Annotated in this window: 57 protein-coding genes, 1 tRNA gene and 4 pseudogenes (1 of these 62 cut by a window edge); 40 read left to right on the top strand and 22 right to left on the bottom strand. The window is 37.2% G+C overall.

All coding sequences use genetic code 11. The annotated features are described in order from the left end of the window. The 6 genes from IPH52_07880 to IPH52_07855 all read right to left on the bottom strand — a co-directional run. Positions 1–440, bottom strand: partial view of a hypothetical protein gene (locus IPH52_07880; protein ID MBK7054956.1) — the 5' portion only. Its footprint begins 148 nt before the window's first position; 440 of the gene's 588 nt are visible here — the first part of the coding sequence; the start codon lies at positions 438–440; its stop codon lies beyond the left edge, outside the window. Then, on the bottom strand, positions 440–1,573 hold the full coding sequence (locus IPH52_07875; GenBank protein ID MBK7054955.1) for a PLP-dependent transferase: 1,134 nt from the start codon (positions 1,571–1,573) through the stop codon (positions 440–442). Before IPH52_07875 ends, IPH52_07880 begins: the two co-directional genes overlap by 1 nt. A gap of 142 nt (positions 1,574–1,715) precedes the next feature. After that, the gene (gene cysK / locus IPH52_07870; GenBank protein MBK7054954.1) at positions 1,716–2,648 is read right to left on the bottom strand and encodes a cysteine synthase A; all 933 of its coding nucleotides are present in this window, start codon (positions 2,646–2,648) and stop codon (positions 1,716–1,718) included. Between the two features lie 109 nt (positions 2,649–2,757). Next, on the bottom strand, positions 2,758–3,579 hold the full coding sequence (locus IPH52_07865; protein ID MBK7054953.1) for an MORN motif-containing protein: 822 nt from the start codon (positions 3,577–3,579) through the stop codon (positions 2,758–2,760). 9 nt (positions 3,580–3,588) lie between these two features. Further along, positions 3,589–4,863 carry a peptide MFS transporter gene (locus tag IPH52_07860; protein ID MBK7054952.1) on the bottom strand — a complete coding sequence of 425 codons (1,275 nt, stop codon included), beginning with the start codon at positions 4,861–4,863 and terminating at the stop codon, positions 3,589–3,591. Continuing rightward, a complete protein-coding gene (locus tag IPH52_07855) occupies positions 4,860–5,423 on the bottom strand; it encodes a cob(I)yrinic acid a,c-diamide adenosyltransferase (protein ID MBK7054951.1) in 564 nt (187 codons plus the stop codon). Before IPH52_07855 ends, IPH52_07860 begins: the two co-directional genes overlap by 4 nt. Positions 5,424–5,851: 428 nt before the next feature. Between IPH52_07855 and IPH52_07850 the strand changes: the two genes are divergently transcribed. The 14 genes and pseudogenes from IPH52_07850 (at position 5,852) to IPH52_07785 (ending at position 21,513) form a co-directional block, all read left to right on the top strand. Next, positions 5,852–7,093: a U32 family peptidase C-terminal domain-containing protein gene (locus IPH52_07850; protein ID MBK7054950.1), complete on the top strand. Its 1,242-nt coding sequence runs from the start codon at positions 5,852–5,854 to the stop codon at positions 7,091–7,093. Continuing rightward, entirely contained in the window at positions 7,090–7,716 is a 627-nt protein-coding gene (locus IPH52_07845; GenBank protein MBK7054949.1) for a hypothetical protein, read from the top strand. The genes IPH52_07850 and IPH52_07845 overlap by 4 nt, the downstream gene beginning before the upstream one ends. Positions 7,717–7,805: 89 nt before the next feature. After that, positions 7,806–9,185, top strand: coding sequence for a tRNA (N6-isopentenyl adenosine(37)-C2)-methylthiotransferase MiaB (miaB, locus tag IPH52_07840; protein ID MBK7054948.1), 1,380 nt, complete (start codon positions 7,806–7,808; stop codon positions 9,183–9,185). Next, positions 9,182–9,436, top strand: a complete 255-nt coding sequence (locus IPH52_07835) for a hypothetical protein (GenBank protein MBK7054947.1) — start codon at positions 9,182–9,184, stop codon at positions 9,434–9,436. Before miaB ends, IPH52_07835 begins: the two co-directional genes overlap by 4 nt. Next, positions 9,414–10,559, top strand: coding sequence for a glycosyltransferase family 4 protein (locus IPH52_07830; GenBank protein MBK7054946.1), 1,146 nt, complete (start codon positions 9,414–9,416; stop codon positions 10,557–10,559). The genes IPH52_07835 and IPH52_07830 overlap by 23 nt, the downstream gene beginning before the upstream one ends. 242 nt (positions 10,560–10,801) lie before the next feature. Further along, positions 10,802–11,461: a methyltransferase gene (locus IPH52_07825; GenBank protein ID MBK7054945.1), complete on the top strand. Its 660-nt coding sequence runs from the start codon at positions 10,802–10,804 to the stop codon at positions 11,459–11,461. Further along, positions 11,451–12,479, top strand: coding sequence for a Gfo/Idh/MocA family oxidoreductase (locus tag IPH52_07820; GenBank protein ID MBK7054944.1), 1,029 nt, complete (start codon positions 11,451–11,453; stop codon positions 12,477–12,479). The genes IPH52_07825 and IPH52_07820 overlap by 11 nt, the downstream gene beginning before the upstream one ends. Positions 12,480–12,926: 447 nt before the next feature. Next, positions 12,927–14,363 (top strand): AarF/ABC1/UbiB kinase family protein, encoded by a 1,437-nt coding sequence (locus IPH52_07815; GenBank protein MBK7054943.1) that lies wholly within the window; start codon positions 12,927–12,929, stop codon positions 14,361–14,363. A 176-nt stretch (positions 14,364–14,539) separates the two neighbouring features. Further along, positions 14,540–15,121, top strand: a complete 582-nt coding sequence (locus tag IPH52_07810; protein MBK7054942.1) for a lipoprotein signal peptidase — start codon at positions 14,540–14,542, stop codon at positions 15,119–15,121. An 85-nt stretch (positions 15,122–15,206) separates the two neighbouring features. Then, entirely contained in the window at positions 15,207–15,452 is a 246-nt protein-coding gene (locus IPH52_07805; GenBank protein ID MBK7054941.1) for a CDGSH iron-sulfur domain-containing protein, read from the top strand. Positions 15,453–15,498: 46 nt separating this feature from the next. Beyond that, positions 15,499–15,571 (top strand) — tRNA-Phe (locus IPH52_07800). Positions 15,572–16,006: 435 nt separating this feature from the next. After that, complete coding sequence (gene odhB, locus IPH52_07795) at positions 16,007–17,221, top strand: 2-oxoglutarate dehydrogenase complex dihydrolipoyllysine-residue succinyltransferase (protein ID MBK7054940.1); 1,215 nt, start codon at positions 16,007–16,009, stop codon at positions 17,219–17,221. A gap of 45 nt (positions 17,222–17,266) precedes the next feature. Beyond that, a complete protein-coding gene (gene lpdA / locus IPH52_07790) occupies positions 17,267–18,670 on the top strand; it encodes a dihydrolipoyl dehydrogenase (GenBank protein MBK7054939.1) in 1,404 nt (467 codons plus the stop codon). A gap of 75 nt (positions 18,671–18,745) precedes the next feature. Continuing rightward, positions 18,746–21,513, top strand: a pseudogene (locus tag IPH52_07785) (2-oxoglutarate dehydrogenase E1 component). Positions 21,514–21,720: 207 nt separating this feature from the next. On the opposite strand, the gene IPH52_07780 reads toward IPH52_07785, so the two are convergent. Next, entirely contained in the window at positions 21,721–22,251 is a 531-nt protein-coding gene (locus IPH52_07780) for a fasciclin domain-containing protein (GenBank protein ID MBK7054938.1), read from the bottom strand. 291 nt (positions 22,252–22,542) lie between these two features. Between IPH52_07780 and IPH52_07775 the strand changes: the two genes are divergently transcribed. From IPH52_07775 to IPH52_07755, 5 genes are read left to right on the top strand one after another with little or no spacing between them, the layout of a single operon-like run. After that, on the top strand, positions 22,543–23,142 hold the full coding sequence (locus tag IPH52_07775) for a hypothetical protein (protein ID MBK7054937.1): 600 nt from the start codon (positions 22,543–22,545) through the stop codon (positions 23,140–23,142). Between the two features lie 53 nt (positions 23,143–23,195). Then, the gene (locus tag IPH52_07770; protein MBK7054936.1) at positions 23,196–24,701 is read left to right on the top strand and encodes a 2-isopropylmalate synthase; all 1,506 of its coding nucleotides are present in this window, start codon (positions 23,196–23,198) and stop codon (positions 24,699–24,701) included. After that, positions 24,698–25,783, top strand: a complete 1,086-nt coding sequence (gene hisC / locus IPH52_07765; protein ID MBK7054935.1) for a histidinol-phosphate transaminase — start codon at positions 24,698–24,700, stop codon at positions 25,781–25,783. The genes IPH52_07770 and hisC overlap by 4 nt, the downstream gene beginning before the upstream one ends. 12 nt (positions 25,784–25,795) lie before the next feature. Continuing rightward, a complete protein-coding gene (locus tag IPH52_07760) occupies positions 25,796–26,461 on the top strand; it encodes an arginine-tRNA-protein transferase (protein ID MBK7054934.1) in 666 nt (221 codons plus the stop codon). A 6-nt stretch (positions 26,462–26,467) separates the two neighbouring features. Then, complete coding sequence (locus IPH52_07755) at positions 26,468–27,130, top strand: iron-containing redox enzyme family protein (GenBank protein MBK7054933.1); 663 nt, start codon at positions 26,468–26,470, stop codon at positions 27,128–27,130. On the opposite strand, the gene IPH52_07750 is transcribed toward IPH52_07755, so the two are convergent. The 5 genes from IPH52_07750 to IPH52_07730 form a co-directional block, all read right to left on the bottom strand. Beyond that, positions 27,127–27,357, bottom strand: a complete 231-nt coding sequence (locus IPH52_07750) for a hypothetical protein (protein MBK7054932.1) — start codon at positions 27,355–27,357, stop codon at positions 27,127–27,129. The genes IPH52_07755 and IPH52_07750 overlap by 4 nt on opposite strands. Then, positions 27,341–27,691 (bottom strand): DUF393 domain-containing protein, encoded by a 351-nt coding sequence (locus IPH52_07745; GenBank protein ID MBK7054931.1) that lies wholly within the window; start codon positions 27,689–27,691, stop codon positions 27,341–27,343. The genes IPH52_07750 and IPH52_07745 overlap by 17 nt, the downstream gene beginning before the upstream one ends. Continuing rightward, positions 27,688–28,836, bottom strand: a complete 1,149-nt coding sequence (locus IPH52_07740) for an acetylglutamate kinase (protein ID MBK7054930.1) — start codon at positions 28,834–28,836, stop codon at positions 27,688–27,690. The genes IPH52_07745 and IPH52_07740 overlap by 4 nt, the downstream gene beginning before the upstream one ends. Continuing rightward, positions 28,833–29,804 (bottom strand): N-6 DNA methylase, encoded by a 972-nt coding sequence (locus IPH52_07735; GenBank protein ID MBK7054929.1) that lies wholly within the window; start codon positions 29,802–29,804, stop codon positions 28,833–28,835. The genes IPH52_07740 and IPH52_07735 overlap by 4 nt, the downstream gene beginning before the upstream one ends. Positions 29,805–30,043: 239 nt before the next feature. Further along, complete coding sequence (locus IPH52_07730; GenBank protein ID MBK7054928.1) at positions 30,044–30,571, bottom strand: helix-turn-helix transcriptional regulator; 528 nt, start codon at positions 30,569–30,571, stop codon at positions 30,044–30,046. A gap of 133 nt (positions 30,572–30,704) precedes the next feature. Between IPH52_07730 and IPH52_07725 the strand changes: the two genes are divergently transcribed. Next, complete coding sequence (locus IPH52_07725) at positions 30,705–31,097, top strand: hypothetical protein (GenBank protein ID MBK7054927.1); 393 nt, start codon at positions 30,705–30,707, stop codon at positions 31,095–31,097. 6 nt (positions 31,098–31,103) lie between these two features. Here IPH52_07725 and IPH52_07720 read toward each other — a convergent pair whose 3' ends face one another. Together IPH52_07720 and IPH52_07715 are read right to left on the bottom strand one after the other, a co-directional pair. Continuing rightward, the gene (locus IPH52_07720; GenBank protein ID MBK7054926.1) at positions 31,104–32,390 is read right to left on the bottom strand and encodes a sigma-54-dependent Fis family transcriptional regulator; all 1,287 of its coding nucleotides are present in this window, start codon (positions 32,388–32,390) and stop codon (positions 31,104–31,106) included. A 73-nt stretch (positions 32,391–32,463) separates the two neighbouring features. Then, on the bottom strand, positions 32,464–34,212 hold the full coding sequence (locus tag IPH52_07715) for a hypothetical protein (protein MBK7054925.1): 1,749 nt from the start codon (positions 34,210–34,212) through the stop codon (positions 32,464–32,466). A 188-nt stretch (positions 34,213–34,400) separates the two neighbouring features. Between IPH52_07715 and IPH52_07710 the strand changes: the two genes are divergently transcribed. From IPH52_07710 to cobC, 4 genes are all read left to right on the top strand, one after another. Next, on the top strand, positions 34,401–34,928 hold the full coding sequence (locus IPH52_07710; GenBank protein MBK7054924.1) for a hypothetical protein: 528 nt from the start codon (positions 34,401–34,403) through the stop codon (positions 34,926–34,928). A 101-nt stretch (positions 34,929–35,029) separates the two neighbouring features. Beyond that, on the top strand, positions 35,030–36,046 hold the full coding sequence (gene cobT / locus IPH52_07705; protein ID MBK7054923.1) for a nicotinate-nucleotide--dimethylbenzimidazole phosphoribosyltransferase: 1,017 nt from the start codon (positions 35,030–35,032) through the stop codon (positions 36,044–36,046). Beyond that, positions 36,043–36,801 carry an adenosylcobinamide-GDP ribazoletransferase gene (locus tag IPH52_07700; protein MBK7054922.1) on the top strand — a complete coding sequence of 253 codons (759 nt, stop codon included), beginning with the start codon at positions 36,043–36,045 and terminating at the stop codon, positions 36,799–36,801. The genes cobT and IPH52_07700 overlap by 4 nt, the downstream gene beginning before the upstream one ends. Continuing rightward, positions 36,786–37,346, top strand: a complete 561-nt coding sequence (gene cobC / locus IPH52_07695) for an alpha-ribazole phosphatase (GenBank protein ID MBK7054921.1) — start codon at positions 36,786–36,788, stop codon at positions 37,344–37,346. The genes IPH52_07700 and cobC overlap by 16 nt, the downstream gene beginning before the upstream one ends. 26 nt (positions 37,347–37,372) lie before the next feature. Here the strand turns inward: cobC and IPH52_07690 are convergent, their stop codons facing one another. Both IPH52_07690 and IPH52_07685 read right to left on the bottom strand, forming a co-directional pair. Beyond that, on the bottom strand, positions 37,373–38,404 hold the full coding sequence (locus IPH52_07690; GenBank protein MBK7054920.1) for a hypothetical protein: 1,032 nt from the start codon (positions 38,402–38,404) through the stop codon (positions 37,373–37,375). A gap of 69 nt (positions 38,405–38,473) precedes the next feature. Further along, complete coding sequence (locus tag IPH52_07685; protein ID MBK7054919.1) at positions 38,474–39,589, bottom strand: tetratricopeptide repeat protein; 1,116 nt, start codon at positions 39,587–39,589, stop codon at positions 38,474–38,476. Between the two features lie 197 nt (positions 39,590–39,786). On the opposite strand from IPH52_07685, the gene lenA reads away from it, so the two are divergent. The 4 genes from lenA to IPH52_07665 are packed head-to-tail and all read left to right on the top strand — an operon-like array spanning position 39,787 to position 43,114. Beyond that, on the top strand, positions 39,787–40,551 hold the full coding sequence (gene lenA / locus IPH52_07680) for a lipoprotein LenA (GenBank protein ID MBK7054918.1): 765 nt from the start codon (positions 39,787–39,789) through the stop codon (positions 40,549–40,551). Between the two features lie 35 nt (positions 40,552–40,586). Further along, positions 40,587–42,299, top strand: coding sequence for a biosynthetic-type acetolactate synthase large subunit (gene ilvB / locus IPH52_07675; GenBank protein MBK7054917.1), 1,713 nt, complete (start codon positions 40,587–40,589; stop codon positions 42,297–42,299). Next, entirely contained in the window at positions 42,296–42,775 is a 480-nt protein-coding gene (gene ilvN, locus IPH52_07670; protein MBK7054916.1) for an acetolactate synthase small subunit, read from the top strand. The genes ilvB and ilvN overlap by 4 nt, the downstream gene beginning before the upstream one ends. Positions 42,776–42,787: 12 nt before the next feature. Next, positions 42,788–43,114 carry a DUF2185 domain-containing protein gene (locus tag IPH52_07665; GenBank protein MBK7054915.1) on the top strand — a complete coding sequence of 109 codons (327 nt, stop codon included), beginning with the start codon at positions 42,788–42,790 and terminating at the stop codon, positions 43,112–43,114. Positions 43,115–43,136: 22 nt separating this feature from the next. On the opposite strand, the gene IPH52_07660 is transcribed toward IPH52_07665, so the two are convergent. Next, positions 43,137–43,478: a hypothetical protein gene (locus tag IPH52_07660; GenBank protein MBK7054914.1), complete on the bottom strand. Its 342-nt coding sequence runs from the start codon at positions 43,476–43,478 to the stop codon at positions 43,137–43,139. A gap of 98 nt (positions 43,479–43,576) precedes the next feature. On the opposite strand from IPH52_07660, the gene IPH52_07655 reads away from it, so the two are divergent. The 3 genes and pseudogenes from IPH52_07655 (at position 43,577) to IPH52_07645 (ending at position 46,396) form a co-directional block, all read left to right on the top strand. Then, complete coding sequence (locus tag IPH52_07655) at positions 43,577–43,951, top strand: transcriptional repressor (protein ID MBK7054913.1); 375 nt, start codon at positions 43,577–43,579, stop codon at positions 43,949–43,951. 12 nt (positions 43,952–43,963) lie between these two features. After that, positions 43,964–45,784, top strand: a pseudogene (gene mutL / locus IPH52_07650) (DNA mismatch repair endonuclease MutL). Positions 45,785–45,793: 9 nt separating this feature from the next. Next, on the top strand, positions 45,794–46,396 hold the full coding sequence (locus IPH52_07645; GenBank protein MBK7054912.1) for a VTT domain-containing protein: 603 nt from the start codon (positions 45,794–45,796) through the stop codon (positions 46,394–46,396). A gap of 77 nt (positions 46,397–46,473) precedes the next feature. Here the strand turns inward: IPH52_07645 and IPH52_07640 are convergent, their stop codons facing one another. Further along, complete coding sequence (locus IPH52_07640; protein MBK7054911.1) at positions 46,474–48,591, bottom strand: adenylate/guanylate cyclase domain-containing protein; 2,118 nt, start codon at positions 48,589–48,591, stop codon at positions 46,474–46,476. 467 nt (positions 48,592–49,058) lie between these two features. On the opposite strand from IPH52_07640, the gene IPH52_07635 reads away from it, so the two are divergent. The 9 genes and pseudogenes from IPH52_07635 (at position 49,059) to IPH52_07595 (ending at position 54,349) form a co-directional block, all read left to right on the top strand. After that, on the top strand, positions 49,059–49,889 hold the full coding sequence (locus IPH52_07635; protein ID MBK7054910.1) for a crotonase/enoyl-CoA hydratase family protein: 831 nt from the start codon (positions 49,059–49,061) through the stop codon (positions 49,887–49,889). 156 nt (positions 49,890–50,045) lie between these two features. Then, a pseudogene (locus IPH52_07630) lies at positions 50,046–50,888 on the top strand (hypothetical protein). 88 nt (positions 50,889–50,976) lie between these two features. Then, on the top strand, positions 50,977–51,633 hold the full coding sequence (locus IPH52_07625) for a hypothetical protein (protein ID MBK7054909.1): 657 nt from the start codon (positions 50,977–50,979) through the stop codon (positions 51,631–51,633). Further along, positions 51,618–52,094, top strand: coding sequence for a hypothetical protein (locus tag IPH52_07620; GenBank protein ID MBK7054908.1), 477 nt, complete (start codon positions 51,618–51,620; stop codon positions 52,092–52,094). Before IPH52_07625 ends, IPH52_07620 begins: the two co-directional genes overlap by 16 nt. 157 nt (positions 52,095–52,251) lie before the next feature. Further along, entirely contained in the window at positions 52,252–52,449 is a 198-nt protein-coding gene (locus IPH52_07615) for a hypothetical protein (protein MBK7054907.1), read from the top strand. Positions 52,450–52,469: 20 nt separating this feature from the next. Then, on the top strand, positions 52,470–53,039 hold the full coding sequence (locus IPH52_07610) for a PilZ domain-containing protein (GenBank protein MBK7054906.1): 570 nt from the start codon (positions 52,470–52,472) through the stop codon (positions 53,037–53,039). Further along, positions 52,993–53,307 carry a PilZ domain-containing protein gene (locus IPH52_07605; GenBank protein MBK7054905.1) on the top strand — a complete coding sequence of 105 codons (315 nt, stop codon included), beginning with the start codon at positions 52,993–52,995 and terminating at the stop codon, positions 53,305–53,307. The genes IPH52_07610 and IPH52_07605 overlap by 47 nt, the downstream gene beginning before the upstream one ends. Positions 53,308–53,364: 57 nt before the next feature. Beyond that, entirely contained in the window at positions 53,365–53,787 is a 423-nt protein-coding gene (locus IPH52_07600) for a TlpA family protein disulfide reductase (protein ID MBK7054904.1), read from the top strand. Next, positions 53,756–54,349, top strand: a complete 594-nt coding sequence (locus IPH52_07595) for a hypothetical protein (protein ID MBK7054903.1) — start codon at positions 53,756–53,758, stop codon at positions 54,347–54,349. The genes IPH52_07600 and IPH52_07595 overlap by 32 nt, the downstream gene beginning before the upstream one ends. Before the next feature lie 221 nt (positions 54,350–54,570). Here IPH52_07595 and IPH52_07590 read toward each other — a convergent pair whose 3' ends face one another. The 4 genes and pseudogenes from IPH52_07590 to IPH52_07575 all read right to left on the bottom strand — a co-directional run bounded on the left by IPH52_07590 (position 54,571) and on the right by IPH52_07575 (position 57,555). Then, entirely contained in the window at positions 54,571–54,729 is a 159-nt protein-coding gene (locus IPH52_07590) for a hypothetical protein (protein MBK7054902.1), read from the bottom strand. Between the two features lie 537 nt (positions 54,730–55,266). After that, a pseudogene (locus IPH52_07585) lies at positions 55,267–56,028 on the bottom strand (ATP-binding protein). Positions 56,029–56,591: 563 nt separating this feature from the next. Next, on the bottom strand, positions 56,592–56,810 hold the full coding sequence (locus IPH52_07580) for a hypothetical protein (GenBank protein MBK7054901.1): 219 nt from the start codon (positions 56,808–56,810) through the stop codon (positions 56,592–56,594). A gap of 124 nt (positions 56,811–56,934) precedes the next feature. Next, entirely contained in the window at positions 56,935–57,555 is a 621-nt protein-coding gene (locus IPH52_07575; protein MBK7054900.1) for a transposase, read from the bottom strand. Positions 57,556–57,671 lie beyond the last annotated feature (116 nt).

Raw genomic sequence — 57,671 nt, 5'->3', positions numbered from 1 at the left:
GTTTGCTTTTTATTTTCTTCGGGGAATTCTTCTGGATGCTCTTTTCTATACTTAATAATCTGAAAGGCTTCGATGAAAGTGATACCTTTAGCGAAAGCTTCCTCTTGCACCTCGTCAATCAAGGCTCTCTTCTCTTGAATCTCAATAGACCATATTCGAATCTTATTTATTAATTCGCCAAAGTTCTCTTTAATCCATCTTTCGTAAGCTGGCTTATCTTTTTTTTCAAATTGATCTAGCTCTTGTTTGACTTTATCGATTTTTTTAAGAGTCTTCTGACATTCAGTGATAGCTTTTTTGCGAATGGTCGTCTGGTTAAGCGTGATTAACCCCTTCTCTGTTTTATTGGGAATTAGATTCGGCTGCTTTTTGCCTCCTTCGAGATAAGGGATTATATAAGAACCCTTTCGGTCTTCTGACCAATTCTTTCTTTTGACCATTAGCCGATTGCCTGCTTTAGGTCTTCAATTAAATCTACACTCGATTCAATTCCAACGGATAAACAAACCAGTCTTTCATTGATTCCCAGCCTATCTAAAATTTCTTTCGGAATTGCGGCATGAGTTTGGACAATCGGATAGGTGATAAGACTTTCCACACCTCCAAGACTCTCTGCAAAGGATATAATTTTTACACGTTTTAAGATTTGCTCTACGATTTCTTTGCTCTTTACTTCAAAAGAAATCATTGCACCAAAGCCTGTGGATTGCGATCTGGAAATAGAATATCCAGGATGAGAAATTAATCCCGGATAATACACCTTATCCACAAGAGGATTTTTTCCAAGCCATTCAGAGATTGCCTTTGCATTTTCTTCCTGTCTTTGCATTCTTACGGCTAATGTCTTTAGGCCGCGAAGCATCAACCAGCTATCAAAAGGAGCAAGTCCTGAGCCGACTGTATTTTGAATGAAGCGAATCTTTTCTCCAAGCTCAGATCCATTTACAGCAATCAGACCGGCTAATGTGTCGTTATGCCCACCGATAAATTTAGTGGCACTGCATACAACAATGTCAATGCCAAGCTCTAAAGGTCTTTGAAAGTAAGGAGTTAGAAATGTATTATCACAAATAGATAAAATCCCATTTTGTTTTGCGATAGATGCGACAGCCGCAATATCTGTCACTTTCATCATTGGATTAGTGGGAGATTCAACAAAGATTGCTTTTGTGTTTTTGGTAATATTCTTTGTAATATTTTCTAGATTCGACGTATCGACATAGATAAACTTTTGATTTCGATTTTTGCAAATCTCTTGGAAGAAACGATAGCTTCCCCCATAAAGGTCGTCGCAAATTACGAATTCATCGCCTGCTTTAAAAAAATCAAATATGGCAGATATCGCTGACATGCCTGTAGTGAAGGCAAATCCATCCGTGCCTGATTCTAATAATGCGTAAGAGCTTTCTAATTTTTGTCTAGTTGGATTGAGTGTTCTAGAATAGTCAAAGCCTGTAGATTTTCCTAGTTCGGGATGCTCAAAGGTTGCCGTTTGATAAATAGGCATACTGATAGATCCAGTGACGGATTTATGTGCATCACCACCATGAACGAATACTGTTTCAATGTGCATGAAAATTGTTTAAAGAATTGAGAGTGTTATGTCAATTGAAAAAAAATTAAGATTGCTACCGATGGACACCGAGAACACGGATATTTTGTAAAAGTCAATGAAAATCATGCTTTTACACGTTTTGTTTTGTGGTTAATGGTGATTAAGCGAAAAGACCTTCGATAGAGAGATATCTTTCTCCAGTATCATAAGCGAAAGTTAGAACTTTTGCACCTGCAGGAATCTCAGCAATTTTTTTGGCGACTGCAGCAAGAGATGCGCCGGAAGATACTCCTACAAAAATCCCTTCTTCTTTAGCAGAGCGAATAGCATATTCAAATGCTTCTTCTTTACTAATTTGAATTACTCCATCGAGTAATTTAGTATCTAAATTCTTAGGAATAAATCCTGCACCAATTCCTTGGATCGGATGTGGACCGGGTTTTGGAGGCTCGTTGTTTAAAGTAGCGGTAATCACAGGAGAAGCCGCAGGCTCTACTGCAAATACTTTTAGATTAGGAAATTTTTCTTTTAATACTCGAGCTACACCGGTAATATGTCCACCAGTTCCAACTCCAGTGATTAAATAATCCAATCCATCGGAAAAGTCAGCTAGAATTTCTTTAGCAGTGGTATTGATGTGAACTTGAATGTTTGCATCGTTTTCAAATTGCTGTGGCATCCATGCATTCTTTCTAGCGGCTACTAACTCTTTTGCTTTCTCGATTGCACCTGGCATTCCTTTTTCTCTCGGGGTTAATTCAAAAGTAGCCCCGTAAGCAGACATGAGTCTTCTTCTTTCAATACTCATAGACTCCGGCATTACTAAGATGAGCGGATAACCTTTAACAGCCGCAACCATAGCAAGACCAACGCCTGTATTGCCAGAAGTAGGCTCAATGATCACACTGTCCTTTGTTAAAATCCCTTTTTTCTCTGCATCTTCAATCATGGAAAGCGCAATTCTATCTTTGATGCTTCCACCTGGATTTGCTTTTTCTAATTTTACCCAAACATTTGCTTTGTTCCCGTAAAGTTTGTTAATTTTTACATGGGGGGTATTTCCAATCGTTTGTAATATGCTATCTGCTTTCATGAATTCCTCGTCAATATGGTAATATTTTTGTTACAGCTTTTCCAGAAATTAGATTTGCGTCAAACAAAAAATCCAATAAATTAAACTATTTGTATGCTTTATTAGATTTCTAGCGTTTGTCGGGGTAGGTTAACTCGCCGCCTTGGGGGTTTCCGTTCAGAAATTCGGCTGCAACGGCTGTTCCATCTGGTAAGGTAAGAGTTCCCTTTCCATTGTAAGTTCCATTTTTGAACTGTCCTACGTATTTTTCTCCGGTGTAGCTATCAAATGTGCCCTGCCCGTGGAATAAACCTTCTTTAAAGTCACCGACGTAAACAGTTCCATTTGGAAAAGTCAAAGTGCCTTTCCCGTCAAACTTATTGTCTTTGAAGTCGCCGACGTATTTTTTCCCATTTTTGAATGTAAGAATTCCGTGTCCGCTGTAATTACCACTGGCAAATTTCCCAATATATTTGGAGCCGCTTTTGAAGTAAAGATTTCCATCGCCGTCAAATTTTCCTTCTTTGAATTTGCCTTCGTATCTCTCGCCTGACTTAAAGGCTAATACACCTTCGCCGTGAAATTTTCCCTGCTTGAATTCTCCGTCGTATTTGTCGCCATTGGCAAAACTAAGAGCGCCATCTCCTTCAAAAAGTCCATTGGCAAAATTGCCCACGTATTTTTCGCCGTCGGCTAAAATGAGTGTGCCTTCACCGTCAAAATTTCCATTTTTAAAGTTTCCGTTGTATTTTTCGCCATCGGTAGATGTAAAAGTTCCTCTACCATTAAAATCTCCATCTTTAAATTGACCGATGTATTTGCCATCTTCTGGATCGATGAAAGTTCCCGCTCCGTTGTTGCAATCTCCCGTGACACAACCCTTGCGTTTGTCTGTGCCTGCGCAAGAGATGAAAATTAATAAAAGCAAAGTATAAATTAAAGTATGTAACATGTTCTAACCCTAGTGATTATGCATCATGGTATTTAATTTCTTATTTAACAAGAATAAAATTATGGCACTAGTAAAAGATGTGTAAACAAAGATGAGAAAAAAGTCAGAAAGATTGGTAAATTGGCTCATTTTTCCTGAGAAGAAACCTGCCACATAATGAGAAATGGCGTTCGATAAAAACCAAGTCCCCATCAAAAGTCCACCAAATCGTGCGGGGGAAAGCTTTGAGACCATAGAAAGTCCTACGGGAGAAATGCAAAGCTCACCCATCGTATGAAATAAAATCGCAAGATTTAACCAAAGCATTGAAGTCTTCACAACAGATCCGGGCTCAATTCCCTGCGAGCCAAAAACTAAAAATAAAAATCCAATTCCGAGTAAAACAAAGGCAAAAGAAAACTTCAAAGGAGTATTCGGCTCTCGCTTTTTATCAGCAAGGTCAGTCCAGAGTCTAGCGAAGAGTGGCGCAAGAACTAAAATCAGAAACGCATTTACAGATTGAAAGAGAGAGGCAGGAATTTCTGTTCCAAAGAGGTTTCTGTCCATATACCGGTCGGCAAAAAGGTTCATAGAAGAACCCGCCTGCTCGAAGGCAAACCAAAAGAACATGGTAAATATAGACATTATCAAGATCACAAGGATTCTTTGTTTTTCAATTGGCGTGAGTAATTCCGAGTTTGCGCTTTCTTTGGACTGAGAGCTAGATTTTTCGTTGGCGGCTAATGTGGGTAAACCGAGTTTAAATACGATTAGCCCCGCAAGCATTCCCACTCCTGCCAATCCAAATCCATAATGCCAGCCGTGGACTTCTCCCAGGTAGCCACAAAGAAGAGGTCCAAACATTCCACCTAGATTTATGCCCATATAGAATATGGTAAATCCTGAATCTTTTAATTCAGGCTTATCCGCGTAGAGGGTGCCGAGGTAAGTAGAAATATTTGGTTTAAAAAATCCATTTCCGAGGATAAGAAGAAGTAACCCCAAATAAAAGAACTCAATCGAACTAATGGCAAGAGAAATATGCCCGCACATCATAAGAGTCCCACCAAGAAAAATTGCATTCTTAAAACCAATGAACCTATCAGCAATATAGCCACCTAGGATTGGAGTGAGGTAGACTAATCCAGTGTAGGCGCCATAGACACTTCCAGCAAATTCGTCACTGTAATTAAAATACTTTACGAGGTATAATATTAAAATGGCTCGCATTCCATAATAACTAAACCGCTCCCACATTTCGGTAAAGAATAGAATGTAGATTCCAGTCGGGTGAGTCTTAGTCATTTCATCGCCTTAGCGCGAGAAGTCCATTTGATATCAGAAATGCCTTCTTCCAAATTGGCAAACCTTGCGGCAACAAAAAGAAAATCTGACAAGCGGTTAACATAGATTAAGCTCATATCAAAAATCTCAAGCCCCTTCTCTTTGGCTTTAATCATTTCTCTTTCTAACTCACGACAAATCGTTCGCGCCACATGTAAGAAAGAAGCAGTCTTGGCACCGCCGGGAAGAATAAAACTTTTCATCTCTGGAAGTTTTGCTGTCCAGTCATCGATTGCTTTTTCTAAATGTGTTATATCTGTCTCGAAAATAATAGAGGCAGCCGCATCATTTAATCTAAACCCCGCAAGCTCAGAGCCTAACTCAAAAAGTAAATTCTGAGTAATAAAAAGCGGATCTTTAATAGCCGAGTCCTCTTTCAAAAAGGAAACCGCAATTCCAATCTGGGAATTTAACTCGTCACAAATTCCATAGAGACTAACCAAATCATCCGACTTAGAAACACGCTTCCCTGAGGCTAAGGACGTTTTGCCCTTATCCCCTGTCTTAGTATATATCTTCATAGAAACAACATTCTAAAGAAAAAGAGAATGGTCATTCCTTTTTTGGGGTTTAGGAATTTACCACCGATGAACAGATAAAAGAACGATAAGAAATAATATGGATTCCACCATCCCATATGTCAAACATTCTGCCATTGTCACCATTAAAAAGTATCCGCTAAATTAACCCCACCCCATGGAATTCATAAAAAGGAATTGGAAGCCAAAGCGTGAGAATTTATTCAACACTTATCACAATGCCAAAAGCTACATGTCTCCCGTTCAAGAACTGTGTCTGATTTCAAGGGACTTATCAGCTCCATCAAAATCACCAAAAAGTGAAAGAAGAAAGACGAATCCAATGAGTTGGTAATCTTAAAAATTCTCTTTCTTGACTAGACAGCTTTTCTATAAATTCTGGAAGTGTGAACATAATACCTGAATTACTTATGCCTGCGGGCAATCTTGAAAAATTGGAGCTTGCTTATCTCTATGGTGCGGATGCAACTTATTGCGGCGTTCCCCGTTATTCGCTACGGGCGCGTGAAAATGAATTTACTCTTGAGCATCTAAAGACTGCTATCGACTACGCTCACTCCCGCGATAAGAAAATCTATTTTACTATCAATGCATTTCCTCGTAATTCTAAACTGGGAAGTTATCCGAAATACCTAAAAGAAATGGCGGGCTTAAAGCCGGATGGATTTATCATGGCAGACCCAGGTTTAATTTATCTCACAAGAGAAATTGCTCCCGAAATTGATATTCATATTTCTGTTCAGGCTAATACTATGAATTATGCGGCTGTAAAATTTTGGAAGTCAATTGGGGCAACACGCGTTATCCTCTCAAGAGAAGTAAGCATTCAAGAGATCAAAGAAATCAGGGATCAAGTTCCCGATATGGAGCTAGAAGTATTTGTTCATGGGGCTGTTTGCATTGCTCATAGTGGTAGATGTCTTATGAGTAATTATTTTACACATCGAGATGCAAACCAAGGTGCCTGTAATAATGCCTGTCGCGATCAATATAAAATCTTTGTCACCAATCCAAGACAAAATGATGAGCCGATGGAAATTATTGAATCAGAAGAAGAAGGAACCTTTCTTATGAATTCAAAAGATATGCGAGCCATTCAATACTTAAGAGAAATTAGAGACGCCGGAGTCGATTCCATTAAAGTAGAAGGCAGAACTAAAAACGAATACTATGTAGCGTTAGTCGCTAGAAGCTATCGAAAAGCCTTAGACGATTTACAAGCAGGCAGAGAGTTTAATCCCGATTTGCTTGTCGAGCTAGACAAAGTTGCATCGCGTAGATATTTTTCCGGATTTCTCACCCGCGGAATGGAAGATCAGGTTCCCGAAGACGAAAAAGAATTTCAAAACTATGACGTCGGACATTCCTATTTACAATCCCAAATGTTTGCGGGTAATGTCAAATCAGTCAGTGATACTCTTTCCACCTTTGAAATTAAAAACAAAATCCAAGTAGGCGATTCAGTCGAAGTATTTCAGCCTGGCGAATTTGCCTCACAAAGTTTTGTTGTCGAGGAATTGTATTTTAGAGGAAATCGTAAAGACGTTCTAAGTGGGGGAATGGGAGATGTGCAAATCAAAATTCCTTTTCCCGTTCAAAATCATTCTATACTCAGTGTTCTCAGACAACCCGAAAGGATCAAAGCAAAATGAAAAAATTAATTTTTATCTTTATTTCGTATAATATAGCTGTTCTTTTTTTTCTGGCAGTTTTAAATTACACTCCTCTTGCAAATCATTTCTCTCTTCCCTATTATGGGATAATCGGAACTAGCCGCTGGATTGGTATGTTATTTGGAATCTTCTTTCTAAATTCCATATTTGCTCTCGGGCTAATCCTTGTTCTCCAGAAAATGGTCACTCGTGAATCCTTCCACGAAAACATAATCCGTAATTACCTCTTACTCAGTCTTGTTTTAATGCTATGGGCAACCTTTCGGTTAAGCCACACTGTCTGCATCGAAGGTGAATGCAAAACCGGCGTTGGTAAACTCGCCTACAAAACAGGCGAAATCTACGAGGGCGATTTGGTAGACTACCAGGCAAATGGCGTTGGAAAGATTTACTATTTAAACGGTGATATTTATTCAGGTGATATGATTTCCGGCAAACCCCACGGCAAAGGCATATTAACCCTTAACAACACAAAGGAAAAAGGCACTATTGAATCCATCTGGTATGAAGGCAAACTAAACGGCGAGGCTAAGAAGACTTTACTCCCTGATAATAAGGTGGAGTATTTAATTTATCGCGCGGGCAAGATTAGTGAGAAGTAGGGAACGGTTTCAAACCGTTCCCTACGGGGGCATTGTTGTTCACCAAATAATCTTCTTTACAAACAATCCCTTATCCATTTTTTAAACTTATGCAGACAATTTTAAAAACAGAAGTAACCGAGTCCGATTTAATAGAATCTACAAAGGGACTGGGTAAGGTTTACATCGAAACCTACGGATGCCAGATGAACGAGTATGATTCTGGAATCGTAAAAAGCCTAATGAATAAAGCGGAATATTTAAGCACTGAAGATGTCGAATCCTCTGATATTATTTTTTTAAATACCTGTGCTGTCCGCGAAAACGCTCATGCAAAAATTTATAGTCGCCTGCAAAATCTTGGTTATTTAAAGAAGAGAAATCCTAAACTTGTAATTGGTGTCCTTGGTTGTATGGCACAAAATCTAGGTGATGATTTATTTCATCAGGAATTGCCGCTTGATTTGGTGGTTGGTCCCGATAATTACCGTGATCTTCCTAGTTTAATTCAAAAAATTCGTAGCGGCGAACAGCGAGTAAACCTAACACGACTTTCTAAAATTGAAACCTACGATGAAATCGAACCACAGGTAATTAACGGCATACAAGCATTTGTCACGATTATGCGTGGCTGCAATAATTTCTGCACTTTTTGTGTCGTTCCTTATACAAGAGGGCGCGAGAGAAGTCGAGATGTGCAATCAATCGTTGACGAAGTTAAGAAGTTAGTTGATAAAGGAATCAAGCAAGTCACCCTACTCGGTCAAAATGTAAATTCTTATCGCCAGGAAGAAAAGGACTTTGCTTATTTGATTGAGGCAATATTAGAAGAGACTACGATTGAGAGAGTCAGGTTTACCTCTCCACATCCAAAAGATTTTCCTATGCATCTATTAAAACTCATGGCAAGCGAAAAGCGTTTTTCGTCTAATATCCATTTGCCGTTGCAAGCAGGAAATACTCGTGTCCTCGAAGCAATGAAGAGAACTTATACAAAAGAAGAATTCTTAGATGTAGTAGATGAGATTCGCTCTGTTGTTCCGGATTGCGGAATTACAACCGATATTATTGTAGGATTTCCAACCGAAACAAAAGAAGAATTCTTAGATACTCTCGATGTAGTCAAGCGGGTTCAATTTGATATGGCGTTTATGTTTAAGTATTCAGAAAGAGAAGGAACTGTTGCAAAGCGGCTTTTGAAAGACGATGTTTCCGAAGAAGAAAAGTCAGCACGGCTTACTGAGCTAGTTGAACTGCAAACTGGAATTTCAGATTACCAAAACAAACTTCGAATCGGTAAGACTTTTGAAGTCTTAGTAGAAGACAGGTCGCGTAAATCAGCCAAAGAACTTTCTGGAAGAACTGACAGCGGTAGAATGGTAGTATTCTCTACCCCTGAAAATAAAACGATAGAAGAAATGATCGGTCAAACTGTGCAAGTAAAAATTGAATCTGCAACAAGTGCCACTTTAAAAGGAAAGATGATATGAACGAAGTATTAATTACGCAAGCACTCGGAACAATAGAAATTACCGACGGTGGAAAAAAAGTTCCTGCTAAAAAAGGAACCAAGATTTCTCTCGAAGCAAAAATCAAAACAGGCTCGAATGCAAAATTGGAAATTGAAGTAAATGGTGTCACCTACATGATTCCGAATGACCAAACTGTCATCGTAAAAGACATTATAAAGTCTGCCGGTGGAGACTCCGATCCCACTCATGCGGCAGGCGTCAGAGGGTAATACAATTTACAGAATCGGACTCGATGCAAGACCTCTTTCAACCCGTGTATCGGGTGTTGGTCGGCTTATTGCAGAAACAATTCGACATTTTCCAGAAAAGGAAAAATACCAATTCGTTTTATTTAGTCACCTCCCCATTCATGAATCTCATAAAACTATATTAGAACTTCCTAATGTAGAATTTCATCAGGGCAAAGGTTTCCTTTCTAAAAAAGGGGCTACTTATTTTAATATCAGTTTGCCCTTATCTTTAAATCAATTTCATCTGGATTTATTCTGGGGCTCACAACAAGTAATCCCTCCCCTATTTTTTTCAAAACTTCCGATTGTATTGACTTATTGTGATTTGGTTTTATATAAATATCCTGAGACAATGAGGCTATTAGCCGCTATCCAACAAAGACTTGTGCAGGGTTATTCTGTTCGTAAATCTGATTTTATCCTTTCCATCTCCGAGCAAACAAGAGTTGATTTAGTAAAACATTTTAATTATCCTGAAAATAAAACAGGTGTTGCCTATCCCGGTGTGGATGTAAAAGAAGCAATCAATTCCAGTCTAAAAACTCCATCCGATAGGATTCAAAAACTAAAAAAGCCGTATCTGCTTTCTGTATCCACGATTGAACCTAGAAAGAATTATCCATTCTTACTAGAAGCATTCAAAGAATATCGTAAGCTAACTACAAATAACCGCCTAACCTGGGTAATTGCAGGGAAAGTTGGTTGGGAAAAGGAAAGCTTTCTTTTGGAACTAGAAAAAGAAATGGATGAGCATAATGATATTATCCTCTTAGACAATGTAGATGACATCGATCTTCACAATCTCTACAAAGGCTGTGAAATCTTTTTGTTTGCCTCTGTCTATGAAGGATTTGGAATTCCACTTTTAGAAGCACTCGCTCATAAACGCAAATGCATTGTATCGGATATTCCTACGTTTAGAGAAATCGGAAAGGATAAAATTTCCTACTTGAAAACAGAAAACCCAAAACTCTGGGCAGAAGAAATCAATAAATTAGAAAAATCAAATTTAATTCCTAAGATTGATTTGGATTATTTTAGCTGGGAAAATTCCGCCCGTAACACAAAAAATGTATTTGATTCTCTACTCCAAAAGATTTAAATTATTAACTCACCTTACGCAAAGGAATAAACCTATGAAATATTTTATGAATTTAAGAATATTAGATAAATCTAATGAATCTATAGCCCGCCTTATGTTGCGACCCTTAGGGAGCAACATTGAGTTTGGCGAACCCACCATTATGTTGCGCCCACTCGGAAGCAACATTGAGTTCGGGTGTAACCCCACCCTTCAGCGCTGGGCACGCTGGTCACTCACCTTGCGTAAGGTGAGTTAATAATATGAAAGTTGATTCGCAAACCACAGAAAAGCTTTGGGGAATAGTTTCTAGACTTCCCTTTGAGTCGAAGTATTTAATTGAACTTAAACGGGATACAAAGATTAACCCATCCTTGTATTTCGGAACAGAAATCCAACATTTCGTATTAGAGCTTGGTTCTGGTTGGGGAGAAGTTGCCATCGAATTAGCCAGAAAAAATCCACACACAGGCTATATTCTCATGGAAAAAAATAGAGACAGACTCCTTGTTACCATTCGAGAAATTGAAAAGTATGGATTAAAAAATATCAGACTCATTTGTTGTAATTTCAATTGGTTTCTAAAAGAATTATTCATTGATTCTAGCTTTCACACGATTGTATTAAACTTTCCCGACCCCTGGCCTAAAAAAAAACATTGGCACAATCGAACTGTAAATCAAGAATTTCTACTCACAGTCCATACTCTTTTGAAATCCAAAGGCAGATTTCTATTTGCTACCGATCATGGCGGCTACGCAAGATTTGCCATTCGAATCTTTAGGCATAACAATTTATTTGTGTCCGTTGGCTCTGAATATGTATTCATACGACAGGCATTTCCAATTTCTAAATTTGAAAAAGAAAAAAGAATGGAAAATAAAACTATCTACTACTTAGAAAAAGAAAAGAATGAAATTTAAAACTTTACTTTTAGGTTTGGGACGAATTGCCTCTACTCTCGAAAATGATAAACTCCGCTATCACCCTTGCACTCACGCAGGAGTTTTGCTTTCCAATTTTGGCAAAAAGAAATTTACTCTCTCTGCAATCTACGATATAGATACGGATGCAGTTGAGGAGTTTTACTCTCAGTGGAAAATAAAACCAGCTACCGTCAAATCTTCATTAGCCGATATCAAGAAAGAATCTTTTGATCTTGCTGTTATTGCTAGCTCTTCTGAGGCTCATTTTGAAAATGCAAAGTTTGCCATTTCTCTTGGCATAAAAAATCTTCTCATCGAAAAGCCTGTTTGTATCAACGAAAAACAGTTGAAGTCGCTTGTCGCTCTACAAAAAAAAAACAACCTTAGAATTTGGGTCAATCATGAAAGACGTTATCATTTTCTCTATAAGCATGTAAAAGAATTAATCCAATCCAAAGAATTTGGCGAGCTTAGAACGATTCGAGCATCTGTGTTGACATCGTTTCGAGATCCTGGAAATGCATTTGCCGGCGGAGGTGGACCGCTTTTACATGATGGAACTCACGCAGTGGATTATATTGATTATCTGCTCGAGGCAAAACCTATTCGTGTTGCTAGTAGACTACTCAAAGCAAACAAAGAGGCAAAGATAGAAGAGCAAGCCATTGCCGTTTTAGAGTATCCCGAAAATGTTTTTGTATTTCTCGAAGCTGGCGGAAAGAGAAATTATTTTCAATTTGAAATCGACATTCAAACAGAAGAAGCTCGTTTTATTCTAAGCAATGATGGCCATAAATTCTTTATCACCAAAAAATCTAAACTTTATAAAGGCTTTCGAAGTTTAGAATCCACTGCCCTACCTACAATACCCAAACAACTAGCAAATCCATGGATTAATATTTACCAAGAAGTCGAAAGCGTTCTTTCTGGGCGCTCGCAAAAAATTCTTGGCTCTCTCGAAGCCAACCAAAGAATTTTCTCCACCATTAAGTCAATCTATCGTGGAAAAATATGATTCTAATTTTGCCTCAGAGGCACAAAGATACAGAGCGCAGTGAAAAAGACTCTCTTAAAATTTCTCTGTGTCTCCGTGCCTCGGTGGCAATTCCTTTACTGTTTTTCTTTTGTAGTTAGATGTAAGAAATTCTTGCTTTTCTTTGAATATGCTAGTGACTGGTAATACTTTTAAAAAATGAATCAATTTATTGACAAATCGCCTAACACTGAAGTATTTTCCTATAGGAATAAGGGGTATTTTGCCCGTTTTTTATTGGTATATAGCTTTGTGTTCAAACGCTCTCTGACTCTCCTTTGGCATTATAAAATTCTAAAGCGTTTCTTATCGGCGGATAAAATCCAAAAGCGAGAAGAAGCGATTTATTCCAAATTGGGACTAGAATGCAAAGAACTTTTCCTAAATCTAGGCGGAGTCTATATTAAGCTTGGTCAATTTCTATCAAATATGGGTCATCTTTTACCCGATTATTTTATCTCCGCGTTTAAAGACTTACAGGATAGAATTCCACCGCATTCTTTTGAAGAAATAAAACTCCGTTTTTATAAAGAAACCAATCAAAACATCGAAGAAGTATTTCCTGAAATTAGCAAAACTCCTCTCGCTGCTGCATCCACCGCACAGGTGTATACAGCAAAACTGGCAGAAGAAAAAGTCGTTGTTAAAATTTTATACCCCGGAATTGAAACGTTAGTCGAAAAAGATTTACGCACAGTTCTATTTGTAATGAAGCGAATTAATCGCTACCTTGTTACTTTTGACTACAAACAAATTCATAACGAAGTCAAAACAATCATCACAAGAGAAATGGATTTATCAGAAGAAGCCAAGTCCATAGAAAAAATGGCGGCCTATTTTGCTTCTGAGCCTGACTATGTATTTCCAACGGTTTACCACGATTATACTACACAGGGAATTCTAGTAACCAAATTCATCGAAGGTGTAAAAATTTCCGAAACTCGCTCTATCCAAGCACGAAACGCAAAAAAATCGCGTCCTCTCGATCTACTTGTGCGTGCTTATATTCTCATGGTATTTCAATACCGATTCTTCCACGCAGACCCTCACTCCGGCAATTTAATATATACCACAGAGGGAAAACTTTGCTTTATAGACTTTGGTGCTGTGAGTGAAGTAAATGAAATCACTGCTGTTTCTTTAAAGAAGATTATTTCTTCTGCCATGAGTAAAGACTACTACGGTGTAGTCGAAGGCATGGAAGAAATGGGCTTCTTTGATAAAAATGTAAATAAAGAAAAGCTCGAACAAATTGTAAAATTCGCTTTGGAAAAATTAGAGCGCTTTGTTACTAACACAGATTTCTTTCGAAATATTTCGATTGAGCAACTCAATCCAGAAGAAGCCTATATTTTCTTAAAAGGAATTAATTCTAGTCTATCTGATATTTTAAAAATCGCCCGTGTTCCTTCCAATTACGTCATGCTAGAAAGAACTCTCGGACTCATCATGGGAAATATCGCAATTCTAGATCCATATAGATCTGTATTTGATTACGCGGAAGATTATTTTCAAACAATTGCTATTGGAGAATCTGGTTTTGTGGATAAAATTCTAAGCGAAGAAGGCAAAGACTTGTTTACCACATCTCTTTTAATTCCAAACGAATTACACAAAGCACTTTTGACACTGAATCGAGGAAGGCTTGTAATTCAAAATAAGGATGTTGAAAGACAGACTGATGTAATGTATGTTTTAGGAAATCAATTTCTTTACGCGTTAGTTGGAATTGCATCTGTTCATTTTGGAAATTATTTTCTTAGTTTTTACAACCTTTATCCTTCCCTCTTTTTTTATTCAATAGCAGGAATTAGTGGGTTATCTTTATTATCCTCTCTGATTCGAAATAGATCTAGTAAAATATAGAAAAAGTAATTCCATTACGAAATTCAAACATGTCTAAATATAAAGAACATAGTAAACTAATAGCCTGCGGCAGCAAGCCCACCGTTTGGTGTAAGACCCCGATCCAGCAAGGGGCAAGCTGGTCACTCATCTTACTTAAGGTGTGCAAATTTTATTAAATTTTAAGGATTAAAAAATTGAAGTTTTTCGAAAAAAAAATCTTGGAAGTCATTAAACCTCAGTATATCGTTTTCATTTTACTCGGTGTAATTATTGATCTCGCAACAAAGTATTGGGTAGTTCAAAATTATTCTTACCATAACAGTGAATGTTATATGGGGGAGTTTTTTTGTATGACTCTTACATTTAACACTGGATTTGTGTTTGGAATTTATCAAAACAATTCCATCATCTCTTTATTTTCTACGGCGTTTGCCATTATCTTCTTGATCCTCTACCGCTGGAAAAATTTCGAAATTGGAAATGCCTGGGGTTGGAATCTAGTCATGGTCGGAGCCTTTGGAAACTTCATAGATAAGTTCTTTATCAAAATGCCAAAAGGTGGTGGAGTCAAATTCGGATTTACCCCGATTGAACACGGAGAATTTATCGGAGTCGTAGATTTTCTAGACTTCGAATGGCCTGACTTCTTATTATTCACCCGCTGGCCTGCCTTTAACTTTGCTGACTCTTGCGTTTCCATTGGTCTTGTAATCTTAATTCTTACCATGAAAGTGGAAGAAGCTAAAGCAGTAGAAGAAGCAAAACCAAAAGTATAAGTTAATTTCTTTCAGAATTTATTTTTTTTGACAAACCTTTAGATAAGTAGACTCTTGGTGAAAATTAAGTAACCAGGAGTCAAAAATGTCCGAACCAATTATTCCCCAAAAAGGTCCCTACACAGTCGATGTAAAAGAAGGTGAAAAGAAAGCATGGTGTTCTTGCGGTCATTCAGCCAAACAACCATTTTGCGATGGTGCTCACGCCAGAAACCAGACAGGAATGAAACCAACTATGTGTCAAATTGCCAAAACAGAATCAGTCTACTTTTGTGGTTGCAAACACACAAAGAATCCACCTTTCTGCGATGGAACGCACAATAGTCTATAAATTAATTTGACGGTTATGTGCGCTTTAATATTGTGGCATAAGCAATGGCTTTGTAGCTCAGTTGGTAGAGCAGAGGACTGAAAATCCTTGTGTCGTAAGTTCGATTCTTACCGAAGCCAGTTTGCTGCCTCCTTTTTTTAACCCATAACCTTTTCTGAATCTTTTTACTCGAAGGGAACTATTCAAATAATAGGGCCGATTCACACCGAGTTCACCGATAAACGATACGATGGTTTAATATTCGCAATTGATTTAACTCCAGATCACTTTTTATCGTTCTTATCTTCCCGCTCTTCGTGAGTTTCCCCCCATCGCTTTCGCTCCCCAACAGCCAAGCTATGTGGTTATTATTTCTTTTCCTTAAGTCGTCAGCATTAGTCATCTCGAAAGGGATACACATGAATGAAGATCAGAATCTGAATTCCCTCTGTGCCTCTGTGGCAAAGTTCAATCGTTCAAAAATCTCTATTTGCGAGTTTTATGAATTTTTTTATTTACGAAAAACCGAAATCTAAACCTTATACTTTTAAAGTTATTATTTATTAGGATGAACTATGGCTGTCGAAATCAAAGTGCCTGAAATGGGCGAATCAATTACAGAAGCAACGTTACTCAATTGGACAAAGAAACCCGGCGAATCGGTGAAAGCAGATGAAATTTTGGCTGAGCTCGAAACCGACAAAGTTACAATGGAAGTCCGCGCTCCTGCCGCTGGTGTTCTAAAAGAACAAAAGAAAAAAGCTGGCGAAACAGTTTCTGTTCGAGAAATCATTGGACTCATCGAAGAAGGTGCTACCGCAACGGTTACTAGCTCTTCACCTCAAACTCAGCCTGCTACTGAAGTTAAACCACAAGTAGCCGCTCTCAAAGCAGAAGCACCTAAGAATGAAACTCTTCCACCTTCTGTTCGTAAAATGACTGCTGAAAACGGAATAGATGCAAATTCAATATCCGGTAGCGGCAAACACGGACAAGTCACTAAAGGGGATGTTATATCTTATATAGAAAATAAACCTTCAGCTAGTTCAACCCCTTCTGCTCCTGCAAAAGTTGTTCCGAGAAATACCGGAGAAAGAGAAACTGTGGTTCCAATGTCCCGTCTTCGTCGTGCTGTAGCTGACAGACTAGTAACCGCTCAACACACCGCAGCGATTCTTACAACGTTCAATGAAATTGATATGTCCGGTGTGATGAACTTAAGAGCACAATACAAAGATAAATTCAAAGAGCAACACAATGTTGGTCTTGGTTTTATGAGCTTCTTCACAAAAGCAGCAGTAGCCGCTCTAAAAGCATACCCTGCGGTTAATGGAGAAATCCGCGATACTGATATTATTTACAAAAATTACTATGATATCGGAGTGGCAGTGGGTGGACCTAAAGGTCTTGTAGTCCCTGTTGTTCGCGACGCCGATCAACTCAGCTTTGCTGGAATTGAATCTGAAATCGCAAGACTTGCAAACCGAGTCAAAGATGGTAAAATTTCTCTAGAAGAAATGCAAGGTGGAACTTTCTCTATTTCTAACGGTGGAACTTACGGCTCTATGATGTCTACGCCTATTCTAAACTATCCGCAAGTTGGAATATTAGGACTTCATAATATTGTAAAACGACCGGTAGTTGTAAACGATCAAATCGTAATTCGCCCGATGATGTATGTTGCTCTGTCTTATGACCATAGAATCATTGATGGAAAAGAAGCAGTTCTATTCTTAGTCAAAATAAAAGAAATGATTGAAGATCCTACTAGACTCTTAATCGAAGTTTAATGATAATTAGCCGGCGTTAAATCACCGGCGCTGAAAGGAAATAATATGAGTAAAGAATTTGATGTAACAGTGATTGGCTCCGGTCCCGGCGGATACGTTGCCGCTATTCGTGCGGCTCAACTTGGAATGAAAGTTGCGATTGTTGAAAAACGTAAAACTCTCGGAGGGACTTGTTTAAACGTTGGTTGTATTCCTTCTAAGGCACTCCTTGACTCCTCTGAGGAATACCACAAAGTTAAACATAAATTAGCCGATCACGGCATCAGTGTAGGTGAAGTAAAGTTAGACTTAAAAAAACTTTTAGAAAGAAAAGACAAAGTCGTAAAAGAAGTAACAGAAGGTGTCGATTATCTTATGAAAAAAAATAAGATCGAACGATTCCTAGGACATGGAAAATTAATCTCCACAACCGAAATTGAAATTACTTCTGAATCTGGCACTGAAAAAATCATTTCCAAGAACATCATCCTTGCTACAGGATCTACGCCCATCGAAATTCCAGGATTTGAAATTGATGGTAAACAAGTAGTAACCTCTGATCATGCGATCAATCTCCCGGAGGTTCCCAAGCATCTAATCATCATTGGTGCTGGAGTCATTGGACTTGAACTCGGATCTGTTTGGTCTAGACTTGGCGCGAAAGTTACCGTTGTGGAATTACAATCAAGACTCTTTGGCACTGCAGATAAGCAGATGTCTTCTTATGCACAAAGACTCTTAGAAGGACAGGGCATTAACTTTTTATTCGAGCACAAAGTTTTAGGCACAGAAAAGAAAAAAGACAAAGTCATTGTAAACATCCAAAACCCGGAAGGCAAATCCATTCAGATTGATGGCGACGTAGTATTGTTAGCCGTTGGAAGAAGACCATACGCGGATAATTTAGGTGCAAAAGAATTAGGAGTCAAATTTACTCCTAGAGGTAGAATAGAAGTAAACCCTCATAATTTCCAAACTTCCATACCAAATATCTATGCGATAGGCGATGTAATAGATGGTCCGATGCTTGCACACAAAGCAGAAGACGAAGGCATTGCGTTAGCCGAAATACTAGCAGGTCAATCAGGGCATGTAAATTATGCAGCGATTCCTTGGATTGTATATATCTGGCCTGAAGTAGCCTGGGTTGGACTCGGCGAAGAAGAATTGCAAGCCAAAGGAATTGAATACAAAGTTGGAAAGGCAATGTTTAAACCAAATGGTCGCTCGAAAGCAATGGGTGAGTCAGACGGACAAGTCAAAGTTTTAGCCGACAAAAAAACAGACAAGCTACTTGGAATTTATATCATAGGACCTCGCGCCTCCGATATGATTGTAGAAGCAGCAATTGCTTTCGAGTTTGGCGCATCAGCAGAAGACTTGGCTCGCACCTGTCATGCTCACCCTACTCTTTCGGAAGTAGTTAGAGAAGCTGCGATGGCAGTGGATAAATGGTCAATTCATAGTTAAGATTAGCCACTGAGGCACGGAGGCACAGAGAAATTTTTCTTACCTCCAAAATATAGAAAGAATTTAAAGAGGATAATTAAAATGGTAAATTTAGGAACAATGGCATTATATGCGGATAATACAGAATTACTCGAAGAATTGTATCAAGCCTACAAACAAAATCCCTCGAGCGTAGAAAAAGAATGGCAGGATTTTTTTAGAGAGTTAGATTCTGGTGTAAGTTTTACAAATGGACATTCCAATGGAAAAAATGGTCATGAAGAAGTAACTAGTTTTTTCAAAGATGCAAACGCAGCAAATTTCCAAGAAATGGGACTCATGAACTTGCTCAATGCTTACAGGAGACAAGGACACTTAGCCGCTAACCTCGATCCACTCGGAATACTAAAACCAGACCGCAAATTTCTTGATTTGAAATTAGCAAACCTCAAGCCTGATGATTTAGAAACGATTGTGGATTCAGGAAATCCTGATCTAGGAAAAACAAAACTTAAAAATGTAATCGAATGGTATGAGAAAACCTACTGTGGAAGCATTGGTTCCGAACAATACTACATCGTAGACGATGAAGAAAGAGAATGGATTCAACACAAAATGGAGTCCACTGCGAACTCTTACCAATTAGAAAAAAAAGCAAAGCTCCGTCTCTTTAAAAAATTATACAAAGCGGATTACTTCGAACAATTTTTAGCAAAGAAGTTTGTGGGTAAGAAGCGTTTTTCTCTCGAAGGTGGAGAGACCATGATTCCAATGCTGGATTTAGTTGTAGAGCAAGCAGGCGAATACAATATGGATGCACTCATCATTGGAATGGCTCATCGTGGAAGATTAAACGTTTTAGTGAATACAATTCAAAAACCTGCGAGTTTAATCTTTGCAGAGTTCGAAGAAAAAATTGGCACCGAATCAGAAAGCTATGCGGATGTAAAATACCATCTAGGTTATTCTAATAATATTAAAACAGAGTCCGGAAAAGAAGTTAAACTTTCTCTCGCATTTAATCCAAGTCACTTAGAAGCGGTCAATCCAGTAGTAACCGGTAGTGTGCGTGCAAGACAAACGCTTAACGGCGATTTGACTCGCGAAAAGTATATGCCAATTCTCATTCACGGAGATGCAGCGTTTGTTGGTCAAGGCGTAGTGGCAGAAACTTTAAACCTCATGAACTTAGAAGGATATACAACAGGTGGAACTTTTCATATTGTAATCAATAACCAAATTGGTTTTACTACTCTACCGAGTGAATCTAGATCAACGTTATACGCAACAGACCTTGCTAAAGGATTTCAAATTCCAATTTTTCACGTGAACGGCGATGACCCGGAAGCAGCTTATCGTGTCGTAAAATTAGCACACGAATACAGACAGAAATTTCATAAAGATGTAATCATTGATTTAATTTGTTATAGAAGACTCGGTCACAATGAAATGGATGAGCCTGCATTTACACAACCTCATATGTATAATATAATCAAGAGTCATCCGCCTACAGCACTTCTTTATGAAGAAGCATTATTAAAAGAAGGAATTATAAACAAAGAAGAATTGGAAGCAATCAAAGAAGAAGTCGGTAAAGGACTAGAAGATTCTTTTAACGAAACAAAAAACAAAGACATCAAAATCCAAGTAGATACTATGCAAGGTGTTTGGTCAAAGTTTTCCAAAGATCCTCTTGACTCAGAGCCTGCTACCAAATTACTCAAGGGGCAACTGACGAGTATCCTCAAAGCGATGACCACGATTCCAAGTGATTTTACCGCAAATCCAAAATTGGTAAAACTTTTAGAAACGCGCAAGAAAATGGGAGAAGGAGAAATTCCAATCGATTGGGGCTGTGCAGAATTACTTTCCTTTGGTTCTATCTTAGAATCTGGATTTAGGGTTCGTTTATCAGGGCAAGATTCACAGCGCGGAACTTTCACTCATAGACATGCACTCTTAGTTGATATAAACAATGGTGCGACGTATTCCCCGCTTGCACATATTTCTAAAGAACAAGCGAAATTTGAAGTTATTAACGCATCTCTTTCCGAATACTCTGTCTTAGGCTTTGAATATGGATATTCTCTTGCTGATCCAAGTGCACTTGTAATTTGGGAAGCTCAATTTGGAGATTTCGCAAACACGGCTCAAGTAATCTTTGACCAATTCATTTCAAGCTCTGAAATAAAATGGCAACGTATGAGCGGCTTAGTGGTATTACTCCCACATGGATATGAAGGTCAGGGACCTGAGCATTCAAGTGGACGCTTAGAAAGAATGCTCCAACTCTGTGCTGGAAACAATATTCAAATTGCTAATTGCACAACTCCAGCACAATACTTTCACCTACTCAGAAGGCAAATGCTTCGTAACTACCGTAAGCCATTAATCGTAATGACTCCTAAGAGTTTACTCCGATTCCCCGCTGCTGTTTCTAGCATTGATGATTTACTCACAGGCGCATTCAAGAAGTGTTAGTAGATAAACCTGAAATTAAACCAGAAGGCGTGAAAAAAATTCTATTCTGTAGTGGAAAAATTTACTATGACTTAGTTGATGCGAGAGACAAAAAGGGATTATCCCATATAGCGATTGTTCGTCTTGAACAAATTTATCCATTCCCTGAATCGCAAATCAAAGAAGTGTTACTCCAGTATAAATCAGCGACTGAGTTTTGTTGGGTGCAAGAAGAGCCACACAACCAGGGTGCCTGGTTCTTTGTGCGTGATTTCTTTGAGCATATTTTAGGTGATAGAGAATTCAAATACTACGGTAGAAAAAAATCTCCAAGCCCGGCTGCAGGCCATGTAAAAGTTCATATGAAAGAGCAAGAGGCAATCGTTAAAGAAGCTCTCTCCTAATGTAATTAGCCACAAAGAGTTAGAAAAGGTTTTGAACTGTCATTTCGAACTGTAAGAAAATATGGGTTCCCGACTGAATAAATGGATTCGCATCTGAGGTTAGGCTGTGAGAAATCTATTTTACAAACATACTAAAAGACAAAACTAATAGTAAATTTGTTAAATAGACCTCTCACGGTAATGCGGTTCGAGGTGACAGTGTAATATTTACTTCGGTAAAAGCACTGTATCCATTACATGCACAATTCCATTGGAAGCAGGAACAGATGCAATAATTTGAGATTCTCCGTTGATTAAAGTCTTACCATCTTTAACGGTTACTGTGATGTTGCCGCCATTTGCCATTCCGATGACTTGACCATCTTGTAGATTTTCTTTTTTGTATGTTCCTACGATTACATGGTATTCTAAAATATTTTTTAAGTCATCAATCTTGTCTGCTTTTAATAAACCTTCCACAGTTCCCTTTGGAAGTTTATCGAAGGCATCATTCGTTGGTGCAAACACTGTAAAAGGTCCCGGATTAGCTAACGAATCGACTAAATCAGCTGCCTTTACTGCTGCAACTAAGGTAGTGTGGTCTTTTGATCCAACTGCAATACCAACAACGTTTTTTTGTGAAGTGGAGTCTTCAACAGAAGCCATCCCACCACCGACGGAAGTGCCTTCTTCTTTCTTACAATCGCCTAATACGAATAAGGCGCAAATACTAACGCATATTATAGAAAACTTTTTCATTCTCTTTCTCCCAATTTCATTCTAAATATTTAATTTAAATGTTTTTAATAGCATACTTTCTTATTTCAAATTTACCTTGATCTAAATCAATTTATAGTTAAAAAATAATATACACGAGCTAAATTGGTTTTCTATAAAGAATTTTTTTTAGACAGGATTAACAGGATTTACAGGATGAATAAACCCGAAAATAAATTTAGCTTGTGTATAGTAAGTTTAGGCATAAAGTTTGAATACAAAAGTCATAGACAGATTTAAGTTTACCTGTAAGAGTATTCAGAGAGGGAATTTATGAAACGTAAAATCATACAAAACTTAGTCATTTTTGTTTTACTGGCTCAACTTGCAAATGTTGACTGTGACTTGAATAGCATGGCAACTAAAAAGCGTGACAGGGCAGATGAAATTGCACTCGCCACAGATGGATGGGGTGGTCCGCCAGACTCAATTAAAAAAGGAATTAGCCCTCTACAGAGTCAAGTAAAAGAATATTTCTATACTAAAGTAAATGCGAAAGCCTCAGCAAAAGCAATCGAAAGCGGCTCTGATTCAAGAATGCAAACCACCTGCGTTGATGCAGCGGGTCTTGTTGGAACATACGATATATTAGCCACATTCATGGACGCACTAGTGCAAGAAAAAAAATTGAACGATGAAAATGGATTTGTTACCTTGCAACTTGATGAATCAAAGTCTTATAGCTGTAGGTATTTCCAATCAGAAGATAAAAAATTAAAAACAAAAGAATGCACCGGAGTTTTACAAAATCGTGGCATTGCAGAATGCTGGCCTACTTCGGGCGATTCATGGGAAACCTGTGGCTGCCTTGTTTACATTCGATTTCCCGGTGGAAAAGAAGCTGTGATGAAAAAACTCTCTTTTCAAGACTAATTTTTTATTTACACCTAAGCTTTTTAGGAAATCTCTACTTTAAGAGGTTATACATGACTGATCAAGACTACGTTCGAATTTTCGATACCACACTTCGCGATGGAGAGCAGTGCCCCGGTGCTGCTATGAATGAAAATGAAAAAATAGAAATCGCACGCCATCTCGCAAAAATGAATGTAGATGTCATTGAGGCAGGATTTCCTGTTTCCTCTCCTGTTCAATTCAAAGCAGTAGAAAGAATTGCACGCGAGATTGAAGGTCCGATTATCACAGGTCTCGCACGATCGTTACGTGTTGACATAGAATCTGCGGCTAATGCTCTTAAGCCGGCAAAGCGCAAAAGAATTCACACCTTCCTCGCAACATCTCCCATTCATATGAAACACAAGCTGGGTAAAACTCCTTCCGAAGTGTTAAAACTGGCAATTGAAGCAGTGAAAATGGCACGTGATTTTGTAGACGATGTAGAATTTTCCCCGGAAGATGGAACTCGCTCTGATTGGGAATTTCTGAGAGAAATCTGTGAAGGTGTAATCGAAGCAGGTGCTACTACTATTAATGTTCCGGATACTGTCGGTTATACCACACCTGAAAAATATGGAGAACTATTTAACTTTTTGATTAAAAATGTGCGCGGTGCGGATAAGATTGTTTTTTCTGCGCACTGTCATAATGACTTGGGGCTTGCTACTGCAAATTCTCTATCAGCTATCGTCAATGGTGTGCGTCAGGTCGAATGCACAATCAATGGAATTGGAGAAAGAGCAGGTAACACTGCGATGGAAGAAGTAGTTATGGCTCTTAGAACAAGAAAAGATTTCTACGGAATCACGACAAGAATTGATACAACCCAAATTTTCAAAGCTTCCTATTTAGTAAAAAATATTACAGGCATGACTGTTCAACCGAACAAAGCAGTTGTAGGAGCAAACGCGTTTGCTCACGAGTCAGGAATTCACCAGGACGGTGTGATTAAAAATCGTGAGACTTACGAAATCATGACTCCTCAGTCCATCGGCTTAGAATCAAATCGCATGGTTTTAGGTAGACATTCTGGTCGCGCTGGTTTTAAAGATAGAATTATTCGTTTAGGATTTCAGCCAAAGCAAGACGAATTAGAATTAGCCTACACAAAATTTTTAGAAATTGCTGATAAGAAAAAAGAAATCTTCGATGAAGACATTATTTCTTTATTTACAGACCAACACCGCAAAACAGGCATTAGCCGATTCATTCTAGAATATTTCCATATATCTACTGGCTCTAAAACGGTTCCGACTGCAACCATTAAGTTAAGAGTAAATGACGTAATTATAGAAGAATCTGCTACGGGAGATGGACCTGTAGACGCAGTATTTAAAGCTATTGAAAAAGCAACCAAAATGGAGCCAGAACTTTCCAGACTTGTAATTTCTCCTGTTACAGAAGGCAAAGACGCATTAGCCGAAGCATCTGTAACATTGAATTTGAACGGTAAGAGAGTTGTTGGAAAAGGTGGCTCTACTGATATAATCGAGGCATCGGCTTTATCTTTTATAGATGCGCTAAACCGACTTTGAAAAAATACTTTCAAGAAAAGCTTTATACCCTTGCGCCCTATACTCCCGGTGAACAACCAAAGAGTATAGGAAAAATTGTAAAGCTAAATACAAATGAAAATCCCTACCCCCCTAGTCCCGCGGTAAAAAAAGCGGTTACTAGTATTTTGTCGAAAGGACTTCTGCGTAGATATTCTAATCCTATTTCAGAAGGCGTGATTCGAGAAATTGCGAAGCTCCACAAGATTCCTGAATCACATATATTAGTTACAAATGGTTACGACGAAGGATTAGCCATTCTATTTAGAGCGACGCTCGGTGAGGGGAATATCGCTATTATGCCCTACCCGACCTATTCTCTTTATCCTGTTTTGACTAGTCTTCAACTAAATGGAGCAAAGGTTGAGCAAGTTCAATTAAAAGATGATTTTCATTTTGATTTTTCTAAATTGCAAAAATCGATGAATCCAAAAGCAAGACTATTAGCTTTTGCAAATCCAAACGCGCCAACTAGTATTCAAGAATCAAAGACAGATATAATCAATCTAATCAAGAAATTTGACGGAATGGTTTTGTGTGATGAGGCTTACATTGATTTTGCGCCCAAAGGCACGAGTCTAATTTCGGAAGTAAAGACCTTAAACAACCTGGTCGTGTCAAGAACTCTTTCTAAGTCTTATGGACTTGCAGGACTCAGGCTGGGATACTTAGTAAGTAGTCCTGAAAACATTGTAGAGTTAATGAAGATTAAAGATTCTTATAATCTAGGGATGCTCGAACAAGAAGTTGCAATTGCTGCCCTGAAAGACCAGGCTTACTTACAAAAAACCGTTAAAAATATAATCGCCTCTCGAAAAAAACTTGCGGCTAATCTGGGTAAGCTTGGATTTAAAGTTTTGGACAGCCAGACTAATTTTTTATTTGTGAAACCACCTGCTTTGATTTCTGCCGAAGAAATTTTTCTTTATTTAAAAAAAGAAGAAGTCTATATTCGCTATTTCAAAGACGCATTCTGCAAAGACTATGTTCGTATAACTATCGGCACAGAAGAAGAAAATAAAATTCTACTTTCCAAAATAAAAAAAGCAATCGCAAGTAAGTAACCCACTTTAGTAATGATTTATGATGAATACCAATTTGAAAAAGTGAATCCAGACTCTATGGATCTCTTATGGAAAGCTGGATTTAGACATTTTGGAACTTATTTTTTTCGTTACAGCATTGGGCTTTTAAATGGAGAGTATACAGAAGTTCTTCCTTTGAGAATAAATCTGAATTCTCTCAGGTTATCCAAAAGTCAAAAAAAAACAATTCGAAAGAATTCGGATACAACGGTGATTATCCGCGATTGTTTTATTGATGAGGAAAAGGAAAAGCTTTTCACTATTCATGCAGAGCGGTTTACAAAGAATAGACCCGAATCGCTTTTCAACTTTCTATCTCCTGAAGACACTGCCACAAAGCCCTGTGAGCTAAAAGAAATCTGTGTATTCGTTAGAGACTCCCTTGCTGCGGTAAGTTTTCTAGATTTAGGAGAGAAAGCCTCCTCTAGCGTCTACGCAATGTTTCACCCCGATTACGCAAAACGAAGGCTAGGTATTTATACACTACTCTTAGAAATTCAATATTCTATTGATAGAGGAATGGATTATCTATATCCCGGCTATGCTTACAGAGAATCTTCCTTCTATGATTACAAAAAAAAATTTTATCCAATGGAATATTTTGATTGGAATGGAAATTGGCTTCCGCTAAATATCGAAGAAGCGATCGAGGAATAAAAAACTATGAGTTTAACAAAAAAACTGAAACTAGAAGTAGAAAATCATCCTGTATTAAAAACAAAATGGCTCGTTGATAGAAAAACGCATTTATCCAAAGAAGACCTTTGTCTCTGGCTAAGTCAGGAATACTTTGTATCAGTAGATTTTGTGAATTGGTTTTTATGGACAGCAAGCCTCACAAATAATATAAAGGCAAAAATTCTATTAGTCCATAATATCTGGGAAGAACTCGGTGAAGGCGAAGCAAGCAAATCCCATGTAATGGTTTTAACCAAATTTTTAAACGAAATTGGAATCCCCGAATCCGATTTAAAAATTCTATCTCATACTCAAAAATACTTAGAAGATATGAAACAGGTTACTAATTCAAATATCTACTCCGCTCTAGGAGCGCTCGGACCGGCTAATGAGTATTTGCTTAAGCTTGAATATGGACAAATGTATGAATCCTATCAAAAACTAAGCGAGAAAGAAAAACTACCAAAGGCATTTTTCTTTGAAGTGAATTTAGAAGCCGATGAATCGCACAGTGCTGAATTATTCAAGCTCATTGAGGATATTTGTGATACTCCGCAAAAGATAGAGCATGTAAAAGAAGGAAATAGAAAAGCTCTTGATGCACGACTTCAATTTTACGAGGGCTTAGAGCTAGTCGGTAAACTCTAATCCCAAATAGTAGGAATTTTTCCAGAATAGCCAATTGTAAAATCAATTAGTTCGCGTAATATTTTATCTTCTATTTCCGTTGAAGCCTCTTGTAAAAGTTCATACAAATTCAAATGAGCATCCTCTCTTGTTCCGCCATTGTCCTTAAAGCAAACTAAGATTGACTTAAGTTCGGGCAGAGATGCAGACTTGCTGAGTGCTAGTAGAATTTCATCCTTTAGTTCCATGTCCAGTCCTGAGTTTTAAGTAATTCATTACAAGAATCCCAATTATCGGGATAAGAGGTAAATAGAGAATCCAAAAAAAATATCGATAGAATTTCAAATAAAAAGACAGCTTACGCACTGCAAAGAATCCCGGATAACGAAGTCCATTATAAATGAATTGAACGTTAGCCGCCATGACTTCCTCCGTGAGCGTTGGATGAATTTTACTCAATTGACTCGATGATATATTTCTAAAAGAAAGAAATTCAATCTCCTTTGAAAGACAAATTGCCTGTAACCGCCTTGCTAGATTTGAACAAAAAGAACAATTCCCATCGTATAAAAAAACTTTCATACAAGGAAATCCTGAGCCTGTGAGCGTAGATAACGACATACAGAGGGAATTTTCTCAATCTCTAAGTTTATCCAATATATATACCAGTCTTTGCCCTTGTCCATTCCCTGACATTCTTTCGCATACCATTTATTGATTTGGTTTTCGGTTTTGGCTCTCCAAAAAATAGTTCTGTGCTGCTTTTTCATTTCATTCCAAATATCTCGACCAATCCCTTCTCCACGCGCAATCTCATCGACTGCAAATTTAGAAAGTAGAAATCCATATTCGGTTTGCTTTAGAATTGCCGCTCCCCTGTAATCTACTTCTAAAAATAAAGAATCAATTCTTGAGTCTAGAAACTTCGGATCAATTTTTTTTCGAAAAGCGGCGTCGAGTAGATGCGCCAACTTTATCTTATCCACTGAATCTATATCAGTGATATGCTTGATTTCACTACCCAGTTTGATAAACGTTCCACTTCCTTTTACTGTGAATAATTCCCGAAGCATTGTGATTGGAGATGTAATTGCAATGTTCATGAAGTGAGTAATTTTATTTTCTAAAATATTCTTCAACTGCTCTAATAGGAATAGGCTTTCTGAGGAAAGGCAATTTTCCTCACATAAAGACTGGTAGTCACTTCTAATATTTATAATAGAAATTTTTTCGTTAGAATTTTTATTTCTAAATCCGCCCTTAGAGGAAACAATTAGAAATTTTGTAGTCAGTAAATGCTTTGTGATTTCAGATACTGCTTCGAAAACATTTTCTTCTGAATCCAAGACTGCAAAGGGAATATGTTTTTTGTCAATTGATGTTTTTATTTCGTCAACACCACTATCGGATAACGGAAGTAAATCGCATCTTAGTTCATCTGCTTTTTGTGAATCCTTACTGGAATCAAAAACTCCTTTAAAAAAAAGATCAATATACGAAATCGAATCCTGACTCATGAGGATTACAGGGTATAGCCCAAGAGAATGAAGCATCTTGAGATCATAATAAAAGGTAGAGAATGATTCCATTACTACTTCCGAATCCACATAGATCAATAGAAATTTTTCTGAGTCAATGGAACGAAAACTCTTCAAGAAAATCAAGCTATCCGCTTCATTTCCTGTCATTTCAAAAAACTTTTGTAATTGGTCGGTAGATCGTTTCATTTTAAATCATAAGATACGAATTTACCTTTCATCTTTGCGATTGCCACATTCATACCTTTATCTTCCTTTAATTTGAAAAAGCCTAACAGGGATTTATCGCCACTGATCACGGTAAACCTGAATCCTGAAAATTCTTGCTTAAACTTAGAAGAAATTTTTCCATAAAGAATCTTTAAGTCTTCCTTTGTTCCAAGTCTCTCCCCATAAGGAGGATTCATCACTATATGACCGGACTTCCAATTGCCTGTGTTAGATATATTTAAAACATCTGACTTTTCAAATTGGATTAATTTATCAACGCCAGCTCTCTGTGCATTGTCCCGCGCAATTTGAACTGCTTTCGGGTTAATATCATAACCGAATAATCTGCATTCGCCGCTCTTCTGCTCTTGTGTCGGACTAACATATACATCGTATAACATTCTATAAACCGCAGATTGGTTCATTAGATTTTCGTTGATGTATTTTCTTTTTAGAAGAAGTGCTGCTTCAATTAGGATTGTGCCAGAGCCACACATAGGATCAATTAGAATTTCATCTTTTGTCCAACCGGAAAAATGAATGAGTGCCTGCGCCATATTCTCCCGAATGGGTGCATCTAAAAATTCCATTCTATAACCGCGTTTATTTAAAGGTTGTGAGCTAAGAGACAGTTCGATGTTTACAAAATCTCGATTGGATCTGAGATGCAAAACTATATCCGGCTCGTCTCTATCAATTTCAATTTCTTCCCCTCTTTTTTCTCTCAGTCTATCTTTAATCGCATCCTTCAATTTGTATAGCGCATAACGTGAATCTTTCAGGCTATCTTTTGTATTGGAATCAATTTTAAAGCTGAGACCGGGTGCAATGATTTCTTCCCAGGGTAAACGAACTGCCTGGTCATATAAATCTTCTGCGTCAACTACGGTTAATTGAGAAATACTAAACGACACGCGCGAAGAAAATCGTGTAGTGAGTAAAAGCATTTGGATGGCAGATTTTTTTCCTCTGAAGAAAACGCCGCCGCGATTGGCTGATGTTATTTTTAATCCAGCATTTTTGATTTCATCTTCTAGAAATTCGTGTAGTCCTTCCGCACAGGATGCATGATATTCTAGGACTTCGGGATTAAAAATTGTTTTATTGGATGAATTGATATGCGCCTCTCATTGAAAAATTATATCTATGTTTTGTAAGAATCGTTATGGGTCAAAAACATTTCCATCTAATCCTCTTCAGGAAGTAGAGGAGAAATAAAAAAAGCGATAAACTCCAATTTGCCGGTAGTGCCGGACTTCTGGTAGATAGCAAACGCTTGATTTTCTACGGTCTTGAGACTCTTTCCCCGAATGGCAGCAATCTGTTGATTGGACAAGCCACGAAGAAGTAAAATGGCAATGTCTTTTTCTGCTTTGGTGAGATTCCATGCTTTGAATTGACTTTCTATTGAATTCCAAAAGCTAAGACTTAGATCATTTAATTTTTGATTCTTTGATTTTAAACTTTCAATTACTTCTTTTGCTGAATCAATATTGTGTTTATTGTCTTTTAATTCTTGGAATAAAAAATAAATTCCTAGGACAGAAAAAATTGCAATGAGAGTTTCCATGAATGTAAAATAAGTTTGGGAGTAATGCAGCCAATGTGCATTCAAGTAAAGAGAAAGAATATCCTCCAAAATCCAAAACGTCATAAACAAGACAAAAAACGCAAAGAAATAAAAGCGCTTTTCTTGTTGCAGTAAGAATTTCATAAGTGATTTCCCCCATTTTTGTCTCATTGAAATGGAGAAAATTATACCTCGTAGGTAGTTCCCTCCGTTTCCTATATTACCTATATACAAAGCTAAGTTTAATTGCTACAATTAAATTATAGAGGAGTTTGATATGAAAACGCAAATTGTTTTTTTACTTAGTTTTTTATTCATTGTAAGTCTGGCTGATTGTTCCAATACCACAAGTAGTGCATCGTGTAGACAAAGTTGTAAAGAGAAGACTAACCTTTGTTTACTTGGAACAAGCGATAACTCACTTCCCAATACTAGCAATCTTTTAATTTGTGAAATGTATTCCCATGACTGTAAATCCGGTTGCGGCGGTGGCACATCCTCCTCTAAAAGTTCTAGCTCGAGTCGCTCTAGTAGTAGTCGAAGTAGTGGTAGTAGTAGCCGCAGTAGCGGTAGCAGCAGCTCTTCTAGTGGAGGAGGTAGTTCCTCCAGTGGTGGAAGTAGCGGTGGCGGAAGTGGCGGAAGTAGCCATGAAATTCTTGGAAATTTTTAATGACTACTAAATCTTATACTTCTTTCTCTTTCTCCAAAGAGTTGCAGCATCGATTCCTAAAATCTTTGCTGCCACTTTATAGTCCGTTGTTCGATTGAGAACTTTCTTAATATGAATGAGTTCCACTTCTTCTAAAGTTATTAAATCCATATCATCTTTGCGATTTCTAAATTGAATTTCGTCTGGCAAATGAATAGGTTCAATCACATCTGTCTTTGTTAAAAGTGCGGCTCTGTGTATAACGTTCTTGAACTCAAGAACATTGCCGGGCCAGCGGTATAATTTTAGTAAATGGAAGGCATCGCCAGAAAGTCTCATCTCTTTTCCTTTTTGGAAACGATGAATGAAATGAGAGAACAACAATTCGATGTCATCCGGTCTTTCTCGCAATGGAATTAGTTTTATCGTGACTTCATTTAAACGATTAAACAAATCATCACGGAATAATTTTTCTTTGAGAGTCTCTTCGATATTGATTTTAGTAGTAGAAATAAACCGAATGTCTAATTTATTTTCATTGCTTTGAATCGCAGCTAATAGTCTAGACTGAATGGCATGCGATAATTCTCCGATTTCATCGAGAACAAGAGTTCCACCGTGGGCTTCGTCCAATTTGCCACTAATCGAACTTTGTGCTTCTTCACTAAGACCAAATAATTCTTGCTCGAGAAGATTTTCCGGCACATTGCAATTAACCACAACAAGCGGTTTGTTGGCACGAGAACTTTTTTGATGCACAAGTTCGGCTATTAACTTCTTGCCTGTTCCACTTTCTCCACGAATTAAAATATTGATATTGCTTTCCGCCATTTTTAGGGCAGTGTCTACGCTGTTGGTAATATTAGAATTCTGAGAGATAAAGTTTCCTTTCTTAGTAGAAAAGGCCGCCTCTTTTAATTCTCTCAGCTCGGATTTAATCGCGTGATACTCCCAGGCTTTCTTTGCAAAAAATTGAAGCTCTTTAATTTGCACAGGCTTCTGTAAAATATGATAGGCTCCAAGATCGACGGCTTTCAATGCATCATCGAGTCCACTATTTCCAGAAATGATAATAACCGTTGTATCCGGTTTTAGTTTTTTTATTTCTTTTAGAATCTGCATCCCATCAATTGGTTGCATTTTTAAATCTAAAAAGACTAAATCATAGTCTTTTTCGGAAACAAGGGCTAATGCTTTTCCAGAATCAGAAATAGCATCAATTTCAAAATCTAAAACTTCCAGTGAAATTTTAAAAACTTCTAACAAATATTTATCATCATCTACAACAAGAACTCTAGGACTTCGGACTTTCATAATATTCTTTAAAAACTTTTACGGATTATAAGGCAAATACTTTATTCAATTAGTTTTGAAATTAATTCCCAGCTCAATTTTTTATTCCGAGGGGCTCGAAAATTTTTGTGATTTTCCTTTTACCTTTGATTTGAATTGTATCTATTTCCCGAAACAGAATCTTGTTCTGCAATTTCAACTGAATCCGCTCTGTAACGAGGATTGATACTTGGTAGAATTTCGTTAGACTCTCCAACCGAGAAGCAATATTAACAGTATCGCCGATGACAGTATAATCCATTTTGTTTATCGAACCAATATTCCCGACAATAACCTTGCCAGATGCAAGACCAATTCCATGAGAGACTTGTCCTGTCGCCATTTTTCTACGAGCCCGATTGTAAGGAACGAGAGCACTTATCATATCAAGCGCACAATTGATCGCATCAAATTCTTTACTCGCATCAAAGCGCGCCATGATACAATCTCCTATGAGCTTATCAATGACTCCCCCGTTTTCAATGATGATTCTGTTGAATGTTTTGAAATAAGAGTTTAGAAAATTTACAGTTTGGTTTGGATTTAACTTTTCGGAGAGGTCTGTAAAATTTCGAATGTCACAAAATAGAATTATTTTTTCTTCTAACTCTCCTAAGTTTAATAGCTCTTCATTCGCATTGAAATTACTAAGTATCTTTTCAATGTCTCGTGGTGGAACATACAACTGGAAGGTCTTACGAAGAGTTTCTTCCTTGTGCATTGTATTGTCTAATTTCTTTTGTAGCGAATAATACCCATAAGACACATAAAATGTCATCATTGTCACCAGGATCAATATAGAATCTCCGCTGACTTGAATGTTTGCAAATGCAGGAAGGATTTGGTATTTTTTATTCAATAGATCAAAAAAAGTTAGCAAGAAAGGAATGAAGCTACTTATAAAGACAGGCAGTGCTCTTTGATTTTTTTTAAATAATTCGCGAGCAGTGAAAATAAATAAAACAATGCAAGAAAAAAGTAAATACGGAACATGATATTTAGTATTAATTATCTCGACCTGATAAATATCTCTGGCAAATATAAATAAACCAAAGAATACAGCACCACCTGCGAGAATGCTTAAAGGGACAAAATGATATTTGCCTTTATAAAGAATTGCAAACAAAAAAAAGGAAAAGATAGGAAGCAAAAAGCAAAGCATTAGATATTCAATGTATTTCAGGATAATTAAATTTACGCCTAAGTCTTGCTTTAACTCTAAACGACAAAATTCATAAATAGTAATTCCAACTAAAAAAACTGCAAACCAGAGATACTCCCGATTAGCCGTTCTAGATAGATATAGAATAAAAAATAAAAGAGAAGTAGAAAGGAAAAGAACGTTTTTACTAAGTCCGTAAGCCTTTGAGATTTGATTCTGTGTTCGAATCCTCTCGAAATCATCGAGTTTAAGTATGCCTGCATAGATTCCTCCTCCGTCCTCTGCATCAGGATTAAACTTACTAGCTTTCACAATTAATACATTGTCTTCTTGTAGCCCATGTTCGTAAATGGGCAATAGAATCGGACTCTCATAGAATAGCGAATAACCGCGCTTTTCCTTTAATTCAGTAGAAGAAATTAATTTTCCATTTAGAAAAATTCTATGCTTGTTATCCACAAATCCAAGAAAGATTCCCCAATCTACGTTCTCGCTTAGTTTTACCTGAAAAGGAATGCAATAGGCGAAATTCGTAAACCGCTTATACTCCGGATACTGAGAAACAGCCGCCGGAATTTTTATTTTCAAAGGAAACTCTTCGCAGCGCTCGGGTGTTCTGTCATTGATACTTTCTAGTTGCATAAATCCATATTCACCTTGCAGAAACTTTGTATGTTCAAAATTCATAGGCTTGCAGTAAAAAAGTAAACTCGCTGCGAAAGCGAAGAAAAGAGATATTTTCCTTGTAAATTTCATTCTATATGCAAAAATAAATCCAAGTTGATATAAAGCAAAACAATAATTGCCACTAGGACAGGAAGGGAAATATTATGATTTTTTATTTGGCGACTGCGATTCTTCTTCATTTACTTCCGGATCCTTGCGAAAAAATTACTGCACCCACCAAAGGACAAATCTGGAAATTCGATTATGTATGGTATTACTCTCCCTTGAAGCTTCGAACCAATTCTCTTTGCGCAAATGACACACAGGAATTCTTTTACATCAAACAAAGAGATCGGGCAAGTTTTATCGCAATGAAGAAAGTAAAAATTACAAAAGAAAGCAGTTGCAAGAACAATTCTCTGTTCAATGGAAAACAAAAATTATTTCGTGGAATGTTAGATAGTGCAAGAGAGGGTAATGCTAATTTGTCCACCGCAAAAGAAAAAGAAATTCTAACGGAGATCGCTCTTCTAAATGACAAGATCGATCATGCCGGCACTTACGACTGCACGCCTCTCAACACTAAAGGAGTAAGTGATCCCGATGATATGTGGGAAACCTGTGAATGCATTCTCTATGGATTCTACACAGGTGGTAAAATTGGACTTAGCGAAAGAATAACACAAAGATAAGTTTTGCAAAAAGATAATTTTGGGGATGACAATATTCACAAGTAGAAATTACTATTTCTTATATTTAAACTTAGGAAATTATTTTGCTAAAAAAATTTACGATTACAAAACCATCTACAAATATTCTGCCCGCACTTAAAAAAGAAATTGATACAAAAACAAAACCACCGGGATCTCTCGGAAAACTAGAAGAGATTGCAATGCAAATCGGTCTCATCCAGGAGACAATTACTCCTAAATTAAAGCGACCAACGATTGTTGTCTTTGCAGGAGACCATGGACTCGCAAAGGAAGGCATTAGCCCTTATCCGCAAGAAGTAACACACCAGATGGTGACGAATTTTTTGCGAGGAGGTGCGGCTATTAACGCTTTTTGTAGTGCCAATAATCTTGAATTAAAAGTTGTAGATGCAGGAGTAAACTATGATTTTGAAGGAGCAGAGAATCTAATTCATGCCAAAATTGGATTTGGAACGAAGAATATTCTAAAAGAGCCTGCCATGTCAAAAGAAGAATGCGAGAAAGCAATTGAACACGGTGCCTCAATCGTAGACCAAATCTTTGAACATGGATGCAATTGCATTGGTTTTGGAGAAATGGGAATCGGCAACACAGGAGTATCCGCTCTACTCATTAGCAAACTGCTAAGTCTTCCTCTTGAAAATTGTGTAGGAAAAGGAACAGGGGCTAATGAAGATCAGCTACTCAAGAAAAAAGAAATCTTAAAAAAAGCAAGCTCGATTCATCCAACAACAGATTCTTTTTCCATTTTACAAACCTATGGTGGCTTTGAAATTGCTATGATCGTAGGTGCGCTCTTACAAGCAGCAGAAAATAAAATGGTTATTTTAATTGATGGGTTTATTGTAACGACTGCTTTACTTTTTGCTAAAAGTTTCTCTAGAGAAGTTACGAATTATTGTATTTATAGTCATTTATCAGGAGAGAAAGCACACGAAATGATTCTAGGTAATGTCGGGGGCAAACCGATATTAAACTTAGGAATGCGATTGGGAGAAGGAACAGGGGCTGCTATTTGCTATCCGATAGTTGCCGCTTCTGTGAAGTTTTTAAATGACATGGCTTCGTTCGATGAGGCGGGAGTTACAAGCAAATGAGAAGAGAATTAGAACTATTTTTTACAGCCTTGATGTTTTTTACTCGGCTACCTGTTCCTACACTGGATTATTCTCAGGAGAAACTGAATGCGTCTTCTCGCTATTTTCCGCTAGTTGGTATTCTAGTAGGCACCTTAAGCGCAACAGTATTCATGTTCTCTAGTATAATCCTTCCCCTAAAAGTTGCCGTTTTACTTTCCATGATTGCTTCTATTTGGATCACGGGAGCCTTTCATGAAGATGGATTTGCTGATGCCTGTGATGGATTTGGTGGAGGATACACAAAAGAAAGAATTTTAGAAATCATGAAGGATTCTAGAATAGGAGCCTTCGGGGCAATCGGTATTATCCTCTTACTGATTTTAAAATTTTTACTCCTTTCTGAAATTAATCCGATGATGATACCAATTGCAATTGTAAGCGGACACGCCATCAGCCGGCTTATCTCGATTAGCCTTTTATATTCTATGGTATATGTAAAAGAAGAAGGAAAAGCAAAGCCTCTTTCTACTGCACTCCCTTTAGGCTCACTCATTGTAGCGAGTATTTTCGGGCTTCTTCCCCTACTTCTTTTTAAGAAAGTATTCATTCTACTGATTCTAATTCCTTTGCTTATGACGCGCTCGTATCTATCTTACTACTTCAAAAAGCATATCGGCGGGTATACGGGAGATTGCCTCGGTGCCTCTCAACAGGTAAGTGAAATTGTTTTTTACTTAGGAATCTATTTATTTTTACAATGGAAATTTATTTAGTTCGTCATACCAAAGTCTCTATTGCTGAAAATACTTGTTATGGGAATTCAGATATAGGTCTTGCAGAAAGTTTTTTAAGGGAAGCAGAAGTAGTTAAATCAAAGATTCCTAATTTAGAAAATTTAGTCTGCTACTCAAGTCCGCTTACTCGCTGTAAATTTCTAAGTGAAGAACTAAACTGTAAAGAAATCAGACTAGACCCAAGATTAAAAGAATTAAACTTCGGAGACTGGGAATTAAATACCTGGGATAGCATTGGCAAACAAGCATTTGACGCATGGCATCTTGATTTCGTAAACAATCGCACTCCCGATGGCGAATCTTATTTCGAGCTTTATACAAGAGCAGTCTCCTTCTGGCAAGAGATTACAAATAAAAAGGATAGCCTAATACTAATTACCCACGGTGGTGTCATTCGAGCCTTGCTAGCGCATATTCTTGGAATGCCTTTAGAAAATTCTTTTCGAATTAAAGTGGACTATGGCAGTGCAAGTAAGGTTATTCTCTCCGGAGAATTTCTGACAGTAGAGTATATAAATAGATAAAACGAAACTTAAAAAGCTAGGAGAACTTACTTAAACACATTTCTGCGCAGAAATTCTTGCTCTCTTTCCAATTCATGAATTCTATTTTTCATTTTATAGATTACCTTTCCCTGTTTGGAAAGCGTTAGCTCCCAGGGACGATTGTCTAGAATGCAATGGATATAGGACACAAATGCTTCTGCAAAGTCATCGAGTGCATTCGTTGCCGCGTATAAAGTTGTAAATCTAGTTTTATTTAAGATTGGATAAACTTGATCCCAGACTAAATCCAATTTTAAAGCAGAAGAATCGGAAGAGTAAAATTTTACCTTAGAGCGAAATGGAAATGTCTTTGTATCATAATTGCTTTCCTTCTCGGAAATCCATATTTCGTTAAAGAACGGATACTCTTTGTAATCCGGTGTAGCCATTCGTAAATCGGGACTGATGCCGAGAGTATTCGAAATGATATGACCCATCTCATGAAGTAAAATATAACGAAGCGCATTATCAATCGTATTCTCTGTTTCGTTTTCGATTTGGATTTGAAGAGAAATATCTCCTAATTGAAATGCGGATCTTTCTTTGTAAGTAATCCAGTCATTTGCCTTCTTATTTATCACAGAGCTATCAATGATAATAAAACCACCGACAGGCTTATTCTTTTGATTGTCATAGATAAACCCCGATATGCCTGTGCCACCTAACTTTTCACAAAAATAGATTGCAAATAGGTATTTATCAAATAAATCTTTTACTTTGGGATGAAACGACTTAGAAATAGCTTCTAACTTTGTCCTCATTCCTTCCATCGAAGTAGACTCAGTAGGAATTTCCGTAAACCCATCAATTTCATTTACACTTTTAGTAAAACTAATTCGAGTCGAATCTATATTAACCGCTCGCGAAGTCCAATCACCACTTTGCCTTGGATAATTTTTAGAATTCGTCGCTGGATGCTCATTTAATAACTGAGCATATTCATTCTTCTGAATCGTTTTCTTATTACAGTTTGAAAAAAATAAAACTAAACAAAATATAATACAATGCTTTAGTAGAAATTCTATAAACGAAAGCATAGACAACCTTTAGCCTCTGAGTCTGAAAGCTCGCTTATTATTGCTCTTTGACTCAGTGGCTAATCTTTATTACATCTCGTTTTGGAGCTGATCTAGTTTCATGCTCACATCTGTATTGGAAGGATTGCTCTTTAGGAATTCTTTTAATACAGAGATTGCTTTCTCTTTTTCATTCTTAGAGTAAAACCATAAATCAGCGAGTTCCATAACAGGACGCGGATTGAGAGGATCTTTTCTGCGGAGGAGTAAAAAGATTTCTTGCGACTTCTCTGTTTCACCCATGAGAATGAGAGTCGAAGCTTTCCCGAGTAATGCAAAATAATCCTCATCTGATGTAAGGATGCGATTAAAACACTCAAGCGCTTTTTCGTATTCACCAAGTCCACGTAGACTATCTGCATAGCGGTTAATGATAAGCTTGTTGTTCGGATCAAAATGAAGAATTTTTTCCCAGAATACAATGGCACGCTTGAATTCTTTTTTTCCTCTGTAGGATTCTGCAAGCCCGTAGAGTGCGAAGAAATTTCCTTCGTCTAGTGATCTTGCTATTTCATAGTATTCGATTGCTCTATCGAAGTCTTTAATCTTACGATAGCTATTTCCTATTTCAGTTAGAATTTTAATATTATTTGGTTGTGTAGCTACAAGCTTTTCCCACCACTTAATTGCATCCTGATAACGCTGGCAGGCAAAATAGAGATGCCCGATACCCACGATTACATATTGATCAGTAGGATTGATCTGGAGAGCGGACATATAATAGATTTCGGATTCTTTAAAGTTCTTTAATTTTCGATGCGCGTCTGCTACCCTACTCAAAATGGAAGCATCAGACATCGTTATATGACGATATTCTTCTGCGATATGAATTACTTGGTTCAACTGTTTCATGTCTCTGTAACAGTTCATTAGCCCCATGATGGAAAACTTATTGGATGTATCTAGGCTTAAACATGTTTTGTAATACTTAATTGCTTCTTCGTAGCTTTGAGTTTTATAAAGTAAATCTCCCATGCCAACTAATCCATACGTATTATTAGGATCAGTTACTAAAAGCTCCAAAAATTTATCTTTCGCATCTTTGTATTTTCGTTGATCAATCAGCTTATAAGCCTCTTTCGCAAGAGTTTTTATCTTATTAAAGCTCTGGTCTTCTGTGTTTAATTCTACATCCGTTTCATTCATATTGTCAGAATATTTTTAACATCTTTAAGGTCAAATTTCTATAAAGTTTGGAAATAAAATAATTCAAGGAAAAAGACCAACAATTTACTGACGATTTTTTCTATAGAAAATATTAGCCTCTTAGAATTTTTTTTAATTTTCTAACGATTCTAAAAAATTTTGTTAACAAGCACAATACAATTAAAAAACTGTAATACATGAGAAAGAGTATACTTTTAATCCTTGTTTCCTTAACTTTTTTTGTCTTATGTAAACCGAAGACAAAAGAAGCGGAAGCACAAATTCTAGGGACGCGCTATTCAAAAATAGATCAGCATATTAGTTCCATTGCGGGCTCAGCCAAAAAAGAGCATAGAGTCACACTCGTCTATGCTCTAGAAGAAGTCAATGTCTTAGAGAAAGTCACTGAAGACAAAAAAGATTTTTACAAACTCTCTACTGTTACAGGTAAAGAGGGTTATTCTCTTGCGTCTAACTTTTCAGAAGCAGTGTTATTTGTTGTGAAAGATGGACTCAGTGCATTCAGAAAACCTACACTCACAGCAGGGACGAAGGGAAAGTTTGCGCTTGGCTCAATCTGCTTCGTAAAAGAGATTCAGGGAGAATGGGCAAATGTAGATTGTTTGACTGCGAGTGTTAAAGATGGATTAGTCGAAGATTGGTATGATGTGTGGATCCAAGCTGCAGACGAGAGACTTTCGAAAGATCCACTCCTCGGTCAAACTGCCTTATTAGTTAGAGAAGCGTATAAAATCATAGCGAAAGCAAATAAATTAACAGGAACAGATAGGGACAAATTGCTATTAGACGCAAAGGATAGGTTAATGAAAGCCTATGAGAAAGAAGATGTATTACAACCAGTCGTCACAGCTATTCTTGTAAAATATCAAATGATGGATGAGCCACCTTCTACACCAGTAGCGCCTCCAGTAGAAACGCAAACTCCCAATAGTCCGCAGTGACTGAAAATAAAAATATTAAAATAAAGGATAAATCAATGTCAGGATCAGAAAATAAAATTACAGGTGCAAGATTATTAATCGAGTTAATGGAGGAAGCAGGCATAGAGGTTTGCTTTGGTTATCCGGGAGGAGCCATTCTCCCTTTTTATGATGAACTCTACAAAAGTAAAATTAAACACTATCTCGTAAGACACGAGCAAGGTGCAATTCATATGGCAGAAGGTTATGCAAGAGCAACCGGCAAAATTGGAGTATGCATTGCCACATCAGGACCGGGGGCTACCAATCTTGTTACAGGTCTTGCTGACGCTAAGATGGATTCAATTCCTATTCTTGCTATCACGGGACAAGTTGCTACAAGTGCGATAGGAACTGACGCATTTCAAGAAGCAGATATTTTCGGAATTACAATTCCGATTACCAAATACAATGCACTCATGAGAAGTGCTGATGATATCGCAAGGCATTTTGAAGAAGCCTATAAGATAGCGTTAGGCGGAAGACCTGGACCTGTTCTATTGGATTTCCCAAAAGATGTTCAGACACAGTTGACTTCCGTTCGCAAAGCTTCCAAGTTAAAGATTGACGCACACCATTATACAAAGCCCGAAATCGTTGGAGATGTAAAGGCATTTGCAGAAGCAATTAACAATGCCAAGCGCCCTCTTCTCTATGTAGGAGGTGGTGCAATCAATGCAAATGCAGCAGAAGAAATTAAAACATTAGCCCTTACAGGCAACATACCAGTAACCACAACTCTTATGGGAATCGGTTCTTTTCCAGGCGAGCATCCAAATTCAGTTGGAATGCTTGGAATGCATGGAACGGCTTACGCGAATAAGGCGGTATTGGATTGTGATTATATTCTAAACCTCGGTGCTCGCTTCGATGATCGCGTTGCAAAGATTGGGGAGTTTGCAGAGAATGCAGTTCGTGCCCATATCGACATCGATACAGCAGAATTCAATAAGCGAATCGATGTTGACTATATCTTGCATGGAGATTTAAAAGACGCGCTAAAAGCAGTGATTCCTCATATAAAGAAAGTAGACAGAACAGATTGGCTAAAGCATATTCAAACGCTTAAGGCAAATCATCCTCTCGACTTTGATAATTCTACGGATAACAAAATTAAGCCGCAAGACTTTATTCATAAACTCTACGAAAAGACAAAAGGAAAGGCAGTTATCACGACTGATGTAGGACAACATCAAATGTGGGCTGCTCAGTATTATCTGTTCAATGAGCCTAACAACTGGTTAACCTCCGGTGGACTCGGGACAATGGGTTATGGTTTACCCGCTGCTATTGGAGCAAAGATCGGAAGACCGGATAAAACTGTAATTTGTATTTCAGGGGATGGCTCTATTCAGATGAACATACAAGAATTAGCCACAATCACGATGTATAATCTTGGAGTTAAGATTCTTATCTTCAATAATAATTTTCTAGGAATGGTGCGTCAGTGGCAAGAGCTATTCTATGAAGAAAGGTTCTCGAATTCCGAATGGAATTATAATCCTGACTTTGTAAAAGTGGCAGAGGGATATAAAATTCCGGCAATGTGTATCTCTAAGAAAGAAGACATTGATAAAGCATTGGAATTTTTCTTGAAAGACGACAAATCAGCATTACTCGAAGTAGTAGTTCCCGCAGAAGAAAAAGTATTTCCAATGATTCCAGCAGGTAAGTCACAAAAAGATATGTTAGAATTTAAAGATCTAGCAAGTTTGAAGGCAGCAAAATGAAACACACATTAAATATACTCGTAAACAATCATCCAGGCGTAATGAGTCATGTATCAGGACTCTTCACAAGAAGAAGCTATAACATCGACTCTATCGCAGTCGGTGTTACAGAAAATCCTGATATATCTAGCATGACAATCGTTTTGAAAGGAGACGATGCAGTCGTAGACCAGGTAAAGCAACAACTTTTGAAATTGCCAGATGTTTTAAAAGTTACTGATCTGTTTTACATGGAAGCAATTACGCGCGAACTAGTTCTATTAAAAGTTGAGGCAAAAGATAGTAACCGCACAGAGATCATTTCTCTTTGCGGAGTCTTTGGTTCTAAAATTGTGGATGTTACAGATACTAGTCTCATGATAGAATTTTCTGGAAGCGCAAGACAGGTAGCTGCCTTTATTACAATGATGACCAAATATGGAATTCTAGAAATGGCTCGCACCGGACAAATTGCGTTAGCCTGTCAAAACGGATAACCATAAAAAAGGATGAAAAATTTTAAATTGAAATTAGAATATGGAGTAAGACTTGTTCCTTCTATTGGAACTTGTCTTGCTACAGACAAAATCACTGTCGATGGAATGCAAGTTGGATATATGTATAGAGATTATCCGCATGATGAAAAAGACAGTGGATGGAGATTCATTGCAGGCGTAGAAGACGAGGATTACATGAATAATGCAGAGAATCTAGAAAGATTTGATGTCAATGCAATCGCTAATCACGATAGAGCAATTATTGATTACATTAGTCTACCTGTTGAGACAAGACTGAAAAGAATTCCAGGACAGGATAAATTTCAGTCAATGGACTAATGCCCATTATTCGCTCTAGTATTTAAACTGTAAGCTTCTTCTCAAATATCCAAATTCTGTTTTGATACTCATCTAGAAAAGAAGCATATTTTTCCTTTTCATGAAAAGACTCCAGACTGAGTGGATCTAAGTCAAACGAAGACTCATTTAATTCCGAAACACAGAAGCTCAACGTTCCTGGTGTAACATTACAATGAATCGAAGGTTTATCTATAAAAATGGAAAATCCATTTGAACTGCGAAGCTCCGCGTGATTCTTAGAGCTCGATAGAATAGAAAGCGAAAACAATCTTTGATACAATACAGCCGTTCTTTCACAATCCAAAGAATAGAGATTTGCAGCATAAAACTGAAGGTCTTTCATAAATACAAAAATACATTTCCGATTTATGGAAGAAAGGAATTTTCTTACTTGACTTAGCAATTCAGATAATTTATATTAAAGATATTCTAAGAAAAATTATGAAAAAGCTCACTCGACACAGACAGATTATATTAGAGAATATGCAATCCCGAATCGATCATCCGACTGCAAAGATGGTCTATGACTCCATTCGAACCAGCGTTAAAAGTTTGAGCTTTGCGACTGTATACAACTCTCTCGAATTTCTTTATAATAACGGTTTTATAAAAAAACTAGATTCCTTTTCTGAATCTGCCCACTACGATGCGGTTTTAGAAAAACACTCTCATTTGATTTGTCGAAATTGCGGCACTGTTCTAGACTTTCCCGACATAGACATCTCAGATAAACTTTCCTCTCTCAAAGATATTTTTGAAGCAGAGGAAATTGCAATTACGATTCGTGGTTTTTGTAAAAGCTGTTTGGAACACTAAGTTCAACAACTTATGGGTATTATCCACGAGTTAGATGTCAATCTAATCAATAAAATTGCAGCCGGTGAGGTAATCGAATCGGCTCACTCTGTCATCAAAGAGTTATTGGAAAATTCCATTGATGCACTCTCAACACAAATTGACATACAAACCGAATCAGCAGGTCTTGCAGAAATTTTAGTATCTGACAACGGATCAGGAATTGCAGAAGAAGACTTGGATCTAAGCATAAGACGTCATGCGACAAGTAAAATCAAAGACTTAGAGGATCTCGAAACAGTCTACACATACGGCTTTCGAGGGGAAGCTCTTTCTTCTATCGCATCAGTCTCCAAATTAAAAATGACTACCGGCACAAGAGTAGACGCTCCCGCCATTCAAATTTCCTGCGAGAAAGGGGAAATCATAGAAAGAAAAAATACAACTGGCTTTAAAGGAACTAAAATCTCAGTCGAAGATTTATTCTACAATACTCCTGTTCGTAGAAAGTTTTTGAAATCAGAAAAAGCAGAAGATAAAAAAATCAAAGATAGAATCGCTATCACAGCAGTAGCAAATCCAAAGATTGGATTTAGGTATGTGCAAAACCAAAAAGAAATTTTTAATCTAAAACCTGCAACTACACGAGAGAGAATTGTTTCTGTTTTTGGTGATAATCTAGAAAACCACTTACTCGAAGTAAAGTCCGAAAAGAAAGGGCTAAAAGCATACGGCTTTATTAGTGATCCCGAATTTTACAAATCAAATCGTAGTGGACAATTCCTATTTGTCAACGGGCGACCGATTGAAATGAAATACAGTTCTTATCTTTTAAAAAAAGCCTACGATGAATTAATTCCTACACAGGCGCACCCCTGGTGCTTTTTATTCTTTGAAATTGATCCAAGACATATTGATGTAAACGTTCACCCGACCAAAAAAGAAATTCGTTTCTTAGATGAAGAAGGTTTTAATTCCTTCTTTCTAGAAATGGTTCACGCAGAGTTGAACTCTAAAACTCCTGTTGGAATTTTAGAGATGAGAAAGAGATTTTTCAACGAAGGAAAAAGAGCAGACGCAATTGCCAGAGCAAACAGTGTATTAAACGCAAGTCCTGCTTTTTTCTCAAGCACTTCCAATACATAAGAATTAAAACCGGTCCAAGAAATTCTTCATAATGATCTATACAAAGAAGTTCCATAACAAAGCTCCTTCTCTGTCGAAAATATCGGTGCCGGTGCAAGCTTACACCAATTAACCGCAAAGCCAGAGATGAAACGAGAATTCATTCCTAAAAAGCACTTTGGAATTATATTCGAAACATTTATTCTAGCCGAAGCAGAAGATGGAATTTATATCATAGACCAACACACCGCACACGAAAGAATTCGCTACGAAGAAGTATTAAACAAATTAAAAAACAAAAATCTAAGCCAGCAACTTCTCACTCCTATTCGGATTGATCTATCCGTTGGAGAAGCAGAAGAAATTCTAGAGCGTAAGGAAGATTATGCAAAAGTAGGAATTACTTTAGATGATCTAGGCGGCGGAACTATTCTCGTGCGGGAAATCCCTGTTTTCCTAGAAGCAGGAAAAGAAAGAGAAACAATCATAGATTTTTTAAATCGAACCAAAGGAACAAAAGTCCTCGAAAAAGAATTATATGATTTAATGGCGAAGTGTGTCGCCTGTCGTTCTGCAATAAAGAAGGGAGATCATATGTCAGACCATATACTAGGTGAAATCTTAAACCGACTAAGCTACTGCGAAAATCCTTCCCGCTGCCCTCACGGACGACCTACTCTTATTAAACTCACCAGAGACGATCTGGAAAAAATGTTTCACAGGAAATAAATTATCAAAATGGATAAAGACTTACGTAAACTCATTCTCCAATCAGTTCTTGCAGTCGTTGTAATCATCGGGCTTGTAATTATACTCGCTCATATTGTCAAAGAACCAATTACTCAATTTTCAAAACTCTTCGTAGACTATCTAGGAGTATGGGGTGTTGGTCTTGGAATATTAGTCAGTGATTCCCTGCCTGCCTTTATGGTGCCTGACGCATTTTTAGTATTTGGTGTAGCGGGTAAACTCGGAGACTTCGAAGTAATCCTATTTAGCTTCGCAGGAAGTTTAATCGGTGGATCCAATTCTTACGCTATCGGTCGCTATTTAATTCCAAAATTCGAATACGGTAGAAACCTAATCAAAAAACACGAAGGTCAACTTCTTCCCTATCTCGAGAAATACGGAATGTGGGCAGTAGTCATTGCGGCAACCACTCCTTTGCCTTACTCCTGGATGAGTATACTCGTTGGTAGCTTCAAAATGTCCTATTCTAAATTTCTACTCTGTAGCCTAACACGTCTTCCCCGCTTCGCAGTTTACTATTACGCCATCAAATTCGGTTGGATGGAAGATATAGTCTTCTGGGTTAGAGAGATGCAATCTTATATGATATAAAATTTACGGATTACCACCGATAAAAAATAATTTGGCTTTCTTACAAAGTTGTAAATAATCGAGAGCTATCGTATTTTTTATCGGTGATCTCGGTGTGCATCGGTGGTAATCTTATTATTTTTTTCTTCACATCTCTTTAAGTAAATCTCTGTTGGATAATCTTGCGGTAGAATGGAATTTACCCGTAGAAAATATACATTCGCCTCGGAGTATTTTTCAGAGTGAAATAATTGAACTCCCTTCTCGAAGTCTGACTTTATTGAATCAATTGCCTCGATTTCAGAGTTAGTAATTCCATCATAGATTTGATAAACTGTGACTTTTTCTTGTTTGCCTTTAACTTGAACACGATCAAGTAAACGCGTATGATAGGTATTATCCTTTGAGAGTTCCTGAATAACAATTTCGGAAACAATAATAGATACTTTATATTCTTTGGTTAAACCTTCAAGTCTTGCGGACAAATTTACGGAATCTGAAATAACAGTTCCATCCATTCGATTGTCCGCACCAATGATTCCAAGCATCAAATTTCCAGTATGAATTCCAAATCCAACTCGTATCGGCTTATAACCCTTAGTCGCTCTAAATGTGTTATAAACCGTTACCTCTGTAAGCATTTCTATTGCTGACTTTACTGCGTCTTCTGATTTATTCGGAAACAATGCCATAATAGCATCTCCAATATATTTATCTATGAATCCATTGTGTGAGAGAATATGAGGATTCATTCGCTTAATATAGGCATTAATAAAATTAAAATTTTCAGCAGGACTCATTGTTTCGGACAGATTTGTAAACTCTCGTATATCAGAAAACAAAACAGCCATCTTTCTTTGCACTTGATCTCCGAGGCTAATATCCATTACGCTTTTCTTATTTAATTGTTCTAAAAATTCAGTTGGCACGAACTTACTAATAGCTTCATTTGTTTTCAATAAGTTATCAGAAAGTTTTTCAACTGAATAGAATGCCTGTGAAAATCTTTCCGAAAGAAGATAAGATTGAAAGAAAAGGAATAGAAATACACCAAATGGATAAACAAAAATGGGCGGAATAGCAGAGAATATAGTAACTTCATTTTGGTATAACATTTCGATGATAAAAGTAGAAAATAAAATCACAATTCCAGTGAGCGCCGCCTTAGCTCCTTTTGCCCTTCTTCGAATAGCACGAAACATAACTCCAAACATATAAACTGATTGTAGCAGAATAAAAATTTGAAATGGTATAGCAGTATGGCTATATACAGTCGCTTTAGTGGTTAATACCAATATAACGCCGGAAAGAACCACCGACCAGGAAAAAAATGCAATCCATTTTTTTCGTGGGTATTGAAATAGGCTAATTAGAAATTGGTAAAATACTCCGAAAGATAGAAAAAAAGAAATATACTCTAAACTTACTTGTGTCTCAAAACTTCTAAAAGGTAAAAAAGGGACAAAGAATCTCTCACCGGTAACACCAATTCTCACAGTGGAGCAAATACAGAATAGCCCCAAAAGTAAACTAGTAACATCTACTCGGCGAAGAGTATACAAACCAAAATGGTAAATAGCCATTATGAGTAAGCTTCCAATTAGAAAGAAATCAAATGCAATAAGCCAATGTTTATAATTGGAAATATCTTTCCCAAGTCCTAAATCAAAATCCGCCCAGGTTCCACCCTTTCTATGTGCGAAGTTTGAAATATGAAGAACAATTTCGTTCTCGCCTTCTTTGAGATTCACAAAACTAACAACAGGATACCACTCCGCTACTTCTTCTAATTTGTTTTTTCCAGGAATTCCATTCGAGGCAACAATGACTCCATTGACATACAAGGTGTATGCGCTATACATATCTCCAATGCGAAAACCGTAAGGTCGGGATTTTTCGTTTACAAAAAGCTTTAATCTATAGGTTGCATAGGCTTGGTTCGAAAGTTCTATTTCGTTTACTTTCTTTGTGCTCCAAAGAGCCGGAATTGAAATATAATCAGGAATACTATTTTTTGATTCTTTAAATTCATCAGGAAAAATAAATTGTTTATAGTAAAACTCCCATTCTCCATAGAGAGAAGTTTTCCCATCCTGCTCGAAATCCCAAGAACGCAAATCAAGAATTCCCTTACTCGCCAGCGGTGCATCTTTTGAGTTTTCTCCTGCGCAAGAAATTCCTAAAAACACAATTAGAATATAAATAAAATGACTCATAAGTGAGTCATTTTAAGATTATGACAGGAAAATTCACTCTTTTTTTAAGTGCGTTCGAGATTTCGAGGTAAAGATTTTATAAAGCGTTTCTTCGCCTTCTTTCGTTCCTATATCGAAACAACCAAATTATTTTTTCGCGCTCACTTCTTCTGTTACCCACAATTTTTAACCCCGCATCAAAGACACTTTCAACAAGGCTATGAAACATACTATCAAAGATACTCTTAAAACTTCCTAAGTATCTCTAATAGTAAGATTGACAGTATCTTTGATAGTATCATTGATAAAACAAAACCCAAAAATACAAAACTAGCGACATTAATCGAAGCTTCCGAACAGTTAGACGTCAGAAAAAAATACTTTACAGTCTTTCTTGTCAGAATACCCTAAACTCTAATGTTCAAATTAAACTCTTTTCTCTGTGTCTCAGTGACTCAGTGGCAAAAAGCACTTAAGCAAGGTAAAGCATGAAAACAAACTACGAATTTTTCGAGATAGAAATAGAAGATCATATTGCAATTGTATATTTAAACAAACCAGAAAAGCGAAATGCGATGGACTGGAGCTTTTGGAGAGATCTGCCAGAAATAGTCGATGAAATCAACAAAGACGATAACATCCGCGCCTTCGTGATAGCGGCTAAGGGCAAATCTTTTTCTACAGGACTTGATGTATTAAGTTTTACAACACAAGTTGAAGAATTTCTAGTTCCCAATCATGGAGACACACGTAAAAGATTTTACAATCATATTCAAGTGATGCAAAGCGGAATCAATGCAGTGTATAATTCCAATAAGCCGTCGATTGCTGTAGTGCAAAAACATTGCATTGGAGGAGCACTAGATTTAATCTCTGCTTGTGATATTCGCTATTGCACAGAGGACGCAAGCTTTTCTCTGAGAGAAGTAAAAGTTGCCATTGTAGCCGATATGGGAAGTATAAACCGATTACCCGCTATCATTGGTCAAGGGTATACAAGAGAAATGGCTCTAACTGGAAGAGACGTTACTTCTTCTGAGGCAAGTAAGATGAATCTGGTGAATGGCATTTATCCTACACTAGAAGACGCAATGAAAAAAGCAAAAGAAGTAGCTCACGATATTGCTTCCTCTTCTACACTCGTCGTCGAAGGGGTAAAAGAAGTTATGCGCTATTGTGAAGGTAAACCAATGGATGCAGGACTTAACTATGTATGTGTTTGGAATTCGAGTTTTCTTGCATCCAATGATTTTGATGCTGCCCGAAATGGATTTTCCACAAGAACGAAGCCCGTTTATAATGCAAATAAAGGAAAATAGAATGCACTTTAGAATATTAGATAATTCTAATGAATTAATAGCCTGCGGCAGCAAGCCCACCATTATGTTGCGCCCTAATGGAAGCAACATTGAGTTCGGGTGTCAAAAATTCCAGTCCAGCGTGAAAACGCTGGTGCACCTGCGTAAGGCACGTTAATGAGCTTTATATCAATTCTCAGACAGGCTTTGTATGAAGAAAGTATGAAGCATTATTCGAGAGCCTTCAATAGCTACAATAGAGCAATTGCAGAAACAAAAAATCCAAGAACCATTGCGCGACTAACAGCGCGTAAAGGTTGGTGTCAGCAACATGTAGGCAACCAAGACCAGGCAATGCAAACCTTTGCAGAACTTGCTAAGAACGCCGAAGTCCCGCAGGCGTATTTACTAACTGCTATTTACTATTTAAAAACAGATAAACTAAAATCTGCCAAGAATATGCTGAACAAAGGAATTGAAAAATATCCCGATTACTTAGAGCTTTATTTGACATTAGCCTCACTTTTAAAAGACACAGAGCGTGCCAATGAATCGATTCAAGTTTAAAAGAAAGCATTATCGCAGGAAAGACTCACTCGTGGCAAAGGTGGAATTGAGCGCAAAGACATTTGGGCAGAGTTAGGAAATCTTTACTACGAGCGCGGCAGTTATAACTCTTGTATTGTTTGTCTTAAGCGATCTCTCAAAATGGATTTGGAAAAACATTTTTTACACTATGCACTGCTCTCTAAATCGTATTTAAAATTAAACGATCCTTATAATGCTTTGAAATATATAGATTATCATCTTTCCTATTTTGAAGACTTAGACCCGGAAGACTTTATCACAAAAGCGCGTGCTCATGCAAGACTTGGAGATAATCATTTAGCAAGTGCGAATCTTTTGCAAGCCTATGATTCTGATGGAATTCTAAGACTACGCACAGAGGAAATGGCTGACTTTTCTGTTCTAGTCCAAAGTGGATTCTTCACTACATTAGAAAACCTTGAAATCTATTGATTATCACAAATAAAATGTTGCCTTAAATTTAATCCTTTTTACATTGTAGTGGATTTTAATAATTCGAAAGAATTTCAGAGGAAAATAAATGAAGAAAATAATTTCTTTAGTTTTAGGTTTCACTTTATTTTATTGTGCTACACCGGAGAAAAAAAGTGACGGGTTTATTTATGTTAAAAACGTTACAGGGATTAATCTAGATGATGCTGAATTAAATGCAAAACGCGAAATCGTCGCCAAAGGTCTAGGCGAATTAGTAGAGGGAAACACCAAAGTTGACCAAGGACAATTGATGGAGGCGGTAGTCAATACATCAGTAGAAGGATTTGTTCTTGACTACCAACAAATCGGCAAAGATCGCAAAAAGGGTGCGTTAGTTGAAATTGATGCAAAGGGACGCGTAGATCGAGGAACTGCACAGAGCATTATCGACAAGATGCTTACGCAAGCGGGTAATCCTAATTTTCTCATGATCGTTGATGAAGAGATTGATAAAAGAAAAAGCCCGCCGACAGCTATTGTGACAGAAAATGCAATTGTGAAAAACTTTTCTGAATTCCAATTCTTAGACAAAGAACAATTCCGTAGAATTCTTGCTAAAGAAGGCGGAAAGACTATCGGTGTCTACGGTGATACAAGTGCAGAAGCAAAGGCAACAGAAGTGGCAGCCCAAATGGGAGCAGAGATTTTATTCATTGGACAAACCATTGTAAAAATAACGGACCTATCATGGACTCCGGTATGATGTCTATGCAAGCTACTGTTCGTTTCAAAATTGTAGATGTTGGATCAGCAAAACTAATTGCTGCTGACAACGCTGGTGGTGCAGCTCCTCATGTGGATACAGAGCGCGGCGCACAAGAAGCAATTGACAAAGCACTCGTAACTTCCAAACCAAAAATTCTAGAACAAATCAGAACCAAATGGAAAAGAGGAATGATGATTCGCCTAGTCATAGATGGAATGAACTACGATGATTTCTTAGACAAGGGCATTGATGGAATCATAAGAAATATCAAAGGCGTAAATGCAGTGAATCAAAAAGGAAGCTCCAATTCCAATAACTCTATTGTTCTCGAAGTCCAAGCTGATTTTAACGGAACCGTTTTATACAGAAGAATGCGCGAGAAAAGAGAAGACATGGGAATTAAATTCGAGCAAAAAGAAGTAAAACCAGGTGTAGTTCAAATTAAAGTTACCAAATAAATTCTAAGGGCTACTATAAAGAAATCTGTGTTTTTTTAAGTAGCCTTTTCATTTTCAGATTTACAAAAAAGTATAAAGAGCTAAAGATAAGTATTCTGTTTATTTTCTTAGAAATTTAAAATTCATATCAGACCAATAAAAGGATTTAACGTAAGCTATGTTTAAAACAATATTTCCAATTTCATTTTCTAACCTGCCAACTCCAATTAAAATCATTGGAACGTATTTTATAATTACACCAATCGTTAGCTACATAGCGACATCGTATAAGCTTGATCTACCTCTGACAGATGCAAAATCAATCTTGTCTAGTTTTGATAAGCTAAATATAATTCTAAACCTGATGGGTTTTTAGTTGGCGTAGGAATTTTAGGAGTGAAGAAATGGGGTTATTTCCTATTCCTCGCTTTTAACTCAGCATTGATTATTCATGGTTTTTATTTACTGTTTCAATTCAACGGAATCGAAACAGACGTAATGAGTAAAGAAAGACTTATCTTAAACTTAATCATTACAGCTCTTCCTTTCTTTCTAATTCTTTATTTTCTTAATTCAGAAATTTCCACTCCTTACTTAACTCTTCTTCCAAGAGGATTTAGAAAAAAATGGAGAACAGAAATTCCACTGAAAGGTGTTCTAGTCGATTCCCTCGGTAATAAACTTAATGTAACTACTCTTGATGTTAGCCCGACTGGTTGCCTTGCAGAAGTCGATGGGTATATTTCGGATGAAGATGAATTTGCTTTGACGTTTGATATTGAAAAAGACTGGAAAGTATCCGCAAGCGTTGTTCGAATTCAAGGAGAAAATGTTGGTCTTCGATTCAATTATGATGAAAAGACAGCACATGCAAAAAAAGAATTAAAGAATTATCTTCAAAGTAAGCTTCTTCCTCGTTATGATATTACAATTCCATGCGATTGGAAACACGGGAAAAATTCCTAAAAGTGATATTCTAAATGTTTCTGAAGGAGGACTTTTCTTATCCACGAGCGAACCAACTAAGGTAGGCGATGCGGTTGCTTTTTCGTTCAAACTCCTAGGATTTCGATTTAGCGGGAACGGAGCAATTAGTTGGATCAACGCTGAATCTAAATACAATAAGCCTGTCGGTATTGGCATTTCTTTTAGTGATCTAAAGAAAATATTCTCTACCACTTTTTCATTTTCTGCTTCCGTCTTTTTTTCCAGTTTCGAAGCAAGAGATAGATAGGTTTTTAATGGTTAATGGTTAATGAGGAATGAAGAATTTCTTGTTCAGGAAAATGCAATGAATAATGAAGAATCAAATTTAGAACCAACTCCTTTAGAGATTGGAAACAAAGCTCCTTCTTTAAAGGAAGTGTATTGGGTAAAAGGCAAAGCCTTAGACGTTGGCAAACAACTAACCATTGTTGAATGCTGGGCGACTTGGTGCGGACCTTGTTTACAGACAATTCCTCATTTGACTGAACTACAGAAGAAGTATGTAGGGAAGTTGGAGATAATCGGTATTACCCAAGAAGATAAGGAAACGGTTCTACCTTTTGTGGAGCAAATGGGAAATCAAATGGATTATCGTGTAGCGATTGCACCTGATTCTGTTTACGATTCCTATATGGCAGGCATACCAGGAATTCCACATTCCTTTTTAGTGGATGCAATGGTAGGCTCATCTGGCATTGCCATCCCGCAGAAATTGCACCAATTCTGACTCTTACATCACAGGCAAGATTTCGGAATCAAAGTTAATAGAGCTAAGTGTATATAAGAAAACATATGATGAAGCGCTGCAAGAAATTAGCCAAGATGGTGAGAATGCAAAAGAACTAATCAAAAATCTATTCGAAACTGTAAAGAAGATGCTAGCGATTTATCCCGATCAGCCGCAGGTATTTCAAACCGTTGTATATCTTGCATCTATGATAGGGGAAAATGATTTAATAGAATCTCTCTGTAAATCTATTAACAAGGATTCCTTTTCGCCAGAAACTCTTGCAAATTTCGTAAGCACTGGCTTATTAGAATTTGCCGGTAACTCCTTAGCTGCCTTCGCCTATTCCATCGACTGGATAGAATTCATCTTAGAAAAAAAACCAGAAGATTCATACTTCTTAACCATCTATGCAAGGCTCCTTTACCTAATTGGCTTACTTGACAAAGCAATTGAAATTCAAAAAAAAGCAGCAACACTTAAATCAGACGATGCTGTTTTAGGATTCACTCTTAAGAATTATTTAAACTTAAAAGAATTGCAGAAGAAGATTAAGATTTGATGATAATGATATTCTAGAAACTGTAAGTTTGCTATTTCGAAAAAACATCAGGCTCTGCATGAACTTGCACAATCCAAGAAATTAAAAAACGATGATACTGTTTTCTCTTACTCTCTTTCTTTTTAACCAATCGTAATAGCCACTCGTTGAGACTTCTAAAGCTTCGCACATTTTTACCACATCAAAAACTTCTCTATTTTCTTTTATGAAAAAAAACTTATTTATTTTTGTTGAGGGTCTCTCGTAAAAATGCCTATTGACTTTTTTAAAATTAAATTCTCGTCTTCTAATCTTTGAATGAGTTTATCTTTCTCTTTCAGTTCCTTTTCATAGTCCCTTTTCTTGGGCTTTTCTTTTGGTTTATTTACAGCTTCATTCATATGTTTCTCAATCCAACTTTTTAAAGTTCCTACGGGTATTCCTAAATCCCGCGCTGTCTTCTTTTTATTTTCTCATTTGCAATGTAAAGTCTTACTGACTCTAATTTAAATTCTTTTGTATATACTCTCATCTTGGTCTCCTTTTGGAAACCTAAAATCGTGTCCACTTTTCATGTAGTAGTCCACTTTGTCCAGAATTGCTTCCTTGGGTCGCAATTCTATGGTAAATATCTTGTCCCCCCTTGCTCCTTGGTCGGAGCACCAGCGCCTACGCCCGTCCTACTCCCCCATGCAACGAACTTTTTCGCACAAGGGCGATGAGTTTTTTTTAAATAATAGTTCGGGAGCTTTTTAGTATTTGCCCTCTCTAACTTTTTAGTCCTCTTAAAACAAAAAAGCCACTCGTTAGAGTGGCTTTGTAGTATTGCGGTGAATATCTTGGTAGCGTCCTACTTCCCTCTGTGAATGGAAAGTAGAATTACCCATTGCTCGGAAAACAGAAACGGACATTCGTTGGAAAGAAAAGGTGGGAAGATTTTAAGAAATAGTATTGACCTCCTTATTTAAATTTTTGTTATTTAGGCGATAAGAATCCCCTGTAAGTTAAATATTTTCGCATGGTGTAAAAGTCTATCAAGTAAAGCTGCGGTCATTGTCGTGTCACCAAGCATTTCCGCCCAGTTTTCGAATGACTTGTTTGAGGTGAGAATTATAGAAGATTTTTCATAGACTTCTGAGATGAGATTAAAGAAGAGATTTGCTTCTTTTTTTATCAATGGGGTGTATCCGATTTCATCAATGATGATAAGATTTGCTTTCATGATTTTTTTAATTCTATGTTCTGCTTGCTTTTGAATGGAAGAAACTTTGAATAGGTGCATAAGACTCGTTACCCGCTCAAAGCAAACAGTGTATCCTTTATTCAGAGCAACGAATCCAAGTGCGATACCGATATGAGTTTTTCCAATTCCAGGAGGACCGAATAAAAGAATATTTTGTTTTCTATCAAGCCATCCACAATCCTAAAAGATTGTTAATCTCTATCTTAGAAATTCCTTTTATTCGATTGAATTCAAAAGTTTCAAATTGTTTCTCAATCGGAAAGTGAGCTGCTGTAAAATTTCGACGCAGTCTTTTTTTTGTTCTGCCTTTTACTTCCGACTCCAAAAGCGATAGTAGAAATGTAAGATAGGAACTTTTTTTAGATTCTGCTTCTTGAATAATTTTATCCAAGTTTTCTCTCATTCCATTTAATCCTAAAGCGGTTGTGATTTCATTAACTTCTTTATTTATTTTCATACCGCCTCTCCTAGAATGTGAGAGGTATATTCTTGTAATTCTCTCAAACTTACATCTATCTTTAGCGTTTTATTTTCAAATGACTTAACTTCTTTTTTTGTTCCTACCTGATCTGCTTTATCTTCATTGGAAAAATAATTGTAGGAGTCAAATAGATTCTTAAAAGAAAAGTTTTGTTTTCATTGCAAAAGAGCAAGGCTTGCAATAATAAATTTTCATTCGTATCTTTATTGAAATATTTCTTTGCCAATATGCATTGATCTCGCGTATAACGTGGAAACGTTCTGAAATTCATAAGCACAAATTCTTTCCATAAAGGTAATGCAAACAGTCTGGGAATATCCTCTTTTAAATCAGAAAGCTTTTTCTCTTTCTCTCTAAAATGTTCTCTTTTAATGACTTTTTCCTGTAAATACTGGTTATTTTGTGTTCGGCTAATAATACGTTGTCAAGTGAGTAGATGTAGAGAATATCTAGAATTACCGCTACTTCTACTTTCTGATTCCGGTACCCAGTAGGAACTGAATACAAAGAATTTTGATAAGAAATAAAACTCTGCTGACTTACAATTCTTTCATCCTTAACAATCGAATTAATCTTAAAATAGAATTTCGAATTGGATGTAAAAACTTTCTTTCTTCAGTAATGACATCGGCTGGAATTAAGCCCGTTGCTGCGGAGATACTTCCATTTGCTCTTCGGTCTAACCATAATAATCCGCTCTTACATAATTCTTCTATCTCCGAATAATCTCGAATATCCAGAAAATTGTGCTTCCACATAGCCAACTAAATTCTCGACCTTCCTTTTGATTCTGGATCTGCTTTCCGACATACATACATCTTCAAATTCATTTCTTCTATGAAATGAGAAAAATTCTTTGTATATAGAATGTCTCCATGATTTTCAGATGCAACTAACGCAAGCATCTTGATCGATTACTAACTCTTCTGGTTGACCTCCAAAGTATTCAAAACAATTAATTAGATGATCGATTATATCTTTTCCACGAAATGGTCTGTCTTGAAATGAAACATATTTATACCTACTTGCAGATAATAGTGTGGCAAATATATATACTTTTAAACCTGATTTAAATTTGTATTGACCAAAATCCATCTGTATCTGTTTTCCAAACGGTAAAGGTGCAACTTTTTCATACATCCTTATTGTCTCGGAAATTTTTAATTCGCCATTCTGAATTAATGAATTGATGTAATTTCGTAACGTTCGATCGGTAAATGCCAATTTACCAACAATCTCTTCGAGGTAATCGTATACCCCAGTCATGTTGAGGCGCTTAAATCCGTTATTGCGGTATATCTCTATTATCTTCTCTTTATATTCACTCGGAATTCGCTTCCGACTTCTAGATTCCATTTCATAGGCAATATATTCCTCTGGGCTCATCTGAACGTAATTCGAGACCGTCTTTCGATTTATTCCCAATTCTAGGGCAATTGCCTCCATTGAAAATCCCTGCATTCGTAATTTCTGAATCTTACTAAACATCTGTCTTTTAACCATTTCATTCTAAATTACTTCTAGAAATAATTTAGTCTATCTACCATTCTGCCTCCAAAAACATGTCCGTTTCTGTTTTCCGACCTATGTCCGTTTCTACTTTCCATTCACACCCTCCC

Source organism: Leptospiraceae bacterium (genome assembly GCA_016708435.1).
Lineage (GTDB): Bacteria > Spirochaetota > Leptospiria > Leptospirales > Leptospiraceae > UBA2033.
This window is presented reverse-complemented; position numbering and strand designations above follow the sequence as displayed.

Bases quoted from the DNA above. Each gene is read 5' to 3' on its own strand.
- IPH52_07875 (MBK7054955.1), bottom strand. From the start codon at position 1,573: ATGCACATTGAAACAGTATTCGTTCATGGTGGTGATGCACATAAATCC.
- cysK (MBK7054954.1), bottom strand. From the start codon at position 2,648: ATGAAAGCAGATAGCATATTACAAACGATTGGAAATACCCCCCATGTA.
- IPH52_07865 (MBK7054953.1), bottom strand. From the start codon at position 3,579: ATGTTACATACTTTAATTTATACTTTGCTTTTATTAATTTTCATCTCT.
- IPH52_07860 (MBK7054952.1), bottom strand. From the start codon at position 4,863: ATGACTAAGACTCACCCGACTGGAATCTACATTCTATTCTTTACCGAA.
- IPH52_07855 (MBK7054951.1), bottom strand. From the start codon at position 5,423: ATGAAGATATATACTAAGACAGGGGATAAGGGCAAAACGTCCTTAGCC.
- IPH52_07850 (MBK7054950.1), top strand. From the start codon at position 5,852: ATGCCTGCGGGCAATCTTGAAAAATTGGAGCTTGCTTATCTCTATGGT.
- IPH52_07845 (MBK7054949.1), top strand. From the start codon at position 7,090: ATGAAAAAATTAATTTTTATCTTTATTTCGTATAATATAGCTGTTCTT.
- miaB (MBK7054948.1), top strand. From the start codon at position 7,806: ATGCAGACAATTTTAAAAACAGAAGTAACCGAGTCCGATTTAATAGAA.
- IPH52_07835 (MBK7054947.1), top strand. From the start codon at position 9,182: ATGAACGAAGTATTAATTACGCAAGCACTCGGAACAATAGAAATTACC.
- IPH52_07830 (MBK7054946.1), top strand. From the start codon at position 9,414: ATGCGGCAGGCGTCAGAGGGTAATACAATTTACAGAATCGGACTCGAT.
- IPH52_07825 (MBK7054945.1), top strand. From the start codon at position 10,802: ATGAAAGTTGATTCGCAAACCACAGAAAAGCTTTGGGGAATAGTTTCT.
- IPH52_07820 (MBK7054944.1), top strand. From the start codon at position 11,451: ATGAAATTTAAAACTTTACTTTTAGGTTTGGGACGAATTGCCTCTACT.
- IPH52_07815 (MBK7054943.1), top strand. From the start codon at position 12,927: ATGGGTCATCTTTTACCCGATTATTTTATCTCCGCGTTTAAAGACTTA.
- IPH52_07805 (MBK7054941.1), top strand. From the start codon at position 15,207: ATGTCCGAACCAATTATTCCCCAAAAAGGTCCCTACACAGTCGATGTA.
- odhB (MBK7054940.1), top strand. From the start codon at position 16,007: ATGGCTGTCGAAATCAAAGTGCCTGAAATGGGCGAATCAATTACAGAA.
- lpdA (MBK7054939.1), top strand. From the start codon at position 17,267: ATGAGTAAAGAATTTGATGTAACAGTGATTGGCTCCGGTCCCGGCGGA.
- IPH52_07780 (MBK7054938.1), bottom strand. From the start codon at position 22,251: ATGAAAAAGTTTTCTATAATATGCGTTAGTATTTGCGCCTTATTCGTA.
- IPH52_07775 (MBK7054937.1), top strand. From the start codon at position 22,543: ATGAAACGTAAAATCATACAAAACTTAGTCATTTTTGTTTTACTGGCT.
- IPH52_07770 (MBK7054936.1), top strand. From the start codon at position 23,196: ATGACTGATCAAGACTACGTTCGAATTTTCGATACCACACTTCGCGAT.
- IPH52_07760 (MBK7054934.1), top strand. From the start codon at position 25,796: ATGATTTATGATGAATACCAATTTGAAAAAGTGAATCCAGACTCTATG.
- IPH52_07755 (MBK7054933.1), top strand. From the start codon at position 26,468: ATGAGTTTAACAAAAAAACTGAAACTAGAAGTAGAAAATCATCCTGTA.
- IPH52_07750 (MBK7054932.1), bottom strand. From the start codon at position 27,357: ATGGAACTAAAGGATGAAATTCTACTAGCACTCAGCAAGTCTGCATCT.
- IPH52_07745 (MBK7054931.1), bottom strand. From the start codon at position 27,691: ATGAAAGTTTTTTTATACGATGGGAATTGTTCTTTTTGTTCAAATCTA.
- IPH52_07740 (MBK7054930.1), bottom strand. From the start codon at position 28,836: ATGAAACGATCTACCGACCAATTACAAAAGTTTTTTGAAATGACAGGA.
- IPH52_07735 (MBK7054929.1), bottom strand. From the start codon at position 29,804: ATGCTTTTACTCACTACACGATTTTCTTCGCGCGTGTCGTTTAGTATT.
- IPH52_07730 (MBK7054928.1), bottom strand. From the start codon at position 30,571: ATGAAATTCTTACTGCAACAAGAAAAGCGCTTTTATTTCTTTGCGTTT.
- IPH52_07725 (MBK7054927.1), top strand. From the start codon at position 30,705: ATGAAAACGCAAATTGTTTTTTTACTTAGTTTTTTATTCATTGTAAGT.
- IPH52_07720 (MBK7054926.1), bottom strand. From the start codon at position 32,390: ATGAAAGTCCGAAGTCCTAGAGTTCTTGTTGTAGATGATGATAAATAT.
- IPH52_07715 (MBK7054925.1), bottom strand. From the start codon at position 34,212: ATGCAACTAGAAAGTATCAATGACAGAACACCCGAGCGCTGCGAAGAG.
- IPH52_07710 (MBK7054924.1), top strand. From the start codon at position 34,401: ATGATTTTTTATTTGGCGACTGCGATTCTTCTTCATTTACTTCCGGAT.
- IPH52_07700 (MBK7054922.1), top strand. From the start codon at position 36,043: ATGAGAAGAGAATTAGAACTATTTTTTACAGCCTTGATGTTTTTTACT.
- cobC (MBK7054921.1), top strand. From the start codon at position 36,786: ATGGAAATTTATTTAGTTCGTCATACCAAAGTCTCTATTGCTGAAAAT.
- IPH52_07690 (MBK7054920.1), bottom strand. From the start codon at position 38,404: ATGCTTTCGTTTATAGAATTTCTACTAAAGCATTGTATTATATTTTGT.
- IPH52_07685 (MBK7054919.1), bottom strand. From the start codon at position 39,589: ATGAATGAAACGGATGTAGAATTAAACACAGAAGACCAGAGCTTTAAT.
- lenA (MBK7054918.1), top strand. From the start codon at position 39,787: ATGAGAAAGAGTATACTTTTAATCCTTGTTTCCTTAACTTTTTTTGTC.
- ilvB (MBK7054917.1), top strand. From the start codon at position 40,587: ATGTCAGGATCAGAAAATAAAATTACAGGTGCAAGATTATTAATCGAG.
- ilvN (MBK7054916.1), top strand. From the start codon at position 42,296: ATGAAACACACATTAAATATACTCGTAAACAATCATCCAGGCGTAATG.
- IPH52_07665 (MBK7054915.1), top strand. From the start codon at position 42,788: ATGAAAAATTTTAAATTGAAATTAGAATATGGAGTAAGACTTGTTCCT.
- IPH52_07660 (MBK7054914.1), bottom strand. From the start codon at position 43,478: ATGAAAGACCTTCAGTTTTATGCTGCAAATCTCTATTCTTTGGATTGT.
- IPH52_07655 (MBK7054913.1), top strand. From the start codon at position 43,577: ATGAAAAAGCTCACTCGACACAGACAGATTATATTAGAGAATATGCAA.
- IPH52_07645 (MBK7054912.1), top strand. From the start codon at position 45,794: ATGGATAAAGACTTACGTAAACTCATTCTCCAATCAGTTCTTGCAGTC.
- IPH52_07640 (MBK7054911.1), bottom strand. From the start codon at position 48,591: ATGAGTCATTTTATTTATATTCTAATTGTGTTTTTAGGAATTTCTTGC.
- IPH52_07635 (MBK7054910.1), top strand. From the start codon at position 49,059: ATGAAAACAAACTACGAATTTTTCGAGATAGAAATAGAAGATCATATT.
- IPH52_07625 (MBK7054909.1), top strand. From the start codon at position 50,977: ATGAAGAAAATAATTTCTTTAGTTTTAGGTTTCACTTTATTTTATTGT.
- IPH52_07620 (MBK7054908.1), top strand. From the start codon at position 51,618: ATGGACTCCGGTATGATGTCTATGCAAGCTACTGTTCGTTTCAAAATT.
- IPH52_07615 (MBK7054907.1), top strand. From the start codon at position 52,252: ATGTTTAAAACAATATTTCCAATTTCATTTTCTAACCTGCCAACTCCA.
- IPH52_07605 (MBK7054905.1), top strand. From the start codon at position 52,993: ATGATATTACAATTCCATGCGATTGGAAACACGGGAAAAATTCCTAAA.
- IPH52_07600 (MBK7054904.1), top strand. From the start codon at position 53,365: ATGAATAATGAAGAATCAAATTTAGAACCAACTCCTTTAGAGATTGGA.
- IPH52_07590 (MBK7054902.1), bottom strand. From the start codon at position 54,729: ATGAATGAAGCTGTAAATAAACCAAAAGAAAAGCCCAAGAAAAGGGAC.
- IPH52_07580 (MBK7054901.1), bottom strand. From the start codon at position 56,810: ATGTGGAAGCACAATTTTCTGGATATTCGAGATTATTCGGAGATAGAA.
- IPH52_07575 (MBK7054900.1), bottom strand. From the start codon at position 57,555: ATGGTTAAAAGACAGATGTTTAGTAAGATTCAGAAATTACGAATGCAG.